This is a genomic window from Peribacillus sp. NPDC096540, from assembly GCF_050278525.1.
In the GTDB taxonomy this organism is placed as follows: domain Bacteria; phylum Bacillota; class Bacilli; order Bacillales; family DSM-1321; genus Peribacillus.
Window position 1 is genome coordinate 1 of record NZ_JBNNTG010000020.1, and the last position, 57,671, is coordinate 57,671.

General features: G+C 36.1%; 48 protein-coding genes and 7 pseudogenes. 26 read left to right on the forward strand and 29 right to left on the reverse strand.

The window, feature by feature from the left end; genetic code table 11:
- The first annotated feature begins 428 nt into the window (after positions 1-428).
- Entirely contained in the window at positions 429-671 is a 243-nt protein-coding gene (locus tag ACQKMR_RS16935; RefSeq protein WP_053345742.1) for a hypothetical protein, read from the forward strand.
- 185 nt (positions 672-856) lie between these two features.
- On the opposite strand, the pseudogene ACQKMR_RS16940 reads toward ACQKMR_RS16935, so the two are convergent.
- Positions 857-1,315 (reverse strand): annotated as a pseudogene (locus ACQKMR_RS16940) (recombinase family protein); the annotation flags it as partial.
- Between the two features lie 233 nt (positions 1,316-1,548).
- Between ACQKMR_RS16940 and ACQKMR_RS16945 the strand changes: the two are divergent.
- The 3 genes from ACQKMR_RS16945 to ACQKMR_RS16955 are packed head-to-tail and all read left to right on the forward strand — an operon-like array spanning position 1,549 to position 3,414.
- Positions 1,549-2,403, forward strand: coding sequence for an ABC transporter ATP-binding protein (locus tag ACQKMR_RS16945; protein WP_427698339.1), 855 nt, complete (start codon positions 1,549-1,551; stop codon positions 2,401-2,403).
- Positions 2,396-3,049, forward strand: a complete 654-nt coding sequence (locus ACQKMR_RS16950) for an ABC-2 transporter permease (RefSeq protein WP_427698340.1) — start codon at positions 2,396-2,398, stop codon at positions 3,047-3,049. Before ACQKMR_RS16945 ends, ACQKMR_RS16950 begins: the two co-directional genes overlap by 8 nt.
- A complete protein-coding gene (locus ACQKMR_RS16955; protein ID WP_063236459.1) occupies positions 3,049-3,414 on the forward strand; it encodes a GntR family transcriptional regulator in 366 nt (121 codons plus the stop codon). The genes ACQKMR_RS16950 and ACQKMR_RS16955 overlap by 1 nt, the downstream gene beginning before the upstream one ends.
- Before the next feature lie 40 nt (positions 3,415-3,454).
- Here ACQKMR_RS16955 and ACQKMR_RS16960 read toward each other — a convergent pair.
- Positions 3,455-3,556, reverse strand: a pseudogene (locus ACQKMR_RS16960) (helix-turn-helix domain-containing protein); the annotation flags it as partial.
- 685 nt (positions 3,557-4,241) lie between these two features.
- Between ACQKMR_RS16960 and ACQKMR_RS16965 the strand changes: the two are divergent.
- From ACQKMR_RS16965 to ACQKMR_RS16975, 3 genes are all read left to right on the forward strand, one after another.
- Entirely contained in the window at positions 4,242-5,531 is a 1,290-nt protein-coding gene (locus ACQKMR_RS16965; protein WP_427698341.1) for a protoporphyrinogen/coproporphyrinogen oxidase, read from the forward strand.
- Positions 5,528-6,394 (forward strand): RNA polymerase sigma-70 factor, encoded by an 867-nt coding sequence (locus ACQKMR_RS16970; RefSeq protein ID WP_427698342.1) that lies wholly within the window; start codon positions 5,528-5,530, stop codon positions 6,392-6,394. The genes ACQKMR_RS16965 and ACQKMR_RS16970 overlap by 4 nt, the downstream gene beginning before the upstream one ends.
- Positions 6,395-6,992: 598 nt before the next feature.
- The gene (locus tag ACQKMR_RS16975; protein WP_427698343.1) at positions 6,993-7,490 is read left to right on the forward strand and encodes a DUF2690 domain-containing protein; all 498 of its coding nucleotides are present in this window, start codon (positions 6,993-6,995) and stop codon (positions 7,488-7,490) included.
- 613 nt (positions 7,491-8,103) lie between these two features.
- On the opposite strand, the gene ytaF is transcribed toward ACQKMR_RS16975, so the two are convergent.
- Entirely contained in the window at positions 8,104-8,730 is a 627-nt protein-coding gene (gene ytaF, locus ACQKMR_RS16980; RefSeq protein WP_427698344.1) for a sporulation membrane protein YtaF, read from the reverse strand.
- A 235-nt stretch (positions 8,731-8,965) separates the two neighbouring features.
- Between ytaF and ACQKMR_RS16985 the strand changes: the two genes are divergently transcribed.
- A complete protein-coding gene (locus ACQKMR_RS16985; protein ID WP_427698345.1) occupies positions 8,966-9,607 on the forward strand; it encodes a DUF1232 domain-containing protein in 642 nt (213 codons plus the stop codon).
- A 186-nt stretch (positions 9,608-9,793) separates the two neighbouring features.
- Here ACQKMR_RS16985 and ACQKMR_RS16990 read toward each other — a convergent pair whose 3' ends face one another.
- Together ACQKMR_RS16990 and ACQKMR_RS16995 are read right to left on the reverse strand one after the other, a co-directional pair.
- A complete protein-coding gene (locus ACQKMR_RS16990) occupies positions 9,794-9,985 on the reverse strand; it encodes a DUF3973 domain-containing protein (RefSeq protein WP_427698346.1) in 192 nt (63 codons plus the stop codon).
- A 570-nt stretch (positions 9,986-10,555) separates the two neighbouring features.
- Entirely contained in the window at positions 10,556-10,639 is an 84-nt protein-coding gene (locus ACQKMR_RS16995) for a putative holin-like toxin (RefSeq protein ID WP_427698422.1), read from the reverse strand.
- Positions 10,640-11,130: 491 nt separating this feature from the next.
- Here ACQKMR_RS16995 and ACQKMR_RS17000 point away from each other — a divergent pair, with 491 nt between their 5' ends.
- Both ACQKMR_RS17000 and ACQKMR_RS17005 read left to right on the forward strand, forming a co-directional pair.
- Positions 11,131-11,355, forward strand: coding sequence for a transposase (locus tag ACQKMR_RS17000; protein WP_427698423.1), 225 nt, complete (start codon positions 11,131-11,133; stop codon positions 11,353-11,355).
- Positions 11,324-11,862: pseudogene (locus tag ACQKMR_RS17005) on the forward strand (IS3 family transposase); the annotation flags it as partial. The gene ACQKMR_RS17000 and the pseudogene ACQKMR_RS17005, both read left to right, overlap by 32 nt.
- Positions 11,863-12,636: 774 nt before the next feature.
- Here the strand turns inward: ACQKMR_RS17005 and ACQKMR_RS17010 are convergent.
- On the reverse strand, positions 12,637-13,056 hold the full coding sequence (locus ACQKMR_RS17010; protein ID WP_427698347.1) for a sporulation protein: 420 nt from the start codon (positions 13,054-13,056) through the stop codon (positions 12,637-12,639).
- A gap of 284 nt (positions 13,057-13,340) precedes the next feature.
- Between ACQKMR_RS17010 and ACQKMR_RS17015 the strand changes: the two genes are divergently transcribed.
- The 3 genes from ACQKMR_RS17015 to ACQKMR_RS17025 all read left to right on the forward strand — a co-directional run bounded on the left by ACQKMR_RS17015 (position 13,341) and on the right by ACQKMR_RS17025 (position 15,660).
- On the forward strand, positions 13,341-13,619 hold the full coding sequence (locus ACQKMR_RS17015) for a hypothetical protein (protein WP_427698348.1): 279 nt from the start codon (positions 13,341-13,343) through the stop codon (positions 13,617-13,619).
- Between the two features lie 233 nt (positions 13,620-13,852).
- Entirely contained in the window at positions 13,853-14,713 is an 861-nt protein-coding gene (gene accD / locus ACQKMR_RS17020) for an acetyl-CoA carboxylase, carboxyltransferase subunit beta (protein ID WP_427698349.1), read from the forward strand.
- Positions 14,713-15,660, forward strand: coding sequence for an acetyl-CoA carboxylase carboxyltransferase subunit alpha (locus ACQKMR_RS17025; protein WP_427698350.1), 948 nt, complete (start codon positions 14,713-14,715; stop codon positions 15,658-15,660). The genes accD and ACQKMR_RS17025 overlap by 1 nt, the downstream gene beginning before the upstream one ends.
- 298 nt (positions 15,661-15,958) lie before the next feature.
- Here the strand turns inward: ACQKMR_RS17025 and ACQKMR_RS17030 are convergent, their stop codons facing one another.
- The gene (locus ACQKMR_RS17030) at positions 15,959-16,237 is read right to left on the reverse strand and encodes a hypothetical protein (RefSeq protein WP_427698351.1); all 279 of its coding nucleotides are present in this window, start codon (positions 16,235-16,237) and stop codon (positions 15,959-15,961) included.
- A gap of 219 nt (positions 16,238-16,456) precedes the next feature.
- Here ACQKMR_RS17030 and ACQKMR_RS17035 point away from each other — a divergent pair.
- Positions 16,457-16,585 (forward strand): annotated as a pseudogene (locus ACQKMR_RS17035) (IS3 family transposase); the annotation flags it as partial.
- A gap of 103 nt (positions 16,586-16,688) precedes the next feature.
- On the opposite strand, the pseudogene ACQKMR_RS17040 reads toward ACQKMR_RS17035, so the two are convergent.
- The 14 genes and pseudogenes from ACQKMR_RS17040 to ACQKMR_RS17105 all read right to left on the reverse strand — a co-directional run.
- A pseudogene (locus tag ACQKMR_RS17040) lies at positions 16,689-17,164 on the reverse strand (transposase); the annotation flags it as partial.
- Between the two features lie 187 nt (positions 17,165-17,351).
- Complete coding sequence (locus ACQKMR_RS17045) at positions 17,352-17,897, reverse strand: HXXEE domain-containing protein (protein ID WP_427698352.1); 546 nt, start codon at positions 17,895-17,897, stop codon at positions 17,352-17,354.
- A gap of 559 nt (positions 17,898-18,456) precedes the next feature.
- A complete protein-coding gene (locus ACQKMR_RS17050) occupies positions 18,457-18,720 on the reverse strand; it encodes a hypothetical protein (RefSeq protein WP_427698353.1) in 264 nt (87 codons plus the stop codon).
- 30 nt (positions 18,721-18,750) lie between these two features.
- Positions 18,751-19,689 (reverse strand): annotated as a pseudogene (gene mobQ / locus ACQKMR_RS17055) (MobQ family relaxase); the annotation flags it as partial.
- A 5-nt stretch (positions 19,690-19,694) separates the two neighbouring features.
- Positions 19,695-19,826, reverse strand: coding sequence for a hypothetical protein (locus ACQKMR_RS17060; RefSeq protein ID WP_427698354.1), 132 nt, complete (start codon positions 19,824-19,826; stop codon positions 19,695-19,697).
- Positions 19,827-20,145: 319 nt separating this feature from the next.
- Positions 20,146-20,281: pseudogene (locus ACQKMR_RS17065) on the reverse strand (DUF1540 domain-containing protein); the annotation flags it as partial.
- 152 nt (positions 20,282-20,433) lie between these two features.
- Complete coding sequence (locus tag ACQKMR_RS17070; protein WP_427698355.1) at positions 20,434-21,441, reverse strand: NAD-dependent epimerase; 1,008 nt, start codon at positions 21,439-21,441, stop codon at positions 20,434-20,436.
- A gap of 616 nt (positions 21,442-22,057) precedes the next feature.
- A complete protein-coding gene (locus ACQKMR_RS17075; protein WP_427698356.1) occupies positions 22,058-22,582 on the reverse strand; it encodes a hypothetical protein in 525 nt (174 codons plus the stop codon).
- A 173-nt stretch (positions 22,583-22,755) separates the two neighbouring features.
- Positions 22,756-23,937, reverse strand: coding sequence for a hypothetical protein (locus ACQKMR_RS17080; protein WP_427698357.1), 1,182 nt, complete (start codon positions 23,935-23,937; stop codon positions 22,756-22,758).
- A gap of 2 nt (positions 23,938-23,939) precedes the next feature.
- The gene (locus ACQKMR_RS17085; RefSeq protein ID WP_427698358.1) at positions 23,940-25,445 is read right to left on the reverse strand and encodes a glycosyltransferase; all 1,506 of its coding nucleotides are present in this window, start codon (positions 25,443-25,445) and stop codon (positions 23,940-23,942) included.
- 483 nt (positions 25,446-25,928) lie between these two features.
- The gene (locus tag ACQKMR_RS17090; protein ID WP_427698359.1) at positions 25,929-27,248 is read right to left on the reverse strand and encodes a UDP-glucose dehydrogenase family protein; all 1,320 of its coding nucleotides are present in this window, start codon (positions 27,246-27,248) and stop codon (positions 25,929-25,931) included.
- A gap of 1 nt (position 27,249) precedes the next feature.
- Positions 27,250-28,155, reverse strand: coding sequence for a UTP--glucose-1-phosphate uridylyltransferase GalU (galU, locus tag ACQKMR_RS17095; RefSeq protein WP_427698360.1), 906 nt, complete (start codon positions 28,153-28,155; stop codon positions 27,250-27,252).
- Between the two features lie 812 nt (positions 28,156-28,967).
- Positions 28,968-30,512 (reverse strand): glycosyltransferase, encoded by a 1,545-nt coding sequence (locus ACQKMR_RS17100; protein ID WP_427698361.1) that lies wholly within the window; start codon positions 30,510-30,512, stop codon positions 28,968-28,970.
- A 200-nt stretch (positions 30,513-30,712) separates the two neighbouring features.
- On the reverse strand, positions 30,713-31,828 hold the full coding sequence (locus tag ACQKMR_RS17105) for a CgeB family protein (protein ID WP_427698362.1): 1,116 nt from the start codon (positions 31,826-31,828) through the stop codon (positions 30,713-30,715).
- Between the two features lie 1,358 nt (positions 31,829-33,186).
- Here ACQKMR_RS17105 and ACQKMR_RS17110 point away from each other — a divergent pair.
- The 9 genes from ACQKMR_RS17110 to ACQKMR_RS17150 all read left to right on the forward strand — a co-directional run bounded on the left by ACQKMR_RS17110 (position 33,187) and on the right by ACQKMR_RS17150 (position 42,776).
- The gene (locus ACQKMR_RS17110; RefSeq protein ID WP_427698363.1) at positions 33,187-34,050 is read left to right on the forward strand and encodes a glycosyltransferase family 2 protein; all 864 of its coding nucleotides are present in this window, start codon (positions 33,187-33,189) and stop codon (positions 34,048-34,050) included.
- Positions 34,051-34,723: 673 nt separating this feature from the next.
- Positions 34,724-35,776, forward strand: a complete 1,053-nt coding sequence (locus tag ACQKMR_RS17115) for a glycosyltransferase WbsX family protein (protein ID WP_427698364.1) — start codon at positions 34,724-34,726, stop codon at positions 35,774-35,776.
- Positions 35,777-35,858: 82 nt separating this feature from the next.
- A complete protein-coding gene (locus ACQKMR_RS17120) occupies positions 35,859-36,455 on the forward strand; it encodes a class I SAM-dependent methyltransferase (RefSeq protein ID WP_427698365.1) in 597 nt (198 codons plus the stop codon).
- Positions 36,456-37,375: 920 nt separating this feature from the next.
- Positions 37,376-38,500, forward strand: coding sequence for a DegT/DnrJ/EryC1/StrS family aminotransferase (locus ACQKMR_RS17125; protein WP_427698424.1), 1,125 nt, complete (start codon positions 37,376-37,378; stop codon positions 38,498-38,500).
- Positions 38,497-39,132 carry an acetyltransferase gene (locus ACQKMR_RS17130; protein ID WP_427698366.1) on the forward strand — a complete coding sequence of 212 codons (636 nt, stop codon included), beginning with the start codon at positions 38,497-38,499 and terminating at the stop codon, positions 39,130-39,132. Before ACQKMR_RS17125 ends, ACQKMR_RS17130 begins: the two co-directional genes overlap by 4 nt.
- A gap of 495 nt (positions 39,133-39,627) precedes the next feature.
- Positions 39,628-40,494: a glucose-1-phosphate thymidylyltransferase RfbA gene (gene rfbA, locus ACQKMR_RS17135; RefSeq protein ID WP_427698367.1), complete on the forward strand. Its 867-nt coding sequence runs from the start codon at positions 39,628-39,630 to the stop codon at positions 40,492-40,494.
- A gap of 26 nt (positions 40,495-40,520) precedes the next feature.
- Positions 40,521-41,480 (forward strand): dTDP-glucose 4,6-dehydratase, encoded by a 960-nt coding sequence (gene rfbB / locus ACQKMR_RS17140; protein WP_427698368.1) that lies wholly within the window; start codon positions 40,521-40,523, stop codon positions 41,478-41,480.
- On the forward strand, positions 41,477-42,328 hold the full coding sequence (rfbD, locus tag ACQKMR_RS17145; RefSeq protein ID WP_427698369.1) for a dTDP-4-dehydrorhamnose reductase: 852 nt from the start codon (positions 41,477-41,479) through the stop codon (positions 42,326-42,328). The genes rfbB and rfbD overlap by 4 nt, the downstream gene beginning before the upstream one ends.
- Complete coding sequence (locus ACQKMR_RS17150) at positions 42,318-42,776, forward strand: dTDP-4-dehydrorhamnose 3,5-epimerase family protein (protein WP_427698370.1); 459 nt, start codon at positions 42,318-42,320, stop codon at positions 42,774-42,776. The genes rfbD and ACQKMR_RS17150 overlap by 11 nt, the downstream gene beginning before the upstream one ends.
- Before the next feature lie 406 nt (positions 42,777-43,182).
- On the opposite strand, the gene ACQKMR_RS17155 is transcribed toward ACQKMR_RS17150, so the two are convergent.
- The 3 genes from ACQKMR_RS17155 to ACQKMR_RS17165 all read right to left on the reverse strand — a co-directional run bounded on the left by ACQKMR_RS17155 (position 43,183) and on the right by ACQKMR_RS17165 (position 46,381).
- Complete coding sequence (locus ACQKMR_RS17155) at positions 43,183-43,959, reverse strand: HipA family kinase (protein ID WP_427698371.1); 777 nt, start codon at positions 43,957-43,959, stop codon at positions 43,183-43,185.
- Positions 43,956-45,071 carry a glycosyltransferase family 4 protein gene (locus ACQKMR_RS17160; RefSeq protein WP_427698372.1) on the reverse strand — a complete coding sequence of 372 codons (1,116 nt, stop codon included), beginning with the start codon at positions 45,069-45,071 and terminating at the stop codon, positions 43,956-43,958. Before ACQKMR_RS17160 ends, ACQKMR_RS17155 begins: the two co-directional genes overlap by 4 nt.
- Positions 45,072-45,172: 101 nt before the next feature.
- On the reverse strand, positions 45,173-46,381 hold the full coding sequence (locus ACQKMR_RS17165; RefSeq protein WP_427698373.1) for a hypothetical protein: 1,209 nt from the start codon (positions 46,379-46,381) through the stop codon (positions 45,173-45,175).
- A 663-nt stretch (positions 46,382-47,044) separates the two neighbouring features.
- Between ACQKMR_RS17165 and ACQKMR_RS17170 the strand changes: the two genes are divergently transcribed.
- Complete coding sequence (locus tag ACQKMR_RS17170) at positions 47,045-47,812, forward strand: MerR family transcriptional regulator (protein ID WP_427698374.1); 768 nt, start codon at positions 47,045-47,047, stop codon at positions 47,810-47,812.
- Positions 47,813-47,890: 78 nt separating this feature from the next.
- On the opposite strand, the gene ACQKMR_RS17175 is transcribed toward ACQKMR_RS17170, so the two are convergent.
- Complete coding sequence (locus ACQKMR_RS17175) at positions 47,891-48,199, reverse strand: hypothetical protein (RefSeq protein ID WP_427698375.1); 309 nt, start codon at positions 48,197-48,199, stop codon at positions 47,891-47,893.
- A gap of 87 nt (positions 48,200-48,286) precedes the next feature.
- Complete coding sequence (locus ACQKMR_RS17180; protein WP_427698376.1) at positions 48,287-48,475, reverse strand: hypothetical protein; 189 nt, start codon at positions 48,473-48,475, stop codon at positions 48,287-48,289.
- Positions 48,476-49,062: 587 nt separating this feature from the next.
- On the opposite strand from ACQKMR_RS17180, the gene ACQKMR_RS17185 reads away from it, so the two are divergent.
- Positions 49,063-50,274, forward strand: a complete 1,212-nt coding sequence (locus tag ACQKMR_RS17185) for a macrolide family glycosyltransferase (RefSeq protein ID WP_427698377.1) — start codon at positions 49,063-49,065, stop codon at positions 50,272-50,274.
- Between the two features lie 455 nt (positions 50,275-50,729).
- Here ACQKMR_RS17185 and ACQKMR_RS17190 read toward each other — a convergent pair whose 3' ends face one another.
- Positions 50,730-51,650 carry a patatin-like phospholipase family protein gene (locus ACQKMR_RS17190; protein WP_427698378.1) on the reverse strand — a complete coding sequence of 307 codons (921 nt, stop codon included), beginning with the start codon at positions 51,648-51,650 and terminating at the stop codon, positions 50,730-50,732.
- A gap of 861 nt (positions 51,651-52,511) precedes the next feature.
- Between ACQKMR_RS17190 and ACQKMR_RS17195 the strand changes: the two genes are divergently transcribed.
- Positions 52,512-53,324: a glycerophosphodiester phosphodiesterase gene (locus ACQKMR_RS17195; RefSeq protein ID WP_427698379.1), complete on the forward strand. Its 813-nt coding sequence runs from the start codon at positions 52,512-52,514 to the stop codon at positions 53,322-53,324.
- 169 nt (positions 53,325-53,493) lie between these two features.
- Here ACQKMR_RS17195 and ACQKMR_RS17200 read toward each other — a convergent pair whose 3' ends face one another.
- On the reverse strand, positions 53,494-54,381 hold the full coding sequence (locus ACQKMR_RS17200; protein WP_427698380.1) for a replication-relaxation family protein: 888 nt from the start codon (positions 54,379-54,381) through the stop codon (positions 53,494-53,496).
- A gap of 1,203 nt (positions 54,382-55,584) precedes the next feature.
- On the reverse strand, positions 55,585-57,168 hold the full coding sequence (locus tag ACQKMR_RS17205) for a primase C-terminal domain-containing protein (protein WP_427698381.1): 1,584 nt from the start codon (positions 57,166-57,168) through the stop codon (positions 55,585-55,587).
- Positions 57,169-57,671: the final 503 nt, after the last annotated feature.

Genomic DNA, 57,671 nt, shown 5'->3' on the forward strand with positions numbered 1-57,671 from the left:
CCCTTTAAAGTAGCTGTGATAGCATGTGCCAATAAGCTTCTACAATGGATTTATGCACTATTACAAAATAACTCAACTTTCCAAGATATAGCTTAGTTCAGAAATATAACCATATAATGAAAAACCTTCCAAAAATATAAATCAGGTAGGTTATTTGGCATGCATATTTTTAGTATAGCATGAAATATTTTAAGTTTTTATTGAAAAATGTTGACAAACTATTAGCTGGTTTAGTTTAAGTACATTCTTTCACAATCTCAATAGTGTAGAGCCTTTTTAGACACAATCCAATCACCTACAAAATAGAGTTCATAATGGGGTACGAGATATTCGTATGGTACTTTATCCTGTACGAAGAACTTCCAACTATTACTTTTGCATCATGTTATTGTATAATTTAGGTATTACATAAAATGAGGTGGACTTTCATGGAAACTATCAAAAAAGAATTAGTCGATGGCTGGAAACTTATAGCACATCCAGATTTTACAGTGTACTCTAATGACAAAAGCTATGTAGTACTTCATGAAGAAGAAATGGTTCTAAAATTTTCAGTAAACGACGATATCCTTAAAGTGGATAACACTAGCTGGGATACTAAAATTGAAGTAAGCTTGGATAAAACGCTTACCATCACTACTGATCCAACTTATGACGAAGATGAAGATTGAAAAGTAAGGCATCCATTACGGGTGCTTTCTTTTTATCTAAAGCACAACAGGGTAAGATGGGGTGAAACCTTAGAAACTCTATGTTTCTTGAATTTAAAACTTGTGTAAATGTGTGCAAAATACCCCTTCTATGGTTGGTTTATACAGTACTTCCCCAGAATAAAAAAAATGCACAAAAAAGACGATTAGCTATTGCTAGTCGCCTCTTTCACTTTAGCGTAAATTGTAGAACGTGGAACACCTGTCATTTTAGCTATATCGTTAACGCTTAAACCGTTAGACTCTCTTTCCTCATACAACTTTAAAGCCTTCTTAACGTCCTTCTCGTCCTTTCCTTTACGTCCCATATGCTTACCCTGTGCCTTTGCCCTTTCACGTCCCTCTGCTGTTCTATCCTTAATTAAATCACGTTCAAACTCAGCAATAGCCCCCAGCATAGTAAACATTAGCTTTCCTGATGGTGTACTAAAATCAATCTGTTCTTTGATGAATACTAAAGCTATTCCACGTTCTTCTAAATCCTTAGCAATCTTTTGTAGGTCAAAGGTGGAACGTGCTAATCTATCCAACTTGTAAACAACCAGCTTGTCACCTTCCCTTAAATAGTCCAACGCCTTAGCAAGTTCTTTCCTGTCAGATTTAGCACGAGTTTTGGAACAAATAATAAAAATTAGCAGATAGCCAAAGAGGCGTTTTTAATTTTTTTCAGCAAACGGATCATATTGTTGAGTAACAGATTATGCACATAATGGAGAGTTGAAATAATGCTTAAGTAACTCTAATGAAGTTTTGAAATAAAGTTTGATTATTTTTTAAACAACTTATTGCACTAATAGCATATATTGTGCATATACGATATACACAAGGGAGATGTCATATGATCGCTTTAGAGGTTAAAGGTTTAAATAAAAAGTATAGAGATTTTCATTTAAAGGATGTATCGTTTCAGCTGGAAAAGGGTTATATTATGGGCTTTATCGGTGCCAATGGTGCAGGAAAAACAACCACCATCAAATCGATTTTGAATATGATTCAATTGGAAAGCGGCGAGGTGCACATTCTGGGTAAGAACATGGCTGAACATGAACTCGAATTGAAACAGGACATCGGACTCGCATTTGGCGGCATCGATTTCTATACTCGAAGCAAAATCAAGAAATTGACCGATGTGATCAAGAAGTTCTATAAGAATTGGGATGATGAAACCTATTACAACTATCTGAGAAGATTCAAGCTGGACGAGAACAAAAAAATCGTCGACTTGTCAATGGGAATGAAAGTAAAGTACAGCTTAGCCCTTGCCTTGTCCCATGGTGCGAATCTTCTCATTCTCGATGAGCCAACAAGCGGACTCGATCCGGTCGCAAGAGATGATTTGTTGGATATTTTTCAAGAACTCGTATTAAATGGTGAAATCAGCATTCTCTTCTCTACGCATATTACATCTGACTTGGAGAAATGCGCCGATTTAATTACCTTTATCGAAAACGGCCAAATCATCCACAGCTCGGAAAAAGAAGAATTTAAGGAATCCTATCGCCTGCTGAACGGTAATGAAACCCAGCTGAACCAGGTGAAAGAGAGGTTGATTTCATATAAAATCAATTCATTCGGCTTTACGGGATTGATCCGCTCATGCGACTTCGATACCTCTTCTGATATAAAAGCAACCATACCGAGTCTCGAGGAAATCATGATTTATTTCGCGAAAAAGGAGGATATGCATGTATAACTTAGTGATGAAGGATTTAAAATTAGGAATAAATCCTTGGTTTCTGGCACTGCCTTTTTTTGCAGGCGCCTTAATGCTTATTCCCAGCTGGATTTATTTTATCGTTCTTCAGTATTTTTTCTGGATCTCGGTGCCAAATATTTTTGCTCAATTTAAAGCGCAGAACGATCTAATATTTACCACGACAATGCCTGTATCCAGAAAAGACATAGTGAAGGCAAGGGTAACCGTTATTGTTATCCTGGAATTATTGCATATTGTGATAGCAATGATCTTTGGTTTGTTCACGATTCACTTGTACCCGAATATGAACTACTATTTCTTCGCACCACATATGGGTTTTTGGGGGCTGTGTTTTGTCATGCTTGCAATCTTCAACATTATCTTTATCTCCATGTATTACAAAACGGCGTATAAATATGGTCTTGCGGCGACTGCATCCATTACGACTGCTTTGGTTTTTTCCGGAGGTGCACAATGGTTGGGAATCCAGAATTCTTTTGTGTTTGACATTTTCAATGGTTCTGGTGCTGATAGTACAGCGCTTCAAATATCAATCCTGATTGCCGGAATTGCAATATTTACAGTATTCACTATTGCAGCCTGCAATATAGCCATTAAACGATTGGAGAAAGTGGATATTTAATGAACATAGCTATTTCAAACACATCTGAAAAACCAATCTATCAGCAACTTTTTGAACAAATCAGCGCTAAAATTCTCAAGGGTGAGATAGAAAAAGGTTATAGTTTACCGCCAATACGACAAGCAGCCAAAGAATTGCGTGTTAGTGTTATCACTATAAAAAAAGCTTGGGAAGAACTTGAACGAAGTGATTTGATTTATACTATAACTGGTAAAGGGTGTTTTGTAGCCGAACTCTCATCCGGTGATATGCTTCAAAAACGTAATGAAATGATCATGAAGCAAATGGTTGTTGACACTTCTTATTACAAATCCCTTGGCCTTACCATAGAAGAGGTTTTTGAGCTTATGAAGAAGGTTTATTAAGAAAATACACCTGCCAAAAAAGGTGAGAGGAAAAAGATGATTAGTTATTGCTAATCATCTCTTTAACTTTAGCGTAAATAGTGGAACGCGGGACACCCGTAATTTTGGCTATATCATTTACGCTTAATCCATTCGATTCTCTTTCATCATACAGCTTTAAGGGGTACAGCCAACATTTTGACATAAAACCCACGCTATACATTTTTTGGAAACAAAAAGCCGTTTTCTCCTACGCTAAGGAAAACGGCTTCTTTTTATCTTGTTTGTCTTATTCTAAAAGTCGATTCATTTTCGTACAGAATTGCTTGTTTAACTAACGCACCCGTTAGCCATCCATGCAGCAGAGCTGCACCACAAAGAATGAAAATGAGTTGGATCTGTCAATACTGGTACTGACCTTAATCCAGTCAACCCAATCAATAGGCTTATTAATTTATAGCTCTCCTCTTTTTTTATCGATTGAGCAGGGTCTTCTTAAGTATTGTCATTTTTCCATTTTTGAGGAAACTTATTTTCAGGGTAGTTGAACAAGATCATCTAGTAAACTCTTTAAAATCAAGATAAGTTAAACTACATCAAGGTTTGACCAAAAAACAGTCCCATTTTATATGTAGGATTTTATATAAAAAAATGATTTATAAATTTAGTTAGATTGGAGGGAGATTCAGGAAGTTCATCTTCTAGTGAATTGTCCGTAATGCTGGCTGTACTCCAATCAGTTCGTATTACCTGACAATTCATTCCATCAAAAAACTTTCGCCTCCATTTTGTCACAGAATCATTCACTCATCCGTTATATTAGTAAATAATCGAAAAGGATGATGACGATGACAAAATATGAAGTGGCTATTGTAGGCGGGGGAATTGCGGGTTTAACGGCTGCGATCTATGCAGCAAAAGCAGGGAAACGAACCATTGTATTGGAACAGCAAAAGCAATTGGGAGGCAGAGCTATCACCAACAAAAAGCAGGGTGTATATTTTAATTTGGGCGGGCATGCACTGTATAAAGGGGAAGCGTATGAAGCATTCCGCGAACTCGGATTACGACTTGAGGGAAGCACACCGTCTATTGATGCTTACGGCTTATGGAAAGAACAATTATTACCTATACCAACTAACATATCCTCCTTCTTACAAACGTCTCTCCTAAGTTGGGGAGGAAAGCTCGATTTGGCAAAATGGTTCATTAAATTAGGAAAAATGGACACGAGTGTTTGGAACCAGATCAGTATCCGCGATTGGATTGAAACTCAATTGCATGATCCAATGCTGCGCAACGTGTTCTATGCACTGCTTCGAACATCTACTTATGTGTTTGCACCTGAATTACACGCTGCTGGTCCTGCCTTAAAGCAGATGCAGCGTTCACTAAAAGGAGTCTTATATCTCGATAAAGGATGGGGGACAATCGTAGAAGAACTGCATGAACTTGCTATCCAACAAGGAGTAGAGCTAGTCACTGGTTGTAAAGTGGTTGCAGTCGAACATCAAGATCAAAAAGTACAATCGATTTTATGTGAGGGTGGCAATAGAATAGAAGCATCGAATGTTATACTAACTACACCACCTTCCATTTCTCACAAACTAGTTCCTCATGCAGATCAAACAGCACTCGACACGTGGAACAAGCAAGCTATTCCTGTTACAGTTGCCTGTCTAGATGTTGGATTACGTCAGTTGCCTAATCCAAAGCACCAATTTATCTATGGATTGGATCAACCAATTTTCTTTACGCACCAATCACGGGAGGGAAAACCAAGACCAGCTATCTTGAGTGATAATGGGACACAAGTAATATCGCTTTTTAAATATCAGGGTCCACAAACAGATGCAGCGAAGGATGAGAGTGAGTTGGAGCAAGTATTAGATGTGGCTCAACCCGGCTGGCAGAATGAATTAGTTGCAAGACAGTTCCTGCCTAAAATGACGGTTGTCCACGATTTTCCTCATATGAAAAGACTGGAGAATCCAGGCCCTTCTGTTCCTGAAATTGAGGGACTATATGTTGCTGGTGACTGGGTCTCACATGGGGAGCTGCTCGTTGATGCATCCGTAGCTAGCGCTAATCGAGCCGTTTCACAACTACTAAATACTAGAGAGGAAATCAAATTATGAGTATGGAAGGACTTTATCAAACCTATCAACCTCTGCTTTTTTCCTTAGCCTACCGTATGTTAGGCAGCGTGATGGATTCAGAGGATATTGTCCAAGAAACGTTTATAACCTTTAATCAGCTTCCCAACTACGAACATATTGAAAACAAAAAAGCATATCTATGTAAGATAGTCACCAATCGCTGTCTAGATTTGATACGGTCATCCTCAAAAAAACGTGAGGTATATGTCGGACCATGGCTTCCAGAACCATTACTTGAATTAGAGAATGCACCTAACGATCCTTCACAAGCCTTTTTTCAACAAGAATCCATCTCCACCGCATATTTGCTATTATTACAACAGTTAAATGCGATAGAACGAGCAGTCTTTTTGCTTCGTGAAATCTTCCAATACTCTTATGATGAAATAGCTGAAATTCTTGGAAAAAGTAATGATAACTGCCGGCAAATTTTTCACCGTGCGAAAAAAAGTATGAAATATGATCCTAAGAAACAACCTTCGATATCAATGGCTGAATCTAAAGTAAAAGAGTTTGTACAGTCCATCTTAAATGGAAACGTAAATCAATTATTGGACCTTGTCAGCGAAGATGTGGCAATGTACTCGGATGGCGGTGGCAAAGTAAAAGCCGCACAAATACCTATTTTCGGTGCTACCAGAGTAGTTCAATTGCTCCAAAGCCTAATGAAAATGTATGCAGGCAAGTTCACCATCAAATATACATCTGTCAACGGTCTACCAGGACTGATTTTAACAATCGATGATTACTTACAATATGTGTTCTCCTTTGCTTTTAGTGGCAATCGAATTCAGACTATCTACTCGGTTGCTAATCCTGATAAACTACGACATTTGCAATAGAAGACTTTATACGATCACTAATCGCAGTTCTCACTCTATTAATCAGACACAAAAAACAGTTGGCCCATCATGTATATGATATTTATTTTTAATTAACATAATGGTCTTTATCGGCAAAAAAAAGGTTCTTCGATTGAATTATCTCACATTTCCCCATTAGGTTGGGAACATATTAACTTACTAGGGGAATATACATTTGATTTGAAAAAGGTAACCTAACTTAAATGAATTGCGTCCTTTAAAGATATAGAGATATAACTGATTTTTCCTTAGCGTTGGAGAAATCAGTTTTTATTTTCCATTTATTGTATTATCGTGGGTTTTATGTCAAAATGTTGGCTGTACCCCTAAGAGAATTCCAATCTAAAAAGTCGATCTCCTCTATGTTAAGGAATCGACTATTCGGTCGATAAAAAAGAAGCTCTTAGAAGCTTCTTTTTTTATTGTTTCTGATGATGATTTAACATAGCAACCCCCTTTTTAAAATAAATCTGAATATTGTATTAATCGTAACGAATTCTTCATCATATAATAAATTGATTAATACCGACTAGTTGGTATTAAAAACTTATTTTAAAGGAGAAGGGAGAAGAAAAAAATGACATTATCTCAAGGGATTATAAAGAAATGGCTATTACTGTTTGTTTTATGCTTTTCAATGATATTTGCAATTACACCAATAAATAAAGCATTTGCCCTATCTTATGATGGTTCAGACCCTGTTTCAACAGGTTGTGCAAAAGATGCAGTAACCAAATCCTATAGTGGTATTGTTGACAGATACGATAATTTTTATGGAAAAGTGGAGCTAAAATGGAGTGCGAAGTGTCGAACATCTTGGGGGAAAATAACGCTTTATCGTGCCGCTCCGTACGATAAAGGTACTTTCTATGCGAATGCAACTGTGTATAGTTACAATAGTAGTGGTAATTACAGAGAGGTATATACTTGTGCTAGTGGTGGTGGTAACGGGGCGATAATGAAAGGTCAAACCTCCTGTTATACCGCTCAAGTGTATAATGGTGCTGGGTATACAGCTAAGGCTAAGGGGTATATCAATTGGGGTATAGCCAGTGGAATGACTAATCGGTACTAATCTGCGAAGAAATTTTGCGTCCTTCAGCCAAAATGAGATTTAGAAATTATAACTCTGATAATCCATATATATTTTGTCTTGTTGCATAATCGGCCGCTTTAATTAAACAAACAGCTAAAAGGATCTTCCAGCCGAAGATCCTTTTTTCATGCCTATAAGGGTGATTATGTGAACTAGCTTTTTTTCGTTAGTTGAAGAAGAAAAATCAAAAGCATTGTTTAACAGAGGCTATTTTAAAGAAGTAACAATCAAAAAAGTTCGTAAGAGTGTACTTTTACGAACGGGAGCAATAATGCTATACCGCCCATTTCGCTTGGTGTTATTGATAAATGAATACCTTATACATGTGAAGTTAACATAACACGTCATTATCGGTAATGAAAAAAGGATCTTCCAATCGAAGATCCTTTTTTGCTGCTATTCAACAAAACATCAATAAATATTCATAACCCTAATAATCCTAAGACACCACCTACAACCTTTTCAGCCCATTTCCAACAATGGTTTGAATTTATTCAAAAAAGTCAGTCCTAGTCTTGACACTCCCCTTTTATCGTAGCACAGTGTCGCAAGCGTCATTCATAGTAATAATCATCCTGTAACCGAAATTAAATTAACCAAACAGTTGAGTAGAGGCTAAGACTAAAATAATGATCCCACTTAACATTGTTCCAAATTGCCCTAACGTAAATTTTCCAATCCGAACATTTGCGACTTTCTGTCCTACAGTCACTCCGGCCCAAACTGTTATGAAACTACCAAATGCTGCTGTTAAGGAAATGGCCAATGGTGACAATCCAAGTAGACCTGCTCCCAATCCATTCGTAAGTGCATTCGCTGAAAGGGCGATACCAAGGATAATGGACTCACCCCATCCGATGTATCCTGATTGATCCATATCAACACTTTCTGGATTTTTTAGTATTCCTTTAATACTTTTTGGTTTTTTATCCACTTCTTTCGCCATTTGATTTTTTCGTGGTACCGCCAATAAAATAATTCGAAGTCCAATTAAGGTCAACAGCACAACAGCTACAATAATCGGAAACATTCCTGGTAAAATCGTAGAAAGCCATCGCCCAAATACAATACCCGTGATACTAAATAGAAAACAAATAATCGCTATAAGTAGATTAGAAAACATTTTGATACGTATTTTTCGAATACCATACGATATCCCTACACCGAAGTTATCTATGCTTGACGATAACGCAAATCCCAATATAAGTAACCATGCCATTTCGTACTCCTCCATTTTTATAAATATAAAATCCTTAATCTAACAAGTATCAATAACTCTCCAAGAATGATATAGATCTATCTTCTTTCACCTTTTCACTTGATTGTGAAACAGCTCCTTCTTCATTTTTTACAATATACTCAAAATGTTGAGGAAATGTGTTTGTCTCTTGCATATATTTTTGATAAAGCGTCAACAAATTTACTAAGTAGTAATACAAAAGGAGTGAATAGAAATGTCAGAGAGAAATAAAGAACAAGACCTTGGTTTACTATTAAGGTCATTATTAAAGGAACATTCACTGTCCATGCGTAAACTTAGCGTACTTACAGGAATCGATACAGCAACCATCTCACGAATTGTAAATGGTAAACAACAAGCAAAATTGAATCACTTACAACAATTTGCTGATCACCTGAATATTTCACTGGAGAAGTTAATTGAAGCTGCTGGTTTTAATATTGGCGAAAGACAAGGAGAATTGAGATCAGATATTCCTTACTCAGTAGCTACCATTCAAGGAATGCTTGAAGCTTTTAATTTAATTGATACACAGTTTACTATGGATCGGGTTGAACAGGAATTAATCAAATATGAACAATATGCGCGAACAGAAGAAGGCCATCGGATTATTTGTAAAGATTTTAAGACGAAAATTGAACAAGTAGGTAGTGTAGGTCCATTTATAGAGCAATTAGAGCAAATGTATATTGAATATTGTGATGATGAAACTTTGATTACTGAACGTGCCATACTTGGAAGTGCCTTGTTATATTTTATTTTATCTACGGACATTATCCCTGATTATTTGTTTCCATTTGGTTATTTAGACGATGCAATTGCCGTACAATTTGTGTTGAATCGTCTTGCGAAATAAATAGTACAAAGATAGAGTAATTTATTAATAATTATGTAAAAGAATACGTTAGATTTCAGTTTACTGTTAGTTCATCAAATTAGGAAAAGCCAAGGCCCTTTTTAGGAGGATCTTGGCTTCTTTGTTATCATTTCACTACCCATATAATCATGTTGAACAGGTATATAATCTATTATTTTTAAAATTTTAGAAATTTTCTCCTTCCTCCTTATTACACATACCTAAATGAACTTTATTTTCTAAAAATGGATCTATATAAAATCCACTCTCAAATATTTTGCTATCGACACTCTTTTGATTGTGAAGCTTGGAACAAACGATGCAATAATACATTTCTTTCACTTCCTTAATTAATTGTAATAGTTCTAATAACACCATACTGAAAAAGGCTGATAAATTTCTATTTAGCCTACATCATAAATATGTTTCGATATAATTAAGCCTTAAAGTCTGGTTGAAACATATTATGAAGAAGTGCTGAGAAAAGTGTTTGTTTATACAAAAAAAAATGAGGGAAATTCAACACTTTTCCATCGTTTTATACGAAAGGCAATCAACATAATCCAAGAACAGAAAAGTTGTTCTTATTGAACAATTAATTTCTAATGGAGTATTTAAAACAGCAGATGTAAGGCATCAGTAAGATTTACCGTTAAAAGTTTTGTAAGAGGAATTCGTACTCAACCTCTTTTTGTGACCATAATACCCGTTAGATTGCTCAGACAGCTTAGCATATTGTTTGATTTTCCTTTAATACTCTAAATCTATCTAGGGCATTTTTGTTTTCTTTTATCTGAAGTGGTAGTACAATTTCACAGAAATGCATAGCATATAAAAGACCGATGGCGTTACAACACCATCGGTTTATACAATAGCTGCCCATCAAGGGTGTAGCTCAAAATTTGTAAGATGGAATAAATAACCACTTAGCTACCAGGCTCAGGGTGGTTATTTATTTTTCTGAAATGCCAGTATGGCTACAATCAGTGCACCGAAATTTAACATGATTTGAATCGCTTCATACACCCCCATATTCCCTCATCTCCCTTCTTTTGGAATTTCGAGGTGAACTATTCACCCTTAGGGAACGTTCTATTGCGCCTTTTTATCACAATATTGAAATGTTGAGAAAATGTTCTTATGTCCTACAAAATCGTTGAGGAAATGTTGAAAAGTGTTGAGAATAATTCAACATCGTTATCCTACTATTTATCAAGACCCATTCTTATATAAATGTATAAAACATACAAACTTAGTTTACATAAAACACCTTACCGAAAGATACCAAACGCAAAAACCCTGAATTCGGCCAAAATCGGTCAAATTCAGGGTTTTTGCGTTTGGAAAATAGGGGTCAAAAAATCCCCATAATCTAATATTACGTTCTTCCGTTTTCTCTCGATTCCTCAAAATTTCGAAATCCTATAGGGTCCGGCCGGTTTCACAGCCTACGACAAACAGGATGTAATCGCGTTCGATCTCCTCTACGTGAACTGCACCCCAATTATTAGACACAACTAACAATTGGAGGCGCAGTTTTTTATGGCGAGGCAGTAAGACAATATATATATGGTAATGAGGAAGGAAAAACCATCGCTAAATCTATTGGTGTTCATCCGAGTTTACTCCATCAGTGGATTAAGCAATTTGAACCTTTTGGTGATGATGCTTTTGAAAAACGTTATACACCCTACCCCGCTCAGTTTAAACTAGTCTGTGGGCAAGATTACACTAAATATTTTAGATAGCAATTTCAAAGCTGAAAATCCAAATGAGAAATGGGTTACGGATATTACAGAGTTTAAATTATTTGGAGAAAAGCTATATTTATCGCCGATATTGGACTTATTTAATGGAGAAATCATTACGTATACAATCGGTTCAAGACCAACCTACTCACTCATTTCAACGATGTTAGATCAAGCTTTTGAACGTTTAACAGACGACGATACTCTCCTTATTCATTCAGATCAAGACTGGCATTATCAAATGAAACAATACCGTTATGCCCTTAGGAAACGTGGCATTACGCAAAGTATGTCTCGCAAAGGGAATTGTTACGATAACGCGGTTATGGAAAATTTCTTTGGTATCATAAAATCGGAACTTCTTTATTAAAAGAATTTGAAAGTGTGGAACGCTTTAAACAAGAACTAGCAAAATATATAGAATACTATAATCCCAAACGAATCAAGGCAAAATTAAAAGACATGAGCCCGGTACAATACCGAGCTCATGCCCAACAGGCTGCCTAACTAAATAACCTGTCTAACTTTATGGGGTCAGTTCAATAGGGCAGACCTTTTTTAAGTGTCCACTCTATAGTGGTACAGTTTAAAAAAGTACCCAACCTCTTTTTATTAATTTACCACCCGTTAGATGAATATTAGATATAACTTAAAACACGAAATCGTATGATGAATCCAATTGCGAGAATCATAAAAACGCTTAAGATGATTAAGATAGTCCGCCATAATTGGGTGGAAATAAGTCGCCATAGAATGAATATTAGAATACCATATATAGCAAAGACCATTGTTGCGTGACCACTAGCGAAGCTATAATTGATTGCCTCAGTTAATCGATGTAAATCTAGACAAGCCCCATGAAACAAAAGCTTTAACGAAACAAAGAGAACATTAGCCCCTGCGATAACGCCTATAAATATATAAGTTCTGAACGACCTTTAATTACATTTTAAAGAAAAAAAGACACAGAAGAGAAAGTACCAAAAGTGGTTTCGTTCCACCAATGAACGTAAAAATTTCATTATATTTGTTAGCATTGGTGCTTCAAAACTCAGCAGATGAGAAATAATAGTAATGTCGAAAGCAACAATCGTATTCCTACTAAGAAGAGCCATAACACCGAAAACAAGGAATGATATCAAACTTGTAATAAAAGCGATTATAGCGGGTAATTAGTGTCTTTATACGCTAAGAAACTTAGTTTAGTGTTTTCTATCCAATACCCATCTTCGTAAACTTGCAATATATATAAAAATCATAATCCGAACGGAAATTTATAAATTATTGTCCTGCATCAATTTCTTCAATAATTTGTTCTACTACTTGAATGATGTCCTGGTCCTCGCTTATTACTCCTACATCAAAAAACAATCTAGTGTTGAATCGGTAGGATATGTGCTCTGATGACACAGCAGTGGTAACTGGTAACTGGAATGAAAATGGGATACGGATTTCCTGCTCCTCCTCTATAAACTTTGTTGTTAGAATGGTCGTGGTGTCAATGACCTGTTGGGCATTTTTCATCTTGTCTATCTGCACTAAGTCACACTCCAACCGTTTTATTTTTTGCTCACAGATTCCCCCTATTATGTAGAATTCACCTGTTACCCGTTCTCCTAGCCCATAAATTACCTTAGATAATTTAAGGTCGATTATAGCTTTTCCTATTCCTAATTGTGACAGATATTTTCTCAACAACAAGTTGGTTTCCCTCCCGGAATTTTACTATAACAATTCAAATGAAATCCCTATCAGTCTATACGAATATATAACTCTTAAAGTTTCATTTACATTTCATATTTCTAATATTGTCCTGTTGCATAATGTGTGTTTCCAACCTGCCCCCTTAGCTTAAGAAAACTATTCATCTTTATCTAAATTTTCAACTAGTCTGATAAACCAATACAATATTATCCACGTAAGAATGAACATTGTAACCCATTCAATTACATTAGTTATTGCATATCATGAGTTTATACCATTTTATGGAATTGGTAACTAAAAATAAAACTTTAATTCAAATAATTAAATTTGCCTTAGATACCTCCTGCTACTATCAAAAAAATGATCACAATATACCTATACGTTTTTTCTCTGCCCCGGATAAGAAGGACACCAGCGCGTTGCCAACCTTTTCCTCCTTGATCTCTATTTCGCCCATTAATGTTTCTATGGCGTTATTAAATGACTTGAACCGCTTACTGCCCTCATTAAAAGGATTTGCTATTTGGCATATCGTCATTTCTGATATAAGAAGTCTTTAATGTCTTGTATACTCGGTTTTTATACAAGCCTATGCTAATCCCGTCAATATAATCCTGTGTTTCGGATTCATTCATCTCTTTTTTTACTTTCAGTAAAAATAAAGCATCCACCATAAAATCATCATTCTCTAGAATGATTTCTGACTTTAAAAACTTTTAAAAAAACAAAAATTCACGCTCCTTATTTCAAAAAATTAGGAGTGTACTACAGTGGTCTTACCACAGGAGGATTGATGAAGATGTGTCCATTAAAGGGAGAAAAAATAGAAACGAACTCTTATTTTGAAATAGACAAAGTCACCCCCCCCATCCCTTTTACTTGTAAATCGTGTGGGGAAACTTATGACGAGTCTCTTATGAAAAAAGAATTGAATGTTTGTCCGAATTGCCAATATCACTACCCCGTTACAGCTTATGACCGCATTTCAATGCTTACAGATAGTGGCTCTTTTTCGGAATCCAATAAAAGTTTAACTTCCGTTGATCCGTTGAACTTCCCTGAATATAAAGATAAATTAGTTTCGGATAAGAAAAAGACTGCATTAAATGATGCAGTTATTACTGGAGAAGCTTCCATAGGTGGCTATCCGGTTGTAATTGGTGTCATGGATTCTCGTTTCCGTATGGGCAGCATGGGTTCTGTAGTTGGTGAAAAAATTACAAGAGCCATAGAGGAATCAATAAAAACCCGAAAACCCTTCATATTATTTTCAGCAAGCGGTGGAGCCCGTATGCAAGAAGGAATTCTTAGTCTCATGCAGATGGCAAAAACGAGTGTTGCTTTAGAAAAACTAAACTACGAAAAAATTCTTTTCGTATCCGTTTTAACAAATCCCACAACGGGTGGCGTTTCTGCTAGTTTCGCTTCATTAGGCGATATCAATATTGCTGAACCACAAGCTTTAATTGGCTTTGCAGGTAGACGCATAATTGAACAGACTATAAGAGAAGAACTCCCAGAAAATTTTCAAACTTCTGAATTTTTATTAGAACATGGTCAACTAGATATGGTTGTAAATAGGAGTGAATTAAAACAATCATTAACTACCATTTTAAAAATCCATCATCTCAATTTCAGGGAGCGTCTTCAATAATGAATTTGAAAGTATTAAAAAAACTAGAAAACCATATTGCTGAACTAAAAGAGATGTCTGCAAAGCATAATCTTAACCTTAACGAAGTATTAAATAACCTTGAACAAAAAGCCCATGAAATCAAAATTCATCTTAATGAGAATATGGGAGTTTGGGATAAAATTCAACTATCTAGAATTCAACAACGCCCAACTACTTTAGATTTTATCCATCATATTTTTGAAGATTTTATTGAACTTCATGGTGACAGACTTTATGGGGATGATCCTGCTTTAGTTTCAGGAATAGCTACCTTCGAGGGAATGCCTATAACTGTATTAGGAAATCAAAAAGGTAAAAATACAAAAGATAATATCTATCGTCGTTTTGGCATGTCGCAACCTGAAGGCTACAGAAAAGCTTTAAGAATTATGCAACAAGCCAATAAGTTCAATAGACCCATCGTAACATTTATTAACACGGCTGGAGCCTTCCCAGGCCGTGAAGCCGAAGAACGTGGACAATCTGAAGCTATCGCCCGCAATCTTCGTGAAATGTCGAGTTTTGGAGTACCTATCATCTGTTTTGTAATTGGTGAAGGTGGGAGTGGTGGTGCGTTGGCTTTAGGTATTGGCAATCGAATCTTCATGCTAGAAAACACATTTTATTCGGTTATTTCTCCTGAAGGAGCAGCTGCATTGTTATGGAAAGATGCAGCACAAGCAAAACGAGCAGCTGATGTATTGAAAATTACAGCTAAGGACTTGATGGAGCTAGGGGTGATTGATGAAATCATCAAAGAACCTGCTGGAGGAGCTCATATTGACCTCCCTCTTCAATCGCAATATATCAAAGAAACCTTACGAAAAGCATTGCAAGAACTTGGTCAATTAGATAAAGAAATTCTACGCCAACAACGTTTTGATAAGTTCCGCAAAATCGGTGAGTATATGGATGAAAGGACATAAGCAGATAAACAATTATTTTCCAACATGTTCATAGAACATTTGAATAGTCGATAGGCTTAACATCACCTTTTCTATTTTGTACTACAAAATGTTAGTGCCCATGTCTTTCCTCCCCCATTTTTTTGTTATATATCCTACAGTCCTAAACTCAAGCACCCGTTAGCACTCCAGACAGCGCAAAAAGCAGCTCTACACCAACCGAGAACGAAAATTGATATAATTGGAATATACAGGTACTACGGCCGGCAAAGAAGTACGTTACACTTTATTTGCTATGATAGGAAGTTTTTTCACTTAATCAATCTACCAAACTCAATATGTACTCAAAAGGGTCAGCACTTTTTAAAAATGTTTTTCTGACTCTAGTTTTGTGCTCCTTTTTTTGGTTTTGAACCGAATTTAATTTTCTAGGGATATTCACTAACAGCTTTACCAACAATGGTGGCAGGTTTTTAGGTTTTGAAAGTTCCGATTCCATTTCAAGATTATCCATATGCATTATTTGTTGCAATTTCATTTCAATTATAATATTAACTACTACAGCAGCTACAATCTGAAAAAATAAAAAGCGTTGCATCTTTGAACTATACCCCGAATAACGGACACACACAAAAAAAGTGTCCCTTATTCGGGGTTTTTTATGTTTCAATAGATGTAATTATTGTGGATGGAGGTTTACTATGAGTGAGAATTTATATGCTGAATTTCAGATCAAAGAACTTGAAAAGAATCCAAATATCATAAGTGCTTCCGAGCGGTCTATTCGCTATAGTCCGGAATTTAAGACAAAAAAAATATATTCCTCAGTAAAAAGGAAAAAGTAGGTGCCCTCCAGATCAAAATAGTTATGGAAAATGATTATTCGGCTGTCATGAATCATAAGAAAATCAGACGGTTGATGGCAAAATATCATCTCTTCGCAAAAATCAGAAGGGCCAATCCGTATCGAAAGATGGCTAAGGCAACCAAGGAGCACCTTACTTGTCCAAACCTTCTTAATCGTGAATTCAAACAGAAGGAGCCAGGGAGATATGACTATCATGCGTATTTCCCGGTGTTACAATCATCCCCAGCACAAAACCGTTGCGATCTGCAGCCGCATGAAATGAATAGGCAAACTGTTTTGTTCGTTCATCTTTTACATAGTAGCCACTCTCAGGGTCAGTTGTACTTTCTTTAATCTCTTTGGTTTCTTCTTTATCAAATTTATCCCGTGGAATAGGCTTCTTTCCATTATTTTCACGATCTTGATTTATTTCTTCTTGAAGGCGTCCTTGATATGCTCGTGTTTCCTTACGAACGATTTTCTTTTCGAATTTTCTCTTATTCGCACTGGCTTTCACATGTGTTGAATCATTGAACGAATACCGAAGGTATACTGAATGAATGTCAATTTAACTAAATTAACTGGATCAATACTTGGGCGCCCTATCTCTGAATACATATCTTTCACCAAGTCATAAATGAAAGTGAAGTCAATGGCCGCCTCAATTTTACGAACCAATAAAAAGTAGATTAGTAATTTCTTTTTGTGATGTTGTCCTGTACCAATAACTCGAATACTTCTCGTTCTCGGCCAGTGAGTAACGGACGTTTACGGAAAGTCATAAATAGCATCTCTTTGTACTTTTTTTATTATTAGTAGATGCAAAATGATAAAAATTGGGATTTGACAAAAAGTAATCAATTGATTAGCGAATTAATCGACGCCCTAAAAGATTCCCCATAAGAAAAATTGGTACCATTAAAATGCTGAAGGGAATACTTTCGAATATTAAATGTCCGTCTATTAGACCCAATTCAAACAAGCGGTAATAGGTAAGAAGAGAATAAGGAATTACGATGAATAACGCCGTTATGACACCAGGCGTATAACCCCGGAAAATGATGGTTTGGCCAATATGAGAAAATGCCTGTAAAAAAAATATATTTAATGTAGCAGTAAATAAGATAAGGTTTCCCTCGATTGTTAGAAGGTAGGCGGTCATAAATGTGATAAATGATATAATAAGCAAAATCCACGCAGCAGTAATAGAAAGCTGGGCGGATTTCGTACCCAATTTTTTTTTAACGATTAACGCAAGTCTGGCGAGGAAAGCTTTCGGAACCCTGTTTTTGTACTTGGTCATAAAACTTTCAACTGTTATTATCTCTTCTAAGTCATGAAACATAAAAATGACAGGGAACAACCAAATAATTGTTTCAATGTAGAAAAATTCATGTAATACTTCTAGCATCATTTACCTCCTGTTTATTGGGGATTACTGGATTTTTCGCAAGGTAATAGATGAGTTTTTACCGCCTTGTTATTAATCATATATGTCCAACAAAAAAACTATGTCAGAGAAAGGGGTACGGAAACGATTCGAAGGATAAGGGCATCTAGAAATGAATACTCTATACAAATCTAGTTAACATAAAGCACCTTATGAGCAGTGTCTATCCTTCAACCAAAAAGGAAATTCAGTCCTATACGGCCGAACTTCCTTTTTTTATTCAGAAAATACTAGTGAAATATATGATTTAACAGGATAAAAGCAATATCTCCTTGAATAAGGTTATTAAATAGAAATCAAAATGTTTAAATCGTTGATGTTATTAGTTAGATAAGACTAATATTAGAGTTAAGTTAATTCTTATATTAAGATTTATATAAGACTAACGTTAGATTGTATTAAGAGTTAATATTAGGGGGTCTGAATGGTCTCAAGTGGGACTATTTTATTTCCGTTTGCTTGATTCATGTTCATAAGCTTTTTAGCCGTTTCAAGGCTTATATAGCGCATTTCAGGACGTTCAGGATATAAAGCGCACAAAAGCGTTCAGATGGGCTATTTCAGCCTTTTCTAAGACCTTTCTTTCCTGATGGATGTGTCCACGTATCTGTCGGTTTTTCTCTAGGAGACTAGGGTAATCCGTTTGATGTTGACGTTGCATCTGCTGAAATTCTTTTTCGGTATGGAAGCCAAGTTTTTCACGGTAGGAATCTAACGTTTTATTCCGTGATTTTATTTGGTCTTCTGCCTTAGACATGTCCCGTTCGGCTTGTTCCTTTGTCATTCGATTTTCCTTTAGTTTAAAAGGATTGATCTAATTGATATGTTCCAATTGGTCCTGTGCTTGTTGGCGTTGGTTTTCAAAAATATGAACCCAACGGTAGGTTTCAGAAGCGCCTAGGATGGTTTCTTCTTTCCACCGAATCACTTGGTCATCCTTATTCACTTGGTTTTCCCACTGATCGAGCTCTTTACATTTTACACCGATTTCTTGCAAGGTAGGTTCACGATCCAGGTTCAAAAGCTTAGAAGCCTCTTGTAAGTGAACACGTTCTGCAGGCGTGTTGAAGCGTTCGGATTGTTGCCGTTGTTCTTGCCTCCGTGCTTTTTCTTGTTCCAGGGCTTTCTTTTCTTCCCGGTAGGTTTGGAGATCCACGACAAGACGGTTATATTCCTGGCGATCCCGATTCATATTTCCTCGATCCATTTGGACTCCGCGCCTTTCCATTTCATGAGCCACATGGCCAAGATGGACCGTTGGAAAAATAATGAGATTTCGTTTTGCATGGGATTCATGGGAGATACGGTCTTGAATGCCTTCACGTTCTAAGGATTGATTCGCATGTTCTGCCCACTGTTCACGCCATTGCTGCTGCAACTCTTTCTTGTTCCAGTCACGATTCTTAACGGTGAATCCGTCTTTGGAAATTTCGCGAGTGGTCAACATGACATTGGCATGGGGATTTTCTTTGTCGTCACGGTGAATCGCTACATCAGCAATCATCCCTTGATCGACGAATTCTTTTTTTACATACCCACGAATTAACTCCGTTTGTTCTTGATGAGATAATTCTCTAGGCAAAGCGATATTTATTTCTCTAGCCACTTGTGAGTTTTTTCTTGTTTCGGATTTCTCCACTTCATTCCAAAGTTGTTGCCGATCTTGTACCCATTCAGGAGATTGAGAAGGCGCAAGAATCATGGTTTCCGGTTGGACTTCTCTTTTATAGAATTTGGTTTCACCTGTTCGTTCATCCTTTAATCGTTCACCGGAACGATAGGCAGCAGAAGCAACAGCCGATTGACCTTTGCTTCAAATGGTTCGCTGGCACCAGTTGATCCAAAGTAATCAAGTTGATCTCGCTGAATAGAATTATGTTTCGAAAGCATCGTCATCACCTCAAGTTTTAATACTCCTATTTTAAAACAAAAAAGACTGTAGGCAAAAGCGGTTATATCTAATTGTTAAAACAAAGTTGATTGGAACGGAAGGTGCGAGACTCCTGCGGGAAAAGCGCGTCCAAGGGAGACCCCACAGGCGCAAAGGCGCCGAGGAGGCTCCCAGACCGCCCGCGGAAAGCGAGTGCCTGGAGTGGAAATCAACGTTCGGATTTTTAACCCCCTCAAAAAAACTGTAGACAAACTCGATTTTCATCGAGTTTGTCTACAGTCTGAAGGGTAACCAAATTATTGGTTACCCTTTTATAAATTAAACTTCTGGTTTAAATGTTTTGCAATCTATTTCTCCATTATTAGATGCTTGTTTACCCTTATGACTTACCACATAAATAGCATCATCATTACATTTGTTTCCAGATACAGTTATCGACTTCACAAAGTACATCTTATGCCATAGTATCTCCACTTCACTTTTGTTATCATTAACAAAGTTGAGGTGATTGATACTTTATAATTTAGTGCAGGTTTATCACTGACTGAAGTAGAGATTCCATCAGTATTTTTTATTCACTTATTAACTACTTCCTTTTTCCATATCTTATTTTATATAGTACTTATTGTACCAATTTACAAACTGAGTTAAACCTTGTTCTACAGTTGTTGAAGGAGAGAATCCCACATCAGCATGCAAATCAGAAATATCTGCATAGGTCTCCTTAACATCTCCTGGTTGCATTGGTAAGAATTCTATTTTTGCCTTTTTGCCAATTAGTTTTTCTAATGTATTAATAAAATCCATTAATTTTATGGGATTATTGTTACCAATGTTATAAATTTTGTATGGGGCATAGCTCGAACTTGGATCAGGGTTAGCTCGATCCCATTTTTCGATATATATTGGTGGATTATCGAGTAGTCGGATTATTCCCTCAACAATATCATCAATATAAGTAAAATCTCTTCTCATATCTCCATTATTAAAAACCCTTATTGTTTTCTCTTCAATAATATTTCGAGTAAAAGAGTAATAAGCCATATCAGGTCTCCCCCAAGGACCATACACCGTAAAGAATCGGAGTCCTGTGGTTGGAATATTAAATAAATGACTATAAGTATGAGCCATTAATTCATTAGACTTTTTTGTGGCAGCATATAAACTTACTGGATGATCTACTGAGTCTTTAGTTGAGAAAGGGATGTTAGTATTTGCTCCATAAACAGAACTAGAAGAAGCATAAATTAAGTGCTCTACATTATATTGTCGACATGCCTCTAAAACATTAACAAACCCAACTAGGTTGGAATTAACATAAGAATCTGGGTTGTCTAGACTATAACGTACTCCCGCTTGAGCTGCTAGGTTGATGACTATATGAATCGTTCTATCTTTAAATATTTGATTTAATTTTTCTTTATTTGATATATCAATTTTATAGAATTCAAAATTAGGGTTTTTTTCTAATATCTTGAGACGATCCTTCTTTAAAAGAACATCATAATAACCATTAATATTATCTACACCTATAACGTTGATATCTTGGGCTAACAAACGTTTTGTTAGATGGAAACCAATGAAGCCTGCCGCTCCTGTTACTAATATTTTCATAGTATTAATTTCGATCCTTTCTATACAATAGGACTTTGACATTATCTAGAATACTGAGTAAGCCTTCGTATTCATACACTGATACTTTCAATCCTTTACGGCAACAGAGCAAAGGCCATTTTGTTGGATATTAGACTAGGCAAACTCAGAAATTCCCATTCCAACCCTCAGGGGGATTGACTTTACAATTCATTCGTAATCCACCAATGACATGAAATCTTTTTTCGCTTCAAACCTCATGATTTTTTCACTCGTATATCAGCTATCAACTAGCACAAAAAAGATATCTTTTTTTGAAGATGGATAGTTCTGAATCAATTCAAGTACCAAGTCTTTTTTGCTTTTGAAAGGGAATGCTGGCTTTGGCAATGCTCTTTTAAATTAGGGAAGAAAATAGTAAATCAATAGCCCTCTGTCACTGCAGGTGCAGTAACGAGACAACGAGAACCATATACTTTTCCCAACTGAATGAGGGAGTGAAAAACAAGGTTTTCCATTTTGAAAATAATGAACGTAGCGGAATAAATATCACCTTTTGCTTTTCACCAGGTTTTTTTACTCATAATAAAAAGTTTAAGCTTTGCCTAACTATGACTATACAAGCGTATTATCATTTTCATCTAATGGTATTGGTTTTTGTCCATTCAGCATGCGTATCAGGATCTATTGCTTGCACTTGTTCTAGAAAAGAATCTAAAAAATTTCTTTTTCGCAGGTCTTTAAATAACTCGAGAGGTCTTTTTTGTTCACATGAAAACGAGTACACATGATCGACTAATTTAAAACCATTCGTGGTTATAATAATATGCCTTAGTGGGGCATCAATTTGTTTGAAACCTGATTTTTCCATTGTTTTCAATATATAGAGTAAGCGTCTTGTTATGTCCTCAGAAAGTACAGATTGTTTTTTAAGAAACGTATTTAAATCTGGTCCTAATAGATATTCCATTAAAATATAATTTGGTCCTGTTTCAAAGACCTTCGGGATAAAAGGCAAGTCTTGACTTGATAAAAGAACCTTTTTTTCCTGAGTTGCATGTTCAGTTTTCCCGTAAATTTTTACGCATTTGTCTTCAGACACTCGATAAACAGCACCTTGATGCCCTTTTCCAATTAGTGTTTGTGTAATACCGCTATCCACTTTTACTCCACTCCCTGACCCTCCAGAAAGGACGGTAATATTCTAAAGTCCAAACTATTTTGATTGAAATAATTCTCCCACTCATTGAAGGTGTCCGGTTCAAGCCTTTTCACTTGGGCTAAGAACAGTCCTTTAATAGGATTATTTTTAAATCTCTTAATAATTTTATATAACTATACAAGCGAATTATCATTTTCATTTAATGGTATTGGTGTTTTTGTCCATTCAGCATACGTATCAGGATCTATTGCTTGCACTTGTTCTAGAAAAGAATCTAAAAAATTCCTTTCTCGCAGGTCTTTAAATAACTCGAGAGGTATTCTTTGTTCACGCGAAAACGAGTACACATGATCAACTAATTTAAAACCAGTCTTGGTTATAATAATATGTCGTAGTGGGGCATCAATCTGTTTGAAACCTGATTTTTCCATTGTTTTCAATATATAGAGTAATCGTCTTGTTATGTCCTCAGAAAGTACAGATTGTTTTTTAAGAAACGCATTTAAATCTGGTCCTAATAGATATTCCATTAAAATATAATTTGGTCCTGTTTCAAAGACCTTCGGGATAAAAGGCAAGTCTTGACTTGATAAAAGAACCTTTTTTTCCTGATTTGCATGTTCAGTTTTCCCGTAAATTTTTACGCATTGATCTTCAGACACTCGATAAACAGCACCTTGATGCCCTTTTCCAATTAGTGTTTGTGTAATAGCGCTATCCACTTTTACTCCATTCCCTGACCCTCCAGAGAGGGCGGTAATATTTCTAAAGTCCAAACTATTATGATTGAAATAATTCTTCCACTCATTGAAGGTTTCCGGTTCAAGCTTTTTCACTTGGGCTAAGAACGAGTCCTTCAATAGGATTATTTTTAAATCTCTTAATAATTTTAAAGGTACAGGGTGCAATCTTTTGAAGGAATTCACATGGTCAATCACTTTAAGTTCTTCATTACCAACGACAAAAATATGGCGTAGAGGGGCATCTATCATGGTGAATTTTACTTGTTTTAATTCCTTTAATATATAGAGAAGTTTCTTTACTATAGAATCAGGGATATACGTACATTTTATAAGGTATTCTTTTAAGGTTGGAGCATTAAAATATTCCATGACTATATAGTTTGATCCTGTTTCAAATACCACAGGCATAAAGGGTAAATGTTGACCCGCTTTAAGGGCTTCTTCCTCCATTTTCGCTTGTACAGGGTCTGAATAGATTTTCACACATTTATCTTCTGCGAGTTTAAATACTGCACCTTGAGCACCCATTCCAATCAGCGAATAGGTAGTGGGATTGTGAATTTCTAAAGACTTTTCACCTTTGGTTACAGTAATAGTTTTAAAATCCTCCATGATCAGCCTCCTATCTTTTCATCTTTAGCCTGCTGTTGAAGCTTTTGAATTTTATTAAGGGCTTTTTTGACCTTTTTGACTTTTTGAGCCTTTTTTTCTTTTTTACGAGATGCTACTGTTTCATCATCATCTTTAGCCTGCTGTTGAATTTTATTAAGGGCTTTTTTATCTTTTTTATTAGTTGCTACTAGTTTAACTTTATCTTTAACTTTAACTTTAACTTTAACTTTATCTTTATCTTTATCTTTAGTCTGCTGTTGAAGCTGCTGAATATAAATAAAGGCTTTTTTGACTTTTTCGGCTTTTTTATCTTTTTTACTAAGCTCTACTGATTCGTCATCATACTTAACTTGCTGTTGAGGCTGTTGAGGCTGTTTAGTATTCTTAAGGGTTTTTTTATCTTTTGTATCCTTTTTGCCAGGTGTTACTGAATTTTGTTCACCTTTTTTATAAGGGGCTGCTAGTTCATCATAAAATTCAGCTTGTTGTTGAAGCTGTTGGACGAGGTTAAAGTTTTGTTCGATTTTTTGACGAGCCGCTACTGTATATGTTTCCCAAAGCTCCCTGTTAGTTAGCATGAATTCAAGAGCCTCTGCCAGTTCATCTACATTGTTTTCTTGTACTAATACTCCCTCTTTCTTATTTGTTATTAATTCAGGGATGCCGGCATGATTGGTCGAAATCACTGGTACCCCAACCGCCATAGCTTCTTTTAATGTATTAGGTATACCTTCTACATCTCCATCGGCAGCTTCTAAGCTAGCGGCGCAAAATATATCTGCATTGGTCATTTGTTCTCGTACTTGATCTTTAGGGAGATGATTTAATAAACGAAAAGAATCTCCTAGATTAAGTTGATTTGCCAAAGAATTGATATATTCTTCAAGCTCCCCTCTCCCGATAATTGTCAGGGTTGCATTTGGAAATTTACCTCTGATTTTTTGAAAAGCTTGCATTAAGATATGGTGTCCTTTTTTTTCCACCAACCTACCGATGGATAAAATGTTTTGAGAGCCCTCTTTATGTGGAGTTCGATAATTGAATTGGTTAAGGTCAACTCCGCCATATAATACTCTAATTTTTTCTGGAGGACAGCCCCAAGCAATCAACCTATCTGCTAAATATTTACAAACAGGAAAAAAGCGCTCACCTCGGTCAAATAGCATTTTCATGTTATCTAGATAACCAATGGGCTGATTAGCTAGGGTTGCATCCCTGCCTCGAATACTTGTTACCAACGGAAGGTTTGTTTCATCTTTAAAAGGAAGTAATAACATCCCTAATTGACCATGGTGAGCATGTAAGAGGGAGATATTATTTCTTTTCACATATTCTGTTGGAGAGAAAATTTCATTGAGATAATGAACCTTCTCATTCAGAAGGGAAAGATCTATCATATACTTAGGTTGTCGTACCATATGAATATAATCATAATCAGGAACTTCTCGAATCTGTGAGATATATTGGGTCGGGTCAACTCTTAAATTCAAATGCATAACTGTGTGCAAATAAATGTTCTCCTTTCAAGAATAGTAGGCAAATTTTCTGGTCCTTTTCAAGTATATTATGTACGACTATATAGGTACGCATGGACTAAATGGAATCGAATTTCTTTGAAATCGGTTAAAAGTGAGATGGAAGTTGTTTAAAATCCGTTAGCTACAGCTGACGCTCATAACATAAAGTAAAACTAATGGCAGTGAGTGTGTGTTAGCATAATACAAAGAGGATGAAGTAAGTGATCTGACATATTGTTAATTGAAAGCCAAATGATGATAATAATTCAACATGCAAATAGTTGAAGTTAATTTATATCTTTTATGGCAAGGGGATACAAAAAAGCACCCAAGATTATTCAAAGGTGCAGCTTTGCCGGTTTACCCGCATATAGAATAGAAAAACAACTCACCCTTTGAATGCGTGAGCTTATATAATATTAGCAAAAAAAATCATCATGTTAGTGTTATGAGATTTTAGAAAATGCTGAACATTTAAGTCATTTCAATTACTATTGATGGTCTTCCTATTGGATAATATTCAATTTTCTTACATGCTCTGATTCGTTCTTCCCCAAAACAATTTCTACCATCAAAAACAATCGGTTGTTTCATTATATTAATCAATGCCTCAAGATCTAAATGTCTAAACTCATTCCATTCTGTGACAATAAATACTGCGTCCGCATCCAATGCCGCTTCGCGGGCTGAGCCGGCAAACCTAATTGTATCCTTTAATATTTTCTTGGCATTATCTATTGCTACGGGATCATAAGCTACCACTTCTGCTCCCAGTTTGGCCAATGAACGTGCAATTTTAATAGATGGCGCTTCCCTCATATCGTCAGTCTCTGGCTTGAAAGCAAGGCCAAGCATCGCAACCTTTTTTCCTTTTAATTCTCCAAAACGATTTATCGCTTTCGTTACAAGGAGTTCTTGCTGAAAATCATTAATCGCTACTGTTTCTTTCAACAGAGAGAATTGTATTCCATTCAAATTAGCCGTATGAAGCAAAGCTTTAACATCCTTCGGAAAACAAGATCCTCCATAACCAATCCCTGGCTGTAAAAAGGCTTCTCCGATTCTTTTATCTTTTCCCATTCCCTTTGCTACATCTTCAACATCTGCTCCCACTACCCCGCATAAATTGGCAACTTCATTAATAAAGCTAATCTTAGTCGCCAAAAATGCATTAGAAGCATACTTAATCATTTCCGCACTTTTAATACTTGTTAATAAAAATGGCACATTCAACGGACGATACATTTCTTGTACTTTCTTTGCCGCCTCTTCATTTTCTGAACCGATGATGATTCGATCTGCGTGCATCGTATCCTTAATGGCAGACCCTTGTCTTAAGAATTCAGGGTTTGAAACCATTTCAAAGGTGACCCTTTCGTTACATAGTTCACCCATAATTTTTTTTATAAATTCATTCGTACCAACAGGCACTGTACTCTTTAAGACGACCACAGCACTTTGTACTAGGTTTGCAGCAATATCCTTCGCCGATTGCTCAAGATACGATAAATCTGCTCCCCCATCCTCCCTTTGCGGTGTTCCTACGGCAATGATAATAATTTCGGCACCATTTAACGCTTCTCGATGAGATGTTGTAAATAGCAGTCTACCCTCTGCAGCATTTTGAGTAAGTAATTTCTCCAGACCCGGTTCATATATTGGAGAAATCCCTTGACGTAGATTTTTAATTTTCTGTTCATCAATATCGATACAAATGACACTATGCCCTATTTCTGACAAACAAACACCAGTGGACAGCCCGACATAACCTGTACCCAAAACAGCTATTTTCATATTATTCAAGCTCTCTCTTTATAATCTGAAGGTTTTCTTTCTTATTTACATCACTTAAATAGGAAAGTACCTCATCTCTTATATCATCCCTTTGCAAAGCAAAGTCTATTGTTGCCTTAATAAATCCAACTTTATCTCCAATATCATATCGGTTTCCCTCAAAGTTATATGCTAATACGGCCTGCTGCTTATTTAGCTCATTTATGGCATCTGTAAGCTGTAATTCATTACCGTGTCCAATTGGAAGCTTTGCTAGTGTTTCAAAAATCTCAGGTCTTAAAACATAACGCCCCATAATCGCATATCTGGAAGGAGCCTCTTCCCTTTTTGGTTTTTCTACCAAAGAATCGATATGGAAAAGGTTTGGCTCAATCATTGTACCTTTTGGCTTAATAATGCCATATTTACTGACATCCTTTTCCGGTACGTTCTGAACAGCTACGACGGAGCTGTTGCAATACTCGAAAACACTGATGATTTGTTTCAGACAAGGTGTTTCAGACATAACGATGTCATCTCCTAATAAAACAGCAAAAGGTTCATTTCCAATGAAGCTTTTCGCACAGAGAATTGCATGTCCTAGCCCCTTCGGTTCCTTTTGGCGGACATAATAGATATTTGCCAAACTAGATATTTTCTGAACTTCCTCTAAAACATCTAGCTGATTTTTTCTTAAAAGTGCATCTTCCAACTCATAGGATTTATCAAAATGATCCTCTATTGATCTTTTTCCTCTACCGATTATGATAATAATTTCCTCTATACCCGAAGCTACTGCTTCTTCTACAATATATTGAATTGTTGGTTTATCAACAATCGGCAGCATTTCCTTGGCCTGAGCTTTTGTTGCAGGTAAAAATCGAGTCCCAAGGCCGGCGGCCGGAATAATGGCCTTTCGGATTTTCATAAGCTGCCTCCCTTTTGTCATTCATTAATCCTTTATATGCAAAAGGACAACTTCCGGTCTAGTTAGTAGCCCTATTAATCTCATTTTTATTTAACGGAGTTTAGCCTGCAATACATGAAAAAACCCAAAACTGACCGTGGCCGAGCCTAGCAACCAGTTGGTTACGTTCCAAATTAAAAGATCCATTACACTATTATGCAATGGAGTTACCCATGGTTTTGGTGTAATGGTGATTAATGTATTGGATAAATTTCTGTGTACAACTCAATGATACTTCTTGAATATTAGGAATCTTATATAAAGCAAACAAAGAATTCAGATACACCGTTGTATGGTATCGCCTAGATCTTGAAAAAGAATCGGATAATAACCAAGGGCTTAGCAAAAGGCATTCAACATGAGATCCACACCTTCAGTTATTGGATAGGTTATTGAGAAACAGAATATCAAAAATTAGCTGTAGCATTTTAATGGGGGAAAAGTATATGAATGAATAACTTGATCGCGAAAACAATTGGGGGTTTTATCAAATTATTTTATTCTGAAGAATAATTAATGAGGTTTTTTTTATAAACACCTTTCCATTCCCCCTTGTATCAAAATATATGATTGACTGTATTCATGATTTTGAGGAGGAGGTTTTTCGCTAATAAATTCTTAATCTAATAATAGAGAAGACAAAAAAACGGAAGGTTTATTAACCCTCCCCGTTTTAAATTAAATTATTATCAGGCGTAAAATAAGATTAAGATGCATGTTGAAATGGTCATAGTTTGAACAATTCTATTAACTAGCTCCTAAAGCAGCAACTGTTATCCTCCTTGTGAGGTTTCAGGCAACACTACTACTTTCTCCGTACATGAAGAGCAAAACTTGGCATATTGGATACACGTTTCTAATGAATCATTCGGCTCCATTGGCCACCAACGGATGGCACCCATGGGCGCCATAGAAGCAAAGGCCTCGATTTCTGCAGGAATACGACCAACAACTACTACTTCGATTTCTTTAAAATTGGTATCTATGCCCTTTTGAAGAGTCTTAAATAATTGGGTATGCTCATTTGTAGGGCAGGAGTGAGGAATAGGAAACAGGATTGAAGCTTTGGATAATTCTTCATGAATGATATGAGCAGTTTTTCGTGCGGGATTATCTGTAGTTGTCTCCCAAACACGACTATATGGCACTTCCTCTGGTAAACCCATTTCTTCCAATCTTTTGTAGATTCTCGGACGATAATAACTGTTTAGTTCTTTTACGAGGGTTTGAATCTGCTTATTTCTCTGAAAAGTAGAGTTATCTCCATTTTCATTTCGATATTGGATATAGAGTAAATCGGGAATCGATACATACTTCGTACAAAGAAACGTCCGAACGAGCATGTCGTAATCGTCTGCAACCAATAGTTCTTCGCGATGACCTCCAATCAGATGGTAAAAATCTCTCGCCCACGCACGAGGATGATTCGGTAAACCAACCAAATGACGGATGGTATTCCCATTGATGGTAGTGTGTCTTTGCACATTTTGCCATCGATTCATTTCATGTACCCAGACTCGATAACTCACACTGTATCCAAAACCACAATCCCAACCATACCAATGAGCATGGTGGTTCCCTACGTGCACCTCTGCACAATCCCCATAAACAAAGCCACATTCAGGGTGTTGTTGAAATGCATCGACGATTTTCTTTAGACAGTTTGGAGTTAGGTCATCATCATGATCTACTTCCACTAAAATTTCTCCTGTACATAGACCTGCTGCATACCGTTTGATTGCCCCTATGTAGCCATTGCGGGAATCTTGGCGATACCTCCTCACACGGGGATCGTCTAGAGGGAGTAAGTCTTCATTGTATGTCTCATCATCATCACCGGAGTCATCTACAATCACCCATTCCCAATTGGAATATGTTTGATTCAGTAGAGAACGATAAGGGCGCTGAATTTTTTCTTTAGACTTGTAGCTAGCTGTGAACACAGACACTAAAGGAGTATCTGAAGAAAAACGAGTCGAAAGGGTCTTGTTTTCTGGAAGAGGATCTGTCTGTTTGAGCCAGCAGTAAAATAAGTTGTATGGTTGAATTTCTGCTGGAGAATTGAAATGTAGCCAACGTTTTCTCTCCTGAACAGGTAACGCATTCAGTGTTCTAAATTCTTCCCACCCCTTTCCTAATGAAACATATACGCGAGGATTTTTAGGATTTATATCCAATAATGCATCATCAAGTCCATACACCTTCACTGTTATGTCACTTTCAGCTAGTCTCATTAACATTTCTTCCAACCCATCCCCTGAATTCCTCTTTGAAATAAATAGATGGACTGTCAATAGTGGAGTATGATTGGTTGCCATGTTTGCCCTCCTAAAATAAATAAGTATCAATTATCGTGAATACAAAGGATAGAAAATTCACCGTTATTATACACCGAGTATATTTTGTTCCTTCAAATATATAGTTTTATTAAGCCAATCCCATAAGTGCAAATTTACTTTTGAACATAAAAACATGATTAACAAGAATGAACCGCCTACATCCGATTCAAGAAATGGAATTATCCATATATTATCTTTAACAGAGTTGATAGTCTTTTCGTGTAAGTATGGCTTTTTAATGTTTGAATATATCCTCTTTGCGCAATCGTATTTCTCTCCTCGTCATGGTTTAAATAATAGTCTATCTTTTCAGTTAATTCCGAAGGAGATTTGTAAGTTTCTATTTCCTTCCCAATTTCATAATAACGTTGTAATTCTTGTCGGATATCCGAAAGCTGAAATGCGCCGCAGGCAGAAATTTCGAAGGTTCGAGGGTTAATTGAAAGGGCCGTTAGTTTATTACTGTTACGGTTGAATAACGTAGTATCATCGTATAAACGATGATTATTAATCACAATTTTGGATTGATTAATAAGGCGAGCCGATTCACTCGGAGATAGGAAACCAAAACGGATTTTATCAGAAAGCAAGTGATAATTCCGCATCCGGTCCCAACGCGACCCCACGATGAGTGTATTTTTTTTTGATAGAAAGGGAGCAATTTCGTCAAACAAAGAGATTCTGTTGTTCCAACCTGACCCCATAAAACAAACGTCAATAGGAACCGAGTTATCCTTCCTCGCCCTCTGATAATGGAAAACTTTTGTATTGACTGCGAGAGGTAAATAATGAACTTGGGGACAACCTAAAAGTTGATAGTAAGATACACAGCTTATCTCTTGTGTAAAAACATAATGATAATAGGGGGCTAAGTTTGTTGTTACGTCTGTATAGTATGGGTCATCCGTAAACCACACCGCTGTTTTAATACCCATTTCCCTAATGGCTTTCACTTGGTCAATAGGAAATGTATCTCCAAGTAAAACAAGCAAAAGGTCCGGCCTAAGTTCAGCTGCAAGACTGACCACATTTCCCTCCGCTTTTGCTGTATATACTTCACGCACTAAATTTCTAAGCTCCTCAATAATTCCTTGATTAATAACCCTATAGGTATCTCCATGCCAAGGATGAATATAAAGTACACTTTTATTCCAGAAATCAAATCTGTCATTAAGTCCCACTTCACCTTTGACCATTAAATCTGATGATGGGCCCTCACCCCCTTCTTTCTGGTCAACAGTGTAACCGTTTTTTTTGTCATTAAATTGATTTTTATTATCAATTTCTTTAAACATCTCTATTTATCTCCTTTTCCTACTTAAACATTGTCTTTTCTCGTTCCCACTGCAGCTATCTCTTAGTCCATGAGTAAAAATTGGGAACTTTACGCAAGCCTTGTTTGTCTTATGCTTTTATATAAAATTTTGCAAGCTCGTACAACAAATCTTTGCTTTATAATTCCTTATCAAAGTTGGACGAAGATAATATTCCGCACACGTACAAGAATCGGCAATGACTAGCTATAGTGTAAAATGAGAGTCATATTGGAACCCGGAAATATAATATCTATTTATATACAAATAAATAGATGAATTTTTTGGCCTTCTTAATCACGAAAAAACAAGTACATGATAAATCCCCATTGGTACAAATCGTTATCTTTATCACTGTTATTCTTCCTTATTAATATGAGAAATAGCAGAAAATATGACTCAATGAAAACTCAGATCTTCTTGTCATAATGAAATAAAACATACTTATATAAGTAGAGAGTGAAATGGCGATGTAAATTTCTTGTGCCACTATGTAGAAAGCACTTGAATAGTCTACAAAAGACGTGAATTAAAGAGTGAGTAATGAAAAAAAGCTAGGAACATGCATTTAAGTTCAGCAAGATCAATAAAATTTTGAATCAGTTGCAGTCTATTACCCGGGCGTTAGCAATATATTTAGATTAGGAAAGGAATTGAATATTCATACACTCATGAAAAAATTCCACTTATACGTCCTAACTTTGTAAAGAAAGAGGAGCTAATCCCTAATTATCTGAGAATCATGTCGAATATATAACATTTTTGGTCCTCTCAACACACGTTTTAGCAACGAGTATAGGAATACTTTGAACACATTTGAAAGTTACAACTGTCAAAGCGAACCCCGGCTTGGTATTACTATTTCACAATCCAAACGCCCAAAAGGGAAATATACCCAATGTTAGTTTTGGATTTTTTTGCCCCCTTGATTACGATGTGGTGTGATTTAGAGCACTTGATTTCCGTTCGGATAATTGGTGTATGGTTGAAAAACTCCCTTTATGAGGTGCTGCAAATATTAGGCGAGGATGTAGCTTTGTTACCCCATATGCTACGTTTAGAACAAAAATGAACCTTGAATACTATCAACAAACCCATGAATTTTGAGTACCAGTGGTTGCTCCTGCTGCCTGCTTTGGTCCTTATATCGGTAAGGAACTTCCATACGTGAAAAAATTACCATTTGGTCTTTGTCGGTCTTTGGAGGAGGACTTTTACTAATGAAGACATACCGGAAAAAACATTGTACGCAGAGTACCTACAAAGTACAAAAAAAGATTTCCATAGTTTTCATGTATCCTTCATAACAATTGTAAATAGGAAACAAGGGGGAAGTCATTGTGGGAAATCCTTTAGTTAGTGTAGTCATTCCTGCGTATAATCGACCTGATACTCTAAAAATAGCGATTGACAGTGTATTAGAACAAACCTACCCTAATATCGAAATTATTATTTGTGATGATAGTACAGATGATCGAGTACAAGAAATGCTTGGTCCTTATTTAGGTTCAAACTCTAAAATTAAGTATTATAAAAACGAAAGAAATTTATTTCTTGAAAATTGGCATAAATGCTATGATTTGGCATCAGGGGAATATATTAATTACTTGATGGATGATGATGTGTATCATAAAGAAAAAATCGCAAAAATGGTTTATTTTTTCAAAGAGTTCGAAAATATTACCCTTGTCACATCTTACCGACAAACTATCGATGCATCCGGTCAATTTCTCCCTCCTATTAGTGCTACAGCTAGAATATATGAAGAAACAAGGATCTTAGACGGAAAGATGTTGGGAAACCTTGCATTAACCCATTGTCTCAATGTTATTGGTGAACCGACAACAGTGTTATTTAGAAAAAAAGACCTTACCGAACGATATGGTGTATACAAAGGGAAACAGTATTCTCTTATCAATGATATAGCTGCCTGGTTGTCGTTGCTATCCAAAGGGAAAGCTGTGTATATTCCAGAAGCTCTTAGTTATTTTCGAAGACATCCGAATCAAAATAATAATACACTAGGCCTAAAAGCATTTAGTGAATGGTTAGATATTATGATTGCCTCACGGGAAGATGGATTTCTTGATACGAACGATTTATTCAAAACTGCTCTTCACTCTTATCGTGAACGTGTCAAGAATTATCATGAATTTGTAGAAGATATCAAGCAGATTGAAATGATGTTAACAACCTTGGACTAAAAATCTTGCTTTGTGACGCTTAGTTGTTGATTAAATTGAAAAGGCTCAATTTCTTTTTTAAAAGGGGATTTAGGAGATTATTATTAGGTGAATTTCAATACTGCACCTTGTAAGAATCTAGATAAAGTAAAATTAAATAATAAATATACCTAAAAATAATGAAACACTCCCAACTAATTGAACTATCCCCCCAAATAATGGACACACAAAAAAAGTTCCTTATTCGGGGTTTTTCTATGTCCTTATATTACAACCCCGTTTATTATCAATTCAGACATATGGGCGGAGGAAATCAGAATGAGTAAGATTGATAGCCAGGGGATATGATGACAAGCTTATATAACCGGATGGCTAAGATGGAAGCCGTCGGGTATCTTTTTTGACATCCCCTTTATTTGGATGGGGTACCCTATCGCAATTTTAGCCTGAAATCTATACCACAACAAGGATGGGATGAATACAGTATAACTACAATATTGTAATCTAGAAATCCATACAATAAATAAAATAAGAAGTCTCAATAGATTATCACTATAATAAACCTATTTTTTTATACAGGACTCTTTAGATCATTAATATTAATTAATGAAATGGGTTCAGCCCAATCCAATTAGTTTAAATAATATTGAAACAAAGTGTTCTAGTTTAACATTATTATAGGAGTGACAAAAATTTGAAACTTATAGCTTTCTATTTGCCCCAATTTCATCAAATTCCGGAAAATAACCTTTGGTGGGGACAAGGATTTACCGAATGGACGAATACAAGAAAAGGACAAACGTTGTTTCCTGGACATAATCAACCGAGGGAACCTTATCAAGATTATTACTATGATTTAACAGATGAAACTGCGAGAAAATGGCAAGCACAAATTGCCAAAAAATACGGTATCTATGGATTTTGCTATTATCATTATTGGTTCAAAGGAAAAAGGTTACTCGAAAAACCATTTAATGAGGTGCTTCGAACAGGAGAACCTGATCTTCCTTTCTGTCTCTCATGGGCAAATGAACCGTGGACTAGAAAGTGGGATGGGTGGATTCACGACGTCTTAATGCCTCAAGATTATGGTGATGAAGAGGATTGGAAAGAACATTTTGATTTTCTACTAACAGCATTTAAGGATGAAAGGTATATCAGGGTGGACAACAAACCTTTATTTACTATATATCGACCTGGTAGCATTCCAAGATGTGAGGAAATGTTACAGTACTGGCAAAATCTAGCTAAACAAAATGGACTTGAGGGTATTTACTTTGTTAAAACCTTAGCGGCATTCACGATTCCTCAAATTGCAGGATTCGATGCTTGTCTTGAATTTGAACCAGGTTACACTTTGAATCATGGAGGTGGTTCAACTTTCCGGAGAGCTGTGGATGGGTATCAACAAAAGTTTATTGTGATGGATTATGATCAAGTATGTTCATGTATATTAGATAGATCTGATATACAGAAAAATATAAAAACATTTCCAGGTGCATTTATTGATTGGGATAACTCGGCCAGAGTAGGAAATCGAGCACTGATTTTTAAAGGGTCAACCCCTGAAAAATTCTCTTACTATCTAAGTCAGCAAATTCAAAAGGCAGTGAAAAGTAATAGTGAATTTTTGTTTATCAATGCTTGGAATGAGTGGGCGGAAGGAACATATTTGGAGCCAGATAAGAAGTATGGATATCAATATTTGGAAGCAGTAAAAAAGGCAACTGATAATAATGGATTTTAATAAGTTTTCCGATAAATCTTAGTAGCTCTTCATATTATTTAAAGGATGAAAGTAACTACAATATAAGAGGTGACTTAATAAATTGAATACACAAGGAGATTATCCTCAATTAAAGATTAGTGAATTGTATGGTTTCATTGAAAGCGTAGATGGCTGGTTGACACATTTGGAACAAACGGCACTTCTGCATCTACCAGCTTTAGTTGATCATTTGCAAGGGGACATCATTGAGATTGGTTCTTTTAAAGGAAAAAGTACAACAGCCTTAGGTCTCGGAAGTAAGTGGATTAGTGAGCGCAAACGTTCGATATATTCAATTGATCCATTTATTCCTAATAGAGAATATCATGGAGATTACTTTAACGATTTTCAAAAAGCTATTCAAGGTTTTCAACTGGAGAACTATGTAATTCCAATAAAGAAGTACAGTCATGAAGCAATCGTTGAATGCCCTAAGCTTATTTCAGCACTTTTTGTTGATGGCAATCATAGCTATTTAAACGTAAAGCAGGATATACAACTTTATGCTCCAAGGGTCGTAACCGGAGGTATGATTGCATTTCATGACTACATTACTTACCTAGATGTCAAAAGAGCTGTCGATGAACTTTGTGAGAGTAAAGAATACGTATATGTCTGTGATTACGACAGTTTGCGCCTTATCCGTAAAATAAAATAAACTAATACAATAGGTGCAGTACAACGCTAATTTTATAGCAGAAATAAAAAACACCTTCAAATAATAATTTCGAAGGTGTTTTTCAGGTATAGGAATAATCAACTCGTCCCCATTAAGGTCATTTTGAACTGGATACAAGTCACAAATACAATATTTGTATCCTTCTTGTTTCTGGCACATTTTTTTCAAAGTAATAGCAAAAAATCACCTTTTCGGTGCAAAGCGAATGTGTATTACGCCGCTTTTACGCTACATAATTTAACCTATCGGGTTACTCAATAAATCTAAATGTCTGATATAACACTTCTTGTCTGAGTTTCTCCTTAATCCACAATGTAAACTGATGTAATCTTATTCTGAAAATCATTATTCAATTCCTCAAAGATAATGAACACTAGCCTTGATAAACGTACTTTTGTCCCGATAAAACCACCCTACTTTTTATCATAACTTGACACAATAGGTGACTCTAGCTGATATCTCTTATATAGCCAAACGGATGTCCTTGTTCATCATTTTTTACTAAAGAACTATTAAAATTATAGGATTCCTGTTATTCGCCAATTTATAGCCATAAAATTTATTCAAAAGGAATATGAATGGAAGGGACACCAAAGAACTATTGAATTGCAAAAATCTCCATCTATCGCATTCGAATCAAATGGAATATACGAATAACTATACTTACTTTTGATTCAAAAAAGGTTGTTTTTTTAGAAAGCCCAGATCTAAATCTGCTTTGCACCATCAGCGCCATAACATAATACAACTCTGTCTTTCCAAACAATCCACCTTACAGCAAAGAAACAGGGCATGACCCGGAATTTAAATTTATTTTTGGATGGCTAATCGAATACTTCTAAGTAATTATGTGGGAAAGTAATTAAATTTATAGATTAATTGAAACGGAGATGAAAAATATCAGTAAAATTCCGTTTTTACGACCCAACTTGGTTAGGCAGGAAACATTTACTAATTATTTATCCCAGATTGAAAAATCCAGATGGTACAGTAATTATGGACCATTAAATACTCTTTTTGAGAATAGAGTTCTAACCGAATACTATGAAGGAAACGGAGCGGCGCTCACGGTCAACAACGCTACCATTGGACTGATGTTAGCCATTAATCAGAGTAAACGGCCAAAAGGTAAGTTTGCATTAATGCCTAGCTTTACTTTTTCAGCCACCCCTCTAGCGGCTATGTGGTGTGGTTTAGAACCTTATTTTGTTGATGTGAACAAAGACAATTGGTGTATGAATGAGGAACTTGTAAAGGATGCATTAACAAAATTAGGAGATAAAGTGGCGGTCGTTGTTCCCTACTCAACCTTTGGAACAGACGTAAACCCATCCTTTTATAAGCAAATTCATGAGTCAGGGATACCGGTGGTTTTTGATGCTGCCCCCAGCTTTGGGACATCAGGGCGTAGTGGGTCATTTGGTAATAATTTTCCCGGCCCTATTGTGTTCAGCTTTCATGCTACAAAATCATTTGGTATTGGCGAAGGCGGCTTAGTATATAGTGCTGATAAAGATTTGATAAGTCAAATTCGACAAGCAGGAAATTTTGGGTTCTCGACTGATAGGGAAACTATATCACAAGGTCTTAATAGTAAACTTTCAGAATATAGCGCAGCCGTAGCTCTTGCAACTTTGGATGCCTATCCTGAAAAAATTCGACAGAGACAACAAATTTATCAATGGTACCAAGAGCAATTCCAACAAACCCCTGTCTTAAAAAAAGAATGGCAACTCCAAAAAACAGAAGGGGAAATTCCCCATCAATTTATGCCTGTTCTCTGTCCTAAAGATCAAAGTAATTTAGATTTTGTGAAATTGCTAGCTGACAATCAAATAGAAGCACGAACCTATTTTTCCCCCACTTGTCATCAACAAAATTATTTTACATCATTCAATCGGACATTAATGCCTACTACCAATAATATTTCAGGACGCATAATTAGTTTACCTCTATGGGAAGAAATGAAACAAAGTGATATTGTGCAAGTAACGGCAGTGCTTGCCAAAGGATTGGAACCATGAAAAAAATCGTCATCTGGGGATGCGGAGGGCATGCACGTGAGGTAAATCATCTGTGTGAAAATTCAAGTTATGAGGTTATAGGATTTCTTGATGAAAGATCGGAAATGAAGGGGATAATAATAGATGATGTACCGGTTTTGGGCGATCTTCATGATATTTATTCTCTTAGGAACAAAATTAAAATTGTTTGTGCTGGTGTAGGAGATCCATCTCTAAAAAAGCGCTTTGTCACCAAAACCAAAAATGCAGGTTTTGAGATTGCTGATACAATAGTGCACCCTTCCGTTTTTATATCAAAAAGGAACACACTTGGAGTTGGGTCGATTATTTGTGAAGGAACCATTATAACCACAAATGTTCAAGTGGGGAATTTTGTAATCATAAATCGAAGTTCGAACATTAGCCATGATAATACCATCACCGACTATGTTACGATAGGTCCTGGAGTTAATATTGGAGGTAATGTTACGATTGGTGAAGGAGCATACATTGGCATTGGTTCTTCTATCCGTGAAAAAATCAATATTGGTGCTTGGTCGATTATAGGAGGCGGAGCATTTGTAAAGAATGATGTTCCTGCGAAAACCCTTTATGCGGGAGTACCTGCACAGTTAAAAAAAGATTTAGATTAGAATATAGGTAATAAGGCTTAACATATAGTTATAAACTAATGGGTTCCGGTGAAAAAATTTAAGACCCAGACAATCTCACTTTTCCATATTGTAAGTGCTACTCTAAAATAGTTTTATTGGAATGGACAATGAAAAGTCAGTCAATTGTGAGCATATCAGCCTGATATTATTCTGATAAACAGGATTAAAGAACACTTACTTTTTTAAAGGAAAGAATTATTTCACCCGATTGATGTTTATCTCAGTAAACCAAGAGAAAAAAAAGGCTACAAAGCATGTTTTCAATTTAGCTTTGTAGTCTTTTCATGTCAATAAAGCTCAATCTCCTAAGAAATCTATATAAATCTTTAAAATCACACTTCATTTGTACAGAATCCAATCACATTCTTAACGCATATGATGAAAAGGATTATTTTTCAGTGAAATTCCAGAAACTGATAAAATTTAAATTCATTTTGTTTTTTTATATCATACTACTTGAGGAGGTGAATAATAATGAAAGGAATCATATTAGCTGGTGGATATGGAACTAGATTATATCCGTTAACGAAGGTTGTCTCAAAACAGCTATTACCTGTTTATGATAAACCCTTAATTTATTATCCATTGTCCGTACTAATGCTTGCTGGAATTAAAGATATCTTAATCATTTCTACCCCTCTTGATACACCTCGTTTTAAAAATTTATTAGGTGATGGGTCACAATTAGGAATCAAAATAAGTTATATATCACAGGAAAAACCGGATGGTATCGCACAGGCTTTTATTATAGGAGAGGATTTTATAGGAAAGGACTCTGTATCTTTAATATTAGGAGACAATATTTTTTATGGACATAATTTCACGAAAACATTAGAAGAAGTCGTTACTCGACATAACGGTGCGACTATATTTGGCTATCATGTTAAAGATCCTGAACGATTTGGTGTTGTAGAATTTGATGAAAATCGGAAAGTGATATCTTTGGAAGAAAAACCTGTAACTCCTAAATCTCACTATGCCATTACAGGACTTTATTTTTATGATAATAATGTTATTGATATCGCAAAGAGTATTAAGAAATCTTCTCGTGGAGAATATGAAATTACTTCGGTGAATGAATGTTACCTCAAGAAAAACCAGCTTAATGTTGAGTTATTGGGTAGAGGATTTAGCTGGCTAGATACAGGTACTCATGAATCACTACTTGACGCTTCCTTATTTATCCAAACTATCCAAAGTCGGCAAAACGTTCAAATTGCTTGTATAGAAGAAATTGCCTTTCGAAAAGGATTTATTTCACCACAGCAACTTCTTGCCTTAGCTAAACCATTAGAGAAGAATGAATATGGGCAATACCTTGTAAGATTAATAGAAAATTAACAGATATTCAATGAAAGGAGGCAATTATGAATCTTCTTGTTACAGGTGGGGCTGGTTTCATCGGTCTCAACTTTGTTCAATATTTGCTAAAGAATACTTCACACAATATAACCGTTATAGATTCTCTTACGTATGCAAGTCATCCTGAAGAGATACGTACCATAACATCATCTGATTCTAGATTACGCTTTATCAAAGGAAGCATTGTAGATGAAAAAGATATGGAAGCTGTGATGGATCAAAATTATGAAGCAATTATTCATTTTGCCGCGGAGTCCCATGTTGATAATAGTATTCAAAATGCAGATAAATTTATACAAACAAATATTGTCGGTACTTATCAATTATTACAACAATTAATCAAAGGCTATGCTAAAAAAATGATCCATATTTCTACAGACGAAGTATATGGTACTTTAAGCGCTACTCAACTACCATTCACAGAAAAATCCCCTCTTTCACCTAACAATCCCTATTCAGCTACAAAAGCAAGCTCAGATTTATTGGTGCGCTCTTACTATGAGACATTTAAATTACCTTTAATTACGACAAGATGCAGTAATAATTTTGGTCCTTTTCAAAACATGGAAAAATTCATTCCTACCATTGTGTATAGCGCTCTTCACAACCATAAAATTCCTGTTTATGGGGATGGTCTTCAAATAAGAGATTGGCTGTTTGTAGAAGACCATTGTAAAGCAATTTCTCTTATTCTTGAAAAAGGAAAATGGGGTGAAGTTTATAATATTGGTGGCGGAAATGAAAGAAAAAATATCGATGTCGTAAAACAAATTTTAGAAATAATGAGTAAGCCTGACGACTTGATTGAATTTGTTGAAGACAGAAAAGGCCATGACCGTAGATATGCCATTGATTCTACCAAATTACAAAACGAGTTAGGTTGGAAACAAACCTCTTACTTTGACCAATCGTTAGAAAAAACAGTTCTTTGGCATATAAACAAATTTAAAGGTACTTCCATATGAAGATTGTCATTACAGGGGCAGGTGGCCAATTAGGAAAAGAACTCATTCAGCTATTTAAAGAGGAAGGTTATGTGGTATTTCCATTTACTAAACAACAATTAGATATTACTAATCGTACTAAAATTAAAGAAATGATTGAGAAAATCCAGCCGGATTATCTCATTAATGCTGCAGCCTTTACACAAGTTGACCTTTGCGAAACGGATATAGATCAAGCTTATTTAATTAATGGAATTGGACCTTATTATCTAGCCTGTGAAGCAAAGGAAAAAAAAGTGAAGTTTTTTCATATTAGTACTGACTATGTATTTGAGGGAAAAAAAATTGAACCTTATATAGAAGAGGATGCTCCTGACCCCCAAACAATTTATGGAAAAAGTAAATTACTAGGCGAAGAATTAGCACTAACTGCTAATGAAAATACCACAATCATTAGATCATCATGGTTATATGGACATGAGGGGAAAAATTTCGTCAATACCATAAAAAAGTTGGCGGGTCATTCACAAGAAATCCGTGTTGTTCATGACCAATACGGTTGTCCTACTTACACTAAAGATCTTGGAATAGCAATTAATAAACTACTAACAAGACCGCATGGCATTTATCATGTCACAAACTCTGGAAGTTGCAGCTGGTTTGAATTTGCAACCGAAATTGTAACCTACTTAAAATCACAAACTGTAGTCACCCCTGTTTCTACGAAAGAATACGGTCTTAAAACACCCAGACCCATGTATTCTGTTTTAAGTCAAAAAAAGTTAAATTCCAATGGAATCTTTTTGCGAAATTGGAAAGAAGGATTACATGAATACTTAAAAAAGGAAGATGATGAAAATGGCCATTGAAGGTGTTATTTCTAAAAAATTAATTAAGCATTGTGATGACAGAGGATTTTTTGCAGAAGTGGTAAGAGATGATGACCATCTTTTATCTCATTTTGGTCAACTTTCATGGACAACATCTTATCCAGGCGTCATCAAAGCATTTCACTACCATGAAGAGCAAGATGACCTTTGGTTTCTTCCATCAGGTAATGCTCAAGTAGTTTTACATGACTTAAGAGAACACTCTGCTACCAAGGGTGAAACGAATGTTTATTATATGGGCGAAAACAATCCTAGTATTTTACTGATTCCTAAAGGTGTGGCTCACGGTTACCGCGTGCTTGGTGAAAAGCCAGCAACTGTTCTGTATTGTACGACAAAGTCGTATAACCCTTCCCAACCAGATGAAAAGAGAATACCTTGGGATGATAAAGAAATTAATTTTGATTGGGAAACAAAACATAGATAAACATCTATGTGGCTCAGACAAGACAAAAGTTTGGACCATCTTCTTTTAAATCACAATTGAAACACTTAAATGTATTTTTACAAATCCAAGTTCAACAAAAAATTTTCTGAGTCTTTTGTTGTGAATAATCTGTTTAAGTCTCTTTTCTATCTTCTAATACTCTAAATTTTTCTATCCTTCTATTTGTTTGAGTGCTGTCACCATGAAATTCCTTTCAAACTACTTTTCTTAGAATAAAGTAAAAAGAGCTAGCCTTAAGGCTAGTCTTTTTGCTAATAAAGCGTTTTTAATACCAAAAAAAATCTTTTGAATCCCTCCTAGCACACACAGTTAATCATACATAATGCTCAGTCCACTGTTAGTTTCGTGCCAAAATAAAACGCTGTTTACACAATAAGCATTGAAGTTATCCCTGGTTTTGGTGTAATGGTCGATATACACTTTGGATAACTTTCTGCACTAGTTTTGGAAGAATGTTTTTGCGGCGGCTCAGAAGCGTAGTAACCATTCCCTTTTTTTCCTCCATTGATACACCCCAGTCGTCGGGGATGAGAGCAACAATTTCTTCGATTAATAGAATAGGCATCGTCTGAATTAGTTCCAGTTGCTCGGTAAATTGTTTCTCGTCTTCGATAAAGAGTGCCATTAATTTGTGTGTTGCACTTTTTAGAATCCCAATCGGTAGCATTTCTAAATCGTGTTGAAGCCAATTGTAAGATCCAAATATTTCTGCATGGTCAATGACCCACAATTGGTAGGAATTAAGGTTTTCTTCATGCAAGAGAATATTTTTACGGGTTCGATCCCCATTACACAACCAGTAATCAAATAAAATGATACCGGCAAGCGACTGGTGGTTTATAATCTTGGAAACATTGGAAACTTGGTGAGCATCAACACAATCAGGTACATACAATGAAGCAAATTGAAAGTTGGTATGGCCCATTTGCGCCAGTTCCGGAACTTGAGAAGAAAAGTCTTGTGGAATCTCCACCAACTGGGCATATGGAATAGGGAGTCCGAGGTAACGGGCCAAACAGTAGGCAACCCATTCATTTGGTAAACTTTTTTCAAAGCCTGGTTGAAAATACTTCACCACATAATCTTTTCCATCACTAAATGTAATGAGATGTGCGTTCGATTTCCCTTCCAGTTTCTTTTGATAAACAGTGGGCTGTATCATGTGGCATTCCCCTCCTCATTTGCTCCATTTTCCAACTCGCAAATCCTTTGTAACAAGTGGATATACTGATCTGCCACCACATTTATTGCAAATTTATTTTGAATGTGAACTATGGCTGTTTTCGACATATCATGATAGGAATCTGGTTGATCTAAGATACCGTAAAGTTGCTTAACCGCGTCTTCGACATTTTGTCCACGAAAGAGCAGTCCAGTTTTCGCTTTTACAACCAATTCTGTGATTGGCATCATATTTGATGCAACAACAGGTACACCGCAAGCCATCGATTCAATAAAGGTATTGCCAAATGATTCTGACCTTGTGGTAGCGAGAGTACATCCTCCTGATTGACGAATTTTCGCATAGACATGTGGCATTTGTTGATAGGGAATGACCGGAAACCATTTGATGATATCTGTGAGCTGTTCCCCTTGCCAATTGGCTTCAAATTCTTCGCGTTGAACGCTTTGTGCTCCGCCAATAACCCAAATTTCAATATCATCGCGCTCACTTTTAATCCTTTTTGCTACCTCAATCAACATTGGCCAGTTTTTACGTTTGTCCAGCCTGCCAATCCAACCGATAATCTTTTTATTTTTAGGTAGTATAGGGGTAATTTCGAAATCAATTTCTTCAGTAGATAAAGGGCGGAAAAAAGATAGATCCACACCATTGTAAATCACGTCGATGGGGATGAAATCAGTCAGTATGGACACTAACCGTTTTTGATACTGTGAAGGAACAATGATGGATACCGGTTCAATTCCTTTGAAGGATTTTAAGTGAGGTTTCAGCTTAATAAGCTCTGGTGTGCGAGCTTCTACAATTACAGGTCCTTTATACTTTGCTTTTCGAATCCATTTATAGGCAGCACCTGTGTCTACAACAATGATCGCGTCATAGGCGTTCTTCTTAATAATTTTAATAATCTCCTGTTCATTTTTAGTTAAATAAACAGGAGCAACATCCTGCATAATGTGTAGCCCTCCGTGATCTGTCGTGTACAGAAATTCTGTATGAATCCCATGTTTTTTAAAATAGATTGCGCGGTTTCTCCATCCGGCATTAACCCCTCCAACAGTGAGCAAACGCCAGATTACAAGTACTTTCATATTGGTCTCTCCTCGTTTAAATTTAGGCTTCAACTCAAATACTTAGCTTCGGAAATAACTCTTTTCTTTATTTATCGTCAGCATTATTAGGGTTGTCACTTTTATTTATGACGAGTCTTTTTTTCCTTATCTTGTTTTTTGTCCTTATTTTGTTTTTTGTTCTTATCTTGTTTTTTGTCCTTTTTCGTTGTTTCTCGGTTTTTATCCTTTTTCGTTGTTTCTCGGTTTTTGTCCTTTTTTGTTGTCTGATTTTGCTCGGTTTTTGTCCTTTTTTGTTGTTTGTCTTTGTCTTTGTCTTTGTCTTTGTCTTTGTCTTGCTTTTTATCTTTCTCACTTTTTCTTCCTTGTTCTAGAAAGTCCCAATATTCATTTAACAATTGCGTTTTTTTACTTTTTGTACTTATCTCGGTTTTTGTCCCTTTTTTTTGTTTGCCCTTTTCACTATTCCCTCCCTTTTCAAGTACACTTTCCCATGCCTGTTCATGGTAGTCCCAATACTCATCGATTCTCCACATTACTGTGTCGGGATCAGCCCCCCGTGCGAGCATCGTTTTAACCCATTCTTCCTTAAATACTTTGTGTACTAAGCCTTCTAGTTGAACAACATAATTATTCTCATCTTTTGTTGTCAACAACCTTTTATTTAGAGTTTTAACTACATTAGTATCCTTCGGTTCTGACATGAGCACTTGGTACACGTCACGGGATAGCTCTTCCATTCGGATATAGTGCATCCATTCTTCATACAACTCCGGGGCTAGTTCTTGTACATGGGATAAAAACAATTCCTTATTTTCTTCACCTAGGGAAGTCAATAATTTACGGGGATAGGGATAGACTCGATCACGCCAAACAGTCCTCGCTACATCAATTACTTTTAGACTGCCATCCTGTAGCAGGTAAATTTGCCTCTTATGATGGTCAATACGCTCAAAACCTATTTCTTTAAAAGTGATTAGCATCTCAATCAATTTAGTGGAAAGTCCTATAGTTAGGGGTTGCGATTGCAAGTATTCACGTATATCGACCCCTTTAATGATTTCCATCGCAATATAAAGCGGTCCATTCGCATAGACTTTTGGAAAAAGGGTAGTGTGTTGCCCAAGGGAAAGAGCATAGTATTCTCGTTCACAATCTTCATTATTACCAAACACTTTCACACAAATATCGTCAGAAAGTTGAAAGACCGCTCCCTGACGTCCTTTACCAATCATCACCAATGGAGAGTTATTGACTATCTCCACGTCTGCATTATCCACATTTTGAACTTTTATATTTTTTATACATTGATTTAAATATTGCGTGTCCACAAATTCTCTCCTTTCATGAAAAAAGATACAAAATTCTTTATTACCTTTTTTCCTTAATAGATTTCAGATTTATAACCTCCCCATATATAATTCAAAAATGTAATACATTGTACGGGCTACCATCTATTAAAATTTAATAAATTTATTTCCACAGAAGGAAACATTGACCATCAAAAATCACCTAGCTGAATCTATGAATCAAAAAGAAAAATAACTATGAACGGTTTAATTGGGAAAAGGTAAGTGAAATCCCATTCTTTTATAGGTTCTATTCCAAATGGCTTAATTTTACTACGCACTAATCAATCTTGGAGCCCTGCTCATTTACATATTCAAGTAACGTTTTAACAATAACCTTTTCAGGCAACCACATTATTAAACTTCAGAAGTAAACTAAAACTCATTAATAAATTCAGCTTCAGTCTGCCAGGACTAATATTCAAAAAGCTTTTTGGCCTAACGCTTTACCCTCGTAACATTTTTAACCCAAGTCGCACCAACTGCTGATTGCACGGTAAACGACAGAAACATGAGTCGATAAGATGCAGATACGCACTTATTTTGGGTTCTACTGCCCGTTTATTCACTTTAAAATAATTCATATACCTATTGACCTTAACGCAACGTAAATGTTTATAGTTATCTTGTTAGGAGGTAACGACAATGGAATATACAGTGCAAAAATTAGGATTGATAGCCGGTATTAGTACTCGGACTTTGCGATATTATGATGAGATTGGGATTCTTAAACCAGCAAAAATTAACTCATCAGGATATCGCATATATGGTCGAGATGAAGTTGATAAGCTACAACAGATACTTTTTTACCGAGAGCTAGGTGTTAGCTTAGAAAGAATTAAAGATATAGTTACCGCACCCTCTTTTGATAGAGCGAAAGCACTGAGAGAACATCGCCAGAAGCTTCTTGAAAAAAGAAATCAATTGGATTTACTGATTTCAAATGTTGATAAAACCATTTCGTTAACAGAAGGGAAAGTTACAATGTCTAATAAAGAAAAGTTTGAAGGGTTTAAGCAGAAGTTAGTTGATGACAATGAAATGAAATATGGCAAGGAAGCTCGTGAGAAATACAGTGATGACGCGGTTAACAAGTCTAATAAAAAAGTTAAAGGTATGTCACAAGATCAATATGAAAAGGTTACAAAACTTGAAACAGAGATGATTGAAACGCTTCATGCTGCGTTCCAAACTGGTGACCCTGCTGGAGAATTAGCTCAAAAAGGAGCTGATTTACATCGTAAGTGTTTAAGCTTTTATTGGGATAACTATACAAAAGAAGCACATGCAGGAGTTGCCCAGTTATATGTAGACGATGAAAGATTCACTTCATACTATGACGCTAAACAACCTGGAATAGCTAAATTCTTAAGAGATGCGGTCCTTATTTATACGGGAATGAAAAACTGTTAGGGGGGTCTTAAACCCCTAATAGTAGCCCTTCACTTTAAAAATACTATGAATAGGGCTCCTGTATCTTCTTATTATGATTCACTGATATTTTTTAATTAAATCCAATATTGCTATCTCTATGAGATCACTCTTAATAAACTTCTGTTGGTCTGCGAACTTATCTAGCAAGGACTCAACTTCTCGGTTTATGACATTGGTTTTCCTTACTTTATCGCCTTTTTTGTCTAAAGTGACTAACCCTTGATAAAGATCGGCTCTATCTCCTGGGCTGCCCTTATGCTGATCATCAAGGACATATCCCCTTATCAGTTCCCTCAATACTGCTGCTGCTTCTGGCGTGAAACCCGTGTGAATATTATATTCACACGGGTTTCTTACGCTATTCACATCGAGAGAAATACCTTGTGGTTTTCTAGGTGAATTCTGTTTCACATCGGGTAAACTAGTCTGTATGCTAATAAACTCAAACACTGATTAATAAAGGAGTTGTTCTCCTTCCCCTGCATAAAACCAGCCTTTAGGATTTTTGTTCCGATACTCATAACCTTCATTATGCACTGCTTCCTTTAATCTCCTCTCCCCAATCTTAGCCTTGTCTTTTGTAACCTTGGCTACTGTACTTCCTGTCATGGATAGCTCGTCTATTACCTCTTTTATTTTCATTAATTCACATTCCCTTCACACTATCATGACTGTTATTTCACATATTCTCCATACTGGTGTGAATCCCTCACTCATATTGAACATATTCTGTAAATATTTGGTATTCACAGCCTAGGTAAGGCACAATTCCCCCCCTACGTGTGAAGGTAGCTGGGTTTTAATTCTGGGTGTGCAAAATAGCACTTAAAATAAACGCAAATTAGCTCCTAAAGTGACATCAAAGGCAAGTGAAGCAGTAATCAATCGTTACAAAAATACTTGTTTTTGGTAATGGTATGTAATAACATGGCAGTTATGTTATTCAGCAAACGGGCCATAAATTGAGTAAGCTCTTATGAAAATGACGGTAATTTGAAATAATTGTTATTAAGCAAACGGGCAATTTACTGAAAATAGCACTACTTTTAAATGAATTTGTTTGATGCGGTATCAATATTAGATTACATGGGTGATTAAAAGTTTGGGTTTTTCAAGTATTGCACTATGATTAACATTTAATTCCATTATTTGAGTTGAGCAATGGTATGGGACAGTGACCCTAACTCTTACATATCTAAAGAACACATTTTATCTAAGGAGTGGTTATAATGGCACGTGTTTTGTTTATTAATGCTGGATCAGAAGGACATGTCAATCCAACTATTGGAGTTGTACAAGAGCTTATTTCGCGTGGAGAAGAGGTAGTGTACTTTACAATCGAAGATTTTCGAGAGCGTATTGAGAAGACGGGGGCAACTGTAAGAACCTTTGATGTTCAAAAATTTTTAAAAGCCTTTATCTCAGGTGGAAGAAATTATTTACTCGAAAGAATCAACGGTCTTTTGCTTACGGCAGATATCGTGATACCAAGTGTTCTGGAGCAAATTGAAGGGGAACATTTTGATTATATCATCCACGATTCTATGTTTGGTTGTGGATATTTACTTGCAAAAATACTTAAACTTCCAGCAATTAATTCTTGTACTTCTTTTGCACAGACAAAAACATCATTCGATAAAATGTTCGAACAGCTTTCTAAAAACATTCCTACAGAAATAATTAAACCTATAAACGATGAATTTCAAAGCCTGACGGTAATGGTAAAGGAAAAATATGATGTGAAGATTCATTCTCCTTACGAAGTTTTTTGTAATCCTGCACCACTTACAATTGTTTATACTACTAGGGAGTTTCAACCTTTTGGAGAAGCATTTGACCAAACTTACAAATTTGTAGGTCCATCCCTCTCTTCACGATTAACGCAAGAAAACTTCGACCTTACTTCAATCAAGGGAAAAAGCCCAATTTACATTTCACTGGGTACTGTCTTTAACCAAGCAATTGATTTCTATAAGCTTTGCTTTAAGGCATTTGGGAACACTGATCATACCCTTGTCATGTCTATTGGGGAAAAAGCTCAAATATCTGATTTAGGGGAGATTCCTAAAAACTTCATTGTAAAAAATTATGTTCCACAAACTGAGGTGCTGAAATACACTAAATTATTTATTACACATGGAGGAATGAACAGTACCCATGAAGGTCTCTATTACGGGGTTCCGCTAATTGTAATCCCACAAAGCGCTGATCAGCCGTTAATTGCCCAACAAGTTTCCAATATTGGAGCCGGAATTAAATTACAAATGCAAAGCTTGACTCCAAATCAACTACTTGAAACCGTAGATCATGTGTTAAACCACCCATCTTTCAAAAAAGCTGTTGCAAATATTAGGGAATCCTTTCAAAAATCGGGTGGGTATCACAAAGCTGTTGATGAGATTTTCAAATTTAAAAGTCAATTTAATCTAAATGATATCTAAATATAAAAATTTTTCAACTGCCGTTTTAATGGCGACTTATTCTTAGTGGTTACGGTCATTTTATTAATAGATCAGGAACTATTATAAAATCTAGATTATGAAGTTATGCACTTAAAGTAACGGAGCGTTAGTTCAATATAATAAGCTTATTTGCATCTGTATTTCTATTTTTGTTATTCCATTAAAGGGAGCTTTTCTGGAGTAAAGATTGCGCTCTTTTCACAGCTAAGTGCTCATTACAAAAAACCAGCTAATATCTTGACAGGATATAAGCTGGTTTTATCTCCGATCAAAATGATGAAAACTCTACTTTGCGGGTCTAGAGCAAAAAACCTGTCACTAAGCCTACAAGTGCTAACCTACATCGTTTAAATAAGAAAATACGCCGTTGTAAACAGCTCAGCTTGTACCACTTTTGCATCCGTTTTTAAGCGATAGCATTTTCTTTACTCTATCTATTCTTTTCTCTTTATTATTCGTTTGATCTTATATTGTTCAAAATCCCAATTCGACAAAAATTCTTTTGCAGAGGTATAACCTGATTTATAGAGAAAGTCAATTTCATCTTCATTCAGTTCAAAATCAGTCGCGTTGATGTGACCAGTTGGAATTTGAATCGTGCGTTCAATCGTTTCTTCGTCCATATGCCGTAAATCATGGGCTTGAAGCATCGTTTTAAATATATTTTTGAAAAGATGAATCGGCGTTGGTATAACCGCATCTATGTTAACTTCATCTTTAACAAAATGGAATCCGAATGTTGGAAAACGAGGCTGCTCTGTTGTATCAAATATCCATATTGGGAAGTTACTAAGTAAACCACCATCTAAAATGTAGGATTTGTTACGGTCTTTTGATTTCCAAATAACTGGACGGAAGAAAAATGGCAAGGATGCACTCATCATAACGGCAGTTGAAACTTTTAAATCAGCAGGAGTCATACTATAGCGCCCCAAATCATCTGGCAAAATGAGCATTTGGCCATTCGAAACATCAGAAGCAATAATCTTCAACTTTCCATCAGGAAGATCTGCAAATGTTTTAATACCTTTTTTTGAAAGAAGTGAATCCATCCATGTTTCCAAATAGTCATTTTTGTAAATTCCAAGATGAACCATAAGCTCTAAAAAAGAACCGAAAATAGGAATCCGATTTAAAATCGTTCTCCCTCGAAGCTTTGAAAAATCAATTTCACTCAATTGGTCTCTAATTTCATAGCTTTTATAGCCGCTTGCTAAAAGAGCAGCTATTACAGCTCCCGCTGATGTTCCAGCCAGTCTTACCCATTCTACTTTTACCTCTTCCATAGCTTGAATCGCTCCAACAAAAGCAATTCCCCTGGCTCCGCCACCTTCAAAAACGGCATCTGCCCTCATATTTTCCACCTCTCGATAAGAGTTATTAATTATTAACCCTCTATATTAATACAATAAAAATTGTTACTATAAGACATTTTTGAAAACAATACCACAGCTAAACCAAAAGCGTTAAAAGCAGTTACTATAATCAACAGCGTACCACTGAAGTGTTTTACTTAGAAAACAAACATTAAACCTACTCTTTTATTAAAAAACGTCAGAATCCACTAAAATGATTATTTAACAGATGTCAATGATATAAAAAGTGCCAGTGTCCCTATCTTTTTATATGCATTAATATACTAAAAGGTTCTCTAGTCAACGAAACTAGAGTATTCAACTCATAGGGGTGCCATACGTTTATCTCCTTAAGTTATAAAGAAAACAATTCACTTTTTTCTGGTGATGGAGCCTTTCTTATTTGTTAAAGTCCTTCAATGCCCCGTTCTGCATCCTCTCGGTTTGGTTAGTTACCCACTAATCTATCATAGGGATCCGTTACATCTTTTCCTACCTAATAACCGGCTACCGCTTTCATCAATTTCGTTTCACTAATCTATCCAATTCTGTTCTTCTTTCAAGCAAAGAGAAATCCACCTCATTAGTTGAAGTGGATTCGCAGTTATTTGTTTTCACATCTATCTGTTTTGTATCATATAAGACAATTGCTTCTTTCCATTCTCTCCTCTGTTTATTATCTTGCCATGTAACATTCATATACGCTTTACTAAAATAGTAGAGTTGTAAATAAAAATAAGTTGAAATGCCTAATTTCCTTAACAAAATCATTATTTAGATGTAAATATAATTCCATAATGCGTCAACATTTCTTTTCTATAATTATAGTTGTATACATATTTTAGATTAGAGATGGAGAACATGAACAAAAAATTATTGGCAGGTTCCGGGTTAGCATTTACGCTGTTATTCAGTCCACTAAGTCAAGCTTTTGCAGCAGAAACAATAGGAGATTTAAGAAAGGTTGATAATGTTGCCCATCGTGGTGCATCAGCATATGCACCTGAAAATACGATTGCTGCTTATGATAAAGCAGTAGAAATGAAAGCAGATTATATTGAAATTGATGTTCAAAGAAGCAAGGATGGAGAGTTAGTACTTATCCATGATACAACGGATGGATCTGGAAAGGTTGGTGATTTCACATTTGAAGAACTAAGAAGCCTTGATGCGGGCAGCTGGAAAGGTGCGCAATTTGCAAGTGAACAAATCCCAACATTTGATGAAATACTTGATCGTTACCACGGGAAAATTGGAATATTAATAGAATTAAAGGCTCCAGAGCTATATCCTGGGATAGAAGAAAGTGTAGCTGAAGAAATAAAAGAACGAAATCTTGAAAAACCACAAAATGAAAAAATTATTATCCAATCATTTAACCATGAATCAATGGAAAAAATGAATGATCTCGTTCCTAAAGTTCCAATCGGTGTGTTAACATCGTCAAGAGCTGACACAACAGAACAAGCCTTACAGGAATTTTCAACATATGCCGACTATTTTAACCCAAGCTATGGAATTGTTACTAAAGAATTAGTGAATCAAGTTCACTATCTTGATATGAAAATTGGATTATGGACAGTACGTAGTCAAAAAGCAGCAGATTTCCTATTAGATATGGGAGTTGACGCAATTATTACGGATTATCCAGATTATGTAGATCCAAGAAACTAATATTTTTGTATAATTATTAGAAAAAAGGTCAATTTCTACAAGAGATTGATCTTTTTTTCATTTAATTGGTAAGTAAGTCTCCTTTTTTGTATTCCTTATAAACAAGAAACAAATATGTTAAAGCTGCTTAGGAAACTCATTGGAAGAATTATTGCCTATTAATGATTTTTCATTTTATTTCTATTTTCTTTTCTAACGAAAAAAACGTATCCGGATTTTTGGAATCTTTTGCCATCCAATTATCACCGTATGGATTAGTCAACAATTCCTCATAAACACCGTATAAGACGGCATTAATTTCCTTTGTATTCACTGATCTTGTATGTTGTATCAACCTTTTTCTTTCCGTCGGTTTATCAGAAACGAACAAGACTCTAACTTCGGCGATTTCTACGCCCCAGGTGGGATCATTTTTATAGGTATTCTTCGCACAATAGGCGTTATACCTCTTTAATTTTTCCATCGATACTTCTGCCCTTTGACGGCTTCTTTCCATTTCCACAAAATAAAGGAGATAATAATCTCTATCTTTGGTGGTCCTTTTCATGATAAAAGCTCCATCAGGACGAATGACGGTTTGCGCCGGAAATCTCTCTTTCCCGGTAGTATCTATAATCGGCTGACCATAGTTGCGATAGGCCCGCCGTTCAGAGAAGTATTCATAATACGTGATATCCGGGTTGCCCCCTATACTTGCATAGATGGCTTGTAAATGCGACAACCGTAATGAATGATAGATATAAGTAGGCGTCCGGTTCGACCAACGGGCATCCCACTCGGCTTCTCCCAGAATTTCCTTGACCTCTTGGACACCTTTCGTATCAAGCGTATAAACAAGCTGATTCCTTCCGTAGTCCCCCTCTTTTGCCAAAGGAAAGGATTTAACGTAACCTTCCTTCTCTAGTATCTTCATATGTTTTGAAATATACGGTTTACTGGAGGATGTACCATCTTCCTTTAAGAAAATGTACTTTTCAAGGTACGATACATCCACAAAAACTAAATCGTGGATAGAAACAAAAAGAGATTCTTCTCTTTCACCTATTTTCTTAGCCATTCTCGCTCCCCCTAATATGTAATCAAATCATCAGGATTTACATTTTTCTTCTGTTCAACAGGTGAATCCATACCAACCACGCTCTTTTAGAGTGACGCAGAAAAACACTTGAAAACCCTTCTACCGCTTACAAATATTTTTAAATGTCCTACTGCAACAATTCATCTGCTTCCTACTATTTATCTGGTTACTCGTCTCTCTTTGAAATAGCTAAACATTCAATCAACTAAACTTTCAGCGCACCTACATGATTATAGTTCTTATTTAGTACCATCATATGACTTTCGCTAAATAGCTTTTTGCTGTGTACGGCCAAAAACAATCAATAGAACGATCCACCACTCCCACAATCCCCATATCAGGATGTTCTGCGTTATATTTACTCTTAAAAAGGGCCAAAATAATCAACGGAGCCCAAACAATTTATCGACTCTATTCTTTGGTAATAATAATCTCTTACTAATCCTCTTCAACTGCATGACAATTAGCTTAGTAAGAAACTCATAAAGTAGTAATGCCATTTCACTCTGAGCTAGAATTTTGTCGTCCATTTTCAACTCATATATCTTCCCCCTCTTTCAAAACTAGAAAAGAGAACAGAATCTATTTTAAACTCTCTTACCTTCTTCACATCATCAGTTTACATAAAACCCAACCACCCTCTCCCATATATCACTCAAAAGGTGTAGTGTCACAAAAATAGAGTACAGGGAATGTAGGTCCGCTAACAGATCCTGCCTACTTTGAAGACATCCAAAATGGAAATTTAGAGGAAGAGCTAGTGAACATATTTTATACCCATTAATTACTCAATTATTAATGCATCGTTTAACCATAACATTAACATAAATAGATTAACTTGTAAGTTATATAATTCCTGAATTATTGGAAATTCATAAAACGAATATATATAAAATTTTCTACCAATATTACAGATCAACAAATAATAAACATACATACAGCCATCTAAATAAAAGAAAAAATCACTCATATTACTTTACTTGAAAAAAACCAATTGAAACCCTCACCCAAATGATTTCTTCATCTCTAACACTTACAACTCAAAAAAAAGAAAATCCCCTAAATAATTTAGCAAATATTAACAACTCCACACCCAATAAGAACAGAAATCAAAATAAAACTAATAAAGTCATGCCATACTAAATAAACAACTAAAACCAACAGAATGAAACACGGAGGATACTATAGATATGTAATGGCAGACTGGCTTATTAATTTCAGATGTCTTTTCCCAGGAGGCGAAGCCCCTGACCTATATAGAATATCCACCTCATAGGTAAGCAATTCTGATTGTAAGGAAGGAAAGGTCAGCATTTGTGGATATGAATTCGGTTCAGGCAATAGCTCAGAAAATGTCAATTGCGCATGTTTAATCCGTTCCTGGCGCTTCAGCAACAAACTCCTGAACATCATCGATCGGCTCGCTAATTGGGTGTAGGCACCCCTACCCTGACCAATAGAATGCTTGATTACCTTAGTGGAGCGCTTTAAAACTTCTTTTAGCGTTGATACGGCCATCCCGAAGGTTTTGGCAAGCATGGGTAAAGAGCCCTCTAAAAACGGCATTACAGGGCTCGTATGTACCGTCAAATAGGCAAGGATGTCCTCTTCCCTTTCATCATAATGGGAACGGACACGCTCTTCGCGTGGTTTTTTGAATTTATACCAGCCTTCTTTACCTTGGAATTGAACGTAGCCGTCTGTCCATAGTTCCAACAATCCATCTACATAGGCGCGCTTTACGCCCTTATATTTACCGGAATACGCACTCCTCAACGTGCGCTCGAACTCACTTTTCTTCAAAGGATGGTCCAATTGGCTATTAAACTGGTCCAGTTCATCATAGGCTTCTTCAAAGGGACGGCCACTCGTATAATTGGCAAGGGCAAGCGTCATCAGGGCATTATTACGGCTTGCGCTTTGATACCCTTTTTGGATGCCTGTCGAAAGGATTAGTGCACGATACCAATCTGAAGACGTTTGGTCGAATGCTGAATCGTTCTTATCGTACACCACCCGAAGGAAGCTTCTTTTTTCCTGTTTTTCGAATTGCTTGGACCAAGCAAGAAGTTCTCTAGTGTTTGCGGGCTCGTCAAAGAAATCCAGGACATTATCTTCCCTGGGAATTCGATAAAAGCCGAAAGGCACACAGTTCTTGTCCACCGGTACATACTTAGAAACGGCTTTACGAATATTGTCGGACAATCGTTCTGCTACTCTCAGAGACTTGTAATCTTGATTATTATGTATATAAAATGGCGTTTCTAAAACATAAAAGACCTGGAAACCTCTCGGTGTTTCCAGCAATAGGTTAGGACGAGGCAGCCCCAGCTCCTCACAGCCCAAATAAAGCGCATACAGATCTACTTCCTTCGTATCGATATCAAAGCCCATGACATTGATCTGCTTCAGATTTTCACGGGTATGACCTTTGACCAGTCGCCTCTTGAAGTCATAGTATGTACCACCGCGATAGGTGTTGGGTGTCCAGTGAGTCAATTTTTGATGTTTCTCCTGGAGGGTTTCATATGAGGTGACAACATAGCCTTTCCCCTCTGTAAGGTCAGCTTTCGATGGAGAGACAAAGACAGCGCCCTTCTTGTGTGAATTACTGCCTTCCCGTGCCTCATAGGCTGCCATTCTTTCAGAGAGGGCAGTAGAGCCCTTTTTCTTATATAAAAAAAGACTGTTATGGGTCATGAACTGCATGATTTCAACGATTGAAACGACATGGCCTGTTTTATTCCCAATTTCCCTTATCCCCATCTATGTCACCTTCTTCCTTTTGAATTTATGAAGTTTAATTAGTGGTGCAAAAAAACGATCCATGTCTCTGGCTATCTTTTAACGGCCGTGGCCTCAATACAATCGCTGGGATGATCACTAGTTGTCGTACATTTTTTTGCTCCTATCAGTATAGCGAAATCGAATTTTGTAAAATGGTGCTCTCTAAGGGAAATGCACCAAAAAAAAAAGCCCCTTGAAGCTTAGAGCCCCAAGGGGTAAAAAAAAATCACTTTTTTTTTTCTATGCAAGTTCCGCTCATGTATTGCACCGAAATGAGTCGAAATGTTCCATTTTTGAGTAAAGTACGGAATAGAAAATAACATTGAAAACCTTGTAATGGCAGGGGTTTGAGGTACCTCTCTTCTGATAAATGCTACACAAGTTCCGCTCAATTAAATAAGAAGGTGGTGCATATCAGACAGACAGGTTCCGCTCAAATTGAAATTTCACAGGAGGGTTCTTATGAATGATGTTTGTACAAA

What these genes read in the sequence shown, in the direction of transcription:
- ACQKMR_RS17105 (WP_427698362.1), bottom strand. Translation starts at nt 31,828, where the DNA reads ATGTTTAAAGAAATTGATAATAAAAATCAATTTAATGACAAAAAAAAC.
- rfbA (WP_427698367.1), top strand. Translation starts at nt 39,628, where the DNA reads ATGAAAGGAATCATATTAGCTGGTGGATATGGAACTAGATTATATCCG.
- ACQKMR_RS17150 (WP_427698370.1), top strand. Translation starts at nt 42,318, where the DNA reads ATGGCCATTGAAGGTGTTATTTCTAAAAAATTAATTAAGCATTGTGAT.
- ACQKMR_RS17090 (WP_427698359.1), bottom strand. Translation starts at nt 27,248, where the DNA reads ATGAAAATAGCTGTTTTGGGTACAGGTTATGTCGGGCTGTCCACTGGT.
- ACQKMR_RS17030 (WP_427698351.1), bottom strand. Translation starts at nt 16,237, where the DNA reads ATGCAACGCTTTTTATTTTTTCAGATTGTAGCTGCTGTAGTAGTTAAT.
- ACQKMR_RS17185 (WP_427698377.1), top strand. Translation starts at nt 49,063, where the DNA reads ATGGCACGTGTTTTGTTTATTAATGCTGGATCAGAAGGACATGTCAAT.
- ACQKMR_RS16975 (WP_427698343.1), top strand. Translation starts at nt 6,993, where the DNA reads ATGACATTATCTCAAGGGATTATAAAGAAATGGCTATTACTGTTTGTT.
- ACQKMR_RS16935 (WP_053345742.1), top strand. Translation starts at nt 429, where the DNA reads ATGGAAACTATCAAAAAAGAATTAGTCGATGGCTGGAAACTTATAGCA.
- ACQKMR_RS17180 (WP_427698376.1), bottom strand. Translation starts at nt 48,475, where the DNA reads ATGAAAATAAAAGAGGTAATAGACGAGCTATCCATGACAGGAAGTACA.
- ACQKMR_RS17170 (WP_427698374.1), top strand. Translation starts at nt 47,045, where the DNA reads ATGGAATATACAGTGCAAAAATTAGGATTGATAGCCGGTATTAGTACT.
- rfbD (WP_427698369.1), top strand. Translation starts at nt 41,477, where the DNA reads ATGAAGATTGTCATTACAGGGGCAGGTGGCCAATTAGGAAAAGAACTC.
- ytaF (WP_427698344.1), bottom strand. Translation starts at nt 8,730, where the DNA reads ATGGCATGGTTACTTATATTGGGATTTGCGTTATCGTCAAGCATAGAT.
- ACQKMR_RS16950 (WP_427698340.1), top strand. Translation starts at nt 2,396, where the DNA reads ATGTATAACTTAGTGATGAAGGATTTAAAATTAGGAATAAATCCTTGG.
- ACQKMR_RS17130 (WP_427698366.1), top strand. Translation starts at nt 38,497, where the DNA reads ATGAAAAAAATCGTCATCTGGGGATGCGGAGGGCATGCACGTGAGGTA.
- ACQKMR_RS16970 (WP_427698342.1), top strand. Translation starts at nt 5,528, where the DNA reads ATGAGTATGGAAGGACTTTATCAAACCTATCAACCTCTGCTTTTTTCC.
- ACQKMR_RS17100 (WP_427698361.1), bottom strand. Translation starts at nt 30,512, where the DNA reads ATGGCAACCAATCATACTCCACTATTGACAGTCCATCTATTTATTTCA.
- ACQKMR_RS17080 (WP_427698357.1), bottom strand. Translation starts at nt 23,937, where the DNA reads ATGGAGGATTTTAAAACTATTACTGTAACCAAAGGTGAAAAGTCTTTA.
- ACQKMR_RS17195 (WP_427698379.1), top strand. Translation starts at nt 52,512, where the DNA reads ATGAACAAAAAATTATTGGCAGGTTCCGGGTTAGCATTTACGCTGTTA.
- ACQKMR_RS17155 (WP_427698371.1), bottom strand. Translation starts at nt 43,959, where the DNA reads ATGATACAGCCCACTGTTTATCAAAAGAAACTGGAAGGGAAATCGAAC.
- ACQKMR_RS16955 (WP_063236459.1), top strand. Translation starts at nt 3,049, where the DNA reads ATGAACATAGCTATTTCAAACACATCTGAAAAACCAATCTATCAGCAA.
- ACQKMR_RS17200 (WP_427698380.1), bottom strand. Translation starts at nt 54,381, where the DNA reads ATGGCTAAGAAAATAGGTGAAAGAGAAGAATCTCTTTTTGTTTCTATC.
- rfbB (WP_427698368.1), top strand. Translation starts at nt 40,521, where the DNA reads ATGAATCTTCTTGTTACAGGTGGGGCTGGTTTCATCGGTCTCAACTTT.
- ACQKMR_RS17160 (WP_427698372.1), bottom strand. Translation starts at nt 45,071, where the DNA reads ATGAAAGTACTTGTAATCTGGCGTTTGCTCACTGTTGGAGGGGTTAAT.
- ACQKMR_RS16990 (WP_427698346.1), bottom strand. Translation starts at nt 9,985, where the DNA reads ATGGTGTTATTAGAACTATTACAATTAATTAAGGAAGTGAAAGAAATG.
- ACQKMR_RS16965 (WP_427698341.1), top strand. Translation starts at nt 4,242, where the DNA reads ATGACAAAATATGAAGTGGCTATTGTAGGCGGGGGAATTGCGGGTTTA.
- ACQKMR_RS16985 (WP_427698345.1), top strand. Translation starts at nt 8,966, where the DNA reads ATGTCAGAGAGAAATAAAGAACAAGACCTTGGTTTACTATTAAGGTCA.
- galU (WP_427698360.1), bottom strand. Translation starts at nt 28,155, where the DNA reads ATGAAAATCCGAAAGGCCATTATTCCGGCCGCCGGCCTTGGGACTCGA.
- ACQKMR_RS17045 (WP_427698352.1), bottom strand. Translation starts at nt 17,897, where the DNA reads ATGCTAGAAGTATTACATGAATTTTTCTACATTGAAACAATTATTTGG.
- ACQKMR_RS17050 (WP_427698353.1), bottom strand. Translation starts at nt 18,720, where the DNA reads ATGACAAAGGAACAAGCCGAACGGGACATGTCTAAGGCAGAAGACCAA.
- ACQKMR_RS17025 (WP_427698350.1), top strand. Translation starts at nt 14,713, where the DNA reads ATGAATTTGAAAGTATTAAAAAAACTAGAAAACCATATTGCTGAACTA.
- ACQKMR_RS17070 (WP_427698355.1), bottom strand. Translation starts at nt 21,441, where the DNA reads ATGAAAATATTAGTAACAGGAGCGGCAGGCTTCATTGGTTTCCATCTA.
- accD (WP_427698349.1), top strand. Translation starts at nt 13,853, where the DNA reads ATGAAGATGTGTCCATTAAAGGGAGAAAAAATAGAAACGAACTCTTAT.
- ACQKMR_RS16995 (WP_427698422.1), bottom strand. Translation starts at nt 10,639, where the DNA reads ATGGGGGTGTATGAAGCGATTCAAATCATGTTAAATTTCGGTGCACTG.
- ACQKMR_RS17190 (WP_427698378.1), bottom strand. Translation starts at nt 51,650, where the DNA reads ATGAGGGCAGATGCCGTTTTTGAAGGTGGCGGAGCCAGGGGAATTGCT.
- ACQKMR_RS17060 (WP_427698354.1), bottom strand. Translation starts at nt 19,826, where the DNA reads ATGCTTTCGAAACATAATTCTATTCAGCGAGATCAACTTGATTACTTT.
- ACQKMR_RS16945 (WP_427698339.1), top strand. Translation starts at nt 1,549, where the DNA reads ATGATCGCTTTAGAGGTTAAAGGTTTAAATAAAAAGTATAGAGATTTT.
- ACQKMR_RS17015 (WP_427698348.1), top strand. Translation starts at nt 13,341, where the DNA reads ATGGAATTGGTAACTAAAAATAAAACTTTAATTCAAATAATTAAATTT.
- ACQKMR_RS17205 (WP_427698381.1), bottom strand. Translation starts at nt 57,168, where the DNA reads ATGGGGATAAGGGAAATTGGGAATAAAACAGGCCATGTCGTTTCAATC.